General features: G+C 59.0%; 53 protein-coding genes and 1 riboswitch (1 of these 54 running past the window's edge). Of the genes, 29 read left to right on the forward strand and 24 right to left on the reverse strand.

The window, feature by feature from the left end:
• On the forward strand, positions 1-689 hold a 689-nt coding region (locus QDY28_RS16125), incomplete at its 5' end, for an electron transfer flavoprotein subunit alpha/FixB family protein (RefSeq protein ID WP_331382686.1).
• Positions 690-768: 79 nt separating this feature from the next.
• Here the strand turns inward: QDY28_RS16125 and QDY28_RS16130 are convergent.
• Positions 769-1,257, reverse strand: coding sequence for an Lrp/AsnC family transcriptional regulator (locus tag QDY28_RS16130; RefSeq protein ID WP_331382687.1), 489 nt, complete (start codon positions 1,255-1,257; stop codon positions 769-771).
• A 40-nt stretch (positions 1,258-1,297) separates the two neighbouring features.
• Between QDY28_RS16130 and QDY28_RS16135 the strand changes: the two genes are divergently transcribed.
• Complete coding sequence (locus tag QDY28_RS16135; RefSeq protein WP_331382688.1) at positions 1,298-1,618, forward strand: hypothetical protein; 321 nt, start codon at positions 1,298-1,300, stop codon at positions 1,616-1,618.
• A 47-nt stretch (positions 1,619-1,665) separates the two neighbouring features.
• Positions 1,666-5,370 carry a trifunctional transcriptional regulator/proline dehydrogenase/L-glutamate gamma-semialdehyde dehydrogenase gene (gene putA / locus QDY28_RS16140; RefSeq protein WP_331382689.1) on the forward strand — a complete coding sequence of 1,235 codons (3,705 nt, stop codon included), beginning with the start codon at positions 1,666-1,668 and terminating at the stop codon, positions 5,368-5,370.
• A gap of 89 nt (positions 5,371-5,459) precedes the next feature.
• Here the strand turns inward: putA and QDY28_RS16145 are convergent, their stop codons facing one another.
• The 7 genes from QDY28_RS16145 to QDY28_RS16175 all read right to left on the reverse strand — a co-directional run bounded on the left by QDY28_RS16145 (position 5,460) and on the right by QDY28_RS16175 (position 12,121).
• Entirely contained in the window at positions 5,460-6,044 is a 585-nt protein-coding gene (locus tag QDY28_RS16145) for a TadE/TadG family type IV pilus assembly protein (RefSeq protein WP_331382690.1), read from the reverse strand.
• Between the two features lies 1 nt (position 6,045).
• Positions 6,046-6,576: a TadE/TadG family type IV pilus assembly protein gene (locus QDY28_RS16150; protein WP_331382691.1), complete on the reverse strand. Its 531-nt coding sequence runs from the start codon at positions 6,574-6,576 to the stop codon at positions 6,046-6,048.
• Entirely contained in the window at positions 6,573-7,934 is a 1,362-nt protein-coding gene (locus QDY28_RS16155; protein WP_331382692.1) for a TadE/TadG family type IV pilus assembly protein, read from the reverse strand. The genes QDY28_RS16150 and QDY28_RS16155 overlap by 4 nt, the downstream gene beginning before the upstream one ends.
• 227 nt (positions 7,935-8,161) lie before the next feature.
• Entirely contained in the window at positions 8,162-9,637 is a 1,476-nt protein-coding gene (gene mctP / locus QDY28_RS16160; protein WP_331382693.1) for a monocarboxylate uptake permease MctP, read from the reverse strand.
• Positions 9,627-9,824 carry a DUF3311 domain-containing protein gene (locus QDY28_RS16165; protein ID WP_331382694.1) on the reverse strand — a complete coding sequence of 66 codons (198 nt, stop codon included), beginning with the start codon at positions 9,822-9,824 and terminating at the stop codon, positions 9,627-9,629. The genes mctP and QDY28_RS16165 overlap by 11 nt, the downstream gene beginning before the upstream one ends.
• A 270-nt stretch (positions 9,825-10,094) precedes the next feature.
• Complete coding sequence (locus tag QDY28_RS16170; RefSeq protein ID WP_331382695.1) at positions 10,095-10,739, reverse strand: response regulator transcription factor; 645 nt, start codon at positions 10,737-10,739, stop codon at positions 10,095-10,097.
• On the reverse strand, positions 10,736-12,121 hold the full coding sequence (locus QDY28_RS16175) for a cache domain-containing protein (RefSeq protein ID WP_331382696.1): 1,386 nt from the start codon (positions 12,119-12,121) through the stop codon (positions 10,736-10,738). Before QDY28_RS16175 ends, QDY28_RS16170 begins: the two co-directional genes overlap by 4 nt.
• A gap of 555 nt (positions 12,122-12,676) precedes the next feature.
• Here QDY28_RS16175 and QDY28_RS16180 point away from each other — a divergent pair.
• The gene (locus QDY28_RS16180) at positions 12,677-12,907 is read left to right on the forward strand and encodes a DUF1127 domain-containing protein (protein WP_331382697.1); all 231 of its coding nucleotides are present in this window, start codon (positions 12,677-12,679) and stop codon (positions 12,905-12,907) included.
• A 143-nt stretch (positions 12,908-13,050) separates the two neighbouring features.
• On the opposite strand, the gene ribB is transcribed toward QDY28_RS16180, so the two are convergent.
• The 7 genes from ribB to QDY28_RS16215 form a co-directional block, all read right to left on the reverse strand.
• The gene (gene ribB / locus QDY28_RS16185; RefSeq protein WP_331382698.1) at positions 13,051-13,692 is read right to left on the reverse strand and encodes a 3,4-dihydroxy-2-butanone-4-phosphate synthase; all 642 of its coding nucleotides are present in this window, start codon (positions 13,690-13,692) and stop codon (positions 13,051-13,053) included.
• Positions 13,693-13,811: 119 nt separating this feature from the next.
• Positions 13,812-13,957, reverse strand: a riboswitch (FMN riboswitch).
• 106 nt (positions 13,958-14,063) lie between these two features.
• Positions 14,064-14,846: a glucose 1-dehydrogenase gene (locus QDY28_RS16190; protein ID WP_331382699.1), complete on the reverse strand. Its 783-nt coding sequence runs from the start codon at positions 14,844-14,846 to the stop codon at positions 14,064-14,066.
• Between the two features lie 103 nt (positions 14,847-14,949).
• The gene (gene tpiA, locus QDY28_RS16195; protein ID WP_442967537.1) at positions 14,950-15,696 is read right to left on the reverse strand and encodes a triose-phosphate isomerase; all 747 of its coding nucleotides are present in this window, start codon (positions 15,694-15,696) and stop codon (positions 14,950-14,952) included.
• Positions 15,696-16,484, reverse strand: coding sequence for an SDR family oxidoreductase (locus QDY28_RS16200; protein WP_331382701.1), 789 nt, complete (start codon positions 16,482-16,484; stop codon positions 15,696-15,698). The genes tpiA and QDY28_RS16200 overlap by 1 nt, the downstream gene beginning before the upstream one ends.
• 24 nt (positions 16,485-16,508) lie before the next feature.
• Positions 16,509-17,987, reverse strand: coding sequence for a sugar ABC transporter ATP-binding protein (locus QDY28_RS16205; protein WP_331382702.1), 1,479 nt, complete (start codon positions 17,985-17,987; stop codon positions 16,509-16,511).
• 22 nt (positions 17,988-18,009) lie between these two features.
• The gene (locus tag QDY28_RS16210; protein ID WP_331382703.1) at positions 18,010-18,939 is read right to left on the reverse strand and encodes a sugar ABC transporter substrate-binding protein; all 930 of its coding nucleotides are present in this window, start codon (positions 18,937-18,939) and stop codon (positions 18,010-18,012) included.
• A 115-nt stretch (positions 18,940-19,054) separates the two neighbouring features.
• Complete coding sequence (locus tag QDY28_RS16215; protein ID WP_331382704.1) at positions 19,055-20,035, reverse strand: ABC transporter permease; 981 nt, start codon at positions 20,033-20,035, stop codon at positions 19,055-19,057.
• A 224-nt stretch (positions 20,036-20,259) separates the two neighbouring features.
• Here QDY28_RS16215 and QDY28_RS16220 point away from each other — a divergent pair, with 224 nt between their 5' ends.
• From QDY28_RS16220 to QDY28_RS16235, 4 genes are all read left to right on the forward strand, one after another.
• Complete coding sequence (locus QDY28_RS16220) at positions 20,260-21,069, forward strand: transketolase (RefSeq protein WP_331382705.1); 810 nt, start codon at positions 20,260-20,262, stop codon at positions 21,067-21,069.
• Complete coding sequence (locus QDY28_RS16225; RefSeq protein WP_331382706.1) at positions 21,069-22,025, forward strand: transketolase family protein; 957 nt, start codon at positions 21,069-21,071, stop codon at positions 22,023-22,025. The genes QDY28_RS16220 and QDY28_RS16225 overlap by 1 nt, the downstream gene beginning before the upstream one ends.
• 72 nt (positions 22,026-22,097) lie before the next feature.
• On the forward strand, positions 22,098-23,567 hold the full coding sequence (locus tag QDY28_RS16230; protein WP_331382707.1) for an FGGY family carbohydrate kinase: 1,470 nt from the start codon (positions 22,098-22,100) through the stop codon (positions 23,565-23,567).
• A 21-nt stretch (positions 23,568-23,588) separates the two neighbouring features.
• The gene (locus tag QDY28_RS16235; RefSeq protein ID WP_331382708.1) at positions 23,589-24,548 is read left to right on the forward strand and encodes a sugar-binding transcriptional regulator; all 960 of its coding nucleotides are present in this window, start codon (positions 23,589-23,591) and stop codon (positions 24,546-24,548) included.
• A gap of 29 nt (positions 24,549-24,577) precedes the next feature.
• Here QDY28_RS16235 and QDY28_RS16240 read toward each other — a convergent pair whose 3' ends face one another.
• A complete protein-coding gene (locus QDY28_RS16240; RefSeq protein WP_331382709.1) occupies positions 24,578-26,704 on the reverse strand; it encodes a bifunctional diguanylate cyclase/phosphodiesterase in 2,127 nt (708 codons plus the stop codon).
• A 347-nt stretch (positions 26,705-27,051) separates the two neighbouring features.
• Here QDY28_RS16240 and QDY28_RS16245 point away from each other — a divergent pair, with 347 nt between their 5' ends.
• From QDY28_RS16245 to QDY28_RS16300, 12 genes are all read left to right on the forward strand, one after another.
• Complete coding sequence (locus tag QDY28_RS16245; protein WP_331382710.1) at positions 27,052-27,747, forward strand: GntR family transcriptional regulator; 696 nt, start codon at positions 27,052-27,054, stop codon at positions 27,745-27,747.
• Between the two features lie 433 nt (positions 27,748-28,180).
• Entirely contained in the window at positions 28,181-28,783 is a 603-nt protein-coding gene (locus QDY28_RS16250; RefSeq protein WP_331382711.1) for an amino acid synthesis family protein, read from the forward strand.
• A gap of 17 nt (positions 28,784-28,800) precedes the next feature.
• Entirely contained in the window at positions 28,801-29,637 is an 837-nt protein-coding gene (locus tag QDY28_RS16255; protein ID WP_331382712.1) for an alpha/beta fold hydrolase, read from the forward strand.
• A 1-nt stretch (position 29,638) separates the two neighbouring features.
• A complete protein-coding gene (locus QDY28_RS16260) occupies positions 29,639-30,574 on the forward strand; it encodes a flavin reductase family protein (RefSeq protein WP_331382713.1) in 936 nt (311 codons plus the stop codon).
• Positions 30,571-31,611, forward strand: a complete 1,041-nt coding sequence (locus tag QDY28_RS16265; RefSeq protein ID WP_331382714.1) for an LLM class flavin-dependent oxidoreductase — start codon at positions 30,571-30,573, stop codon at positions 31,609-31,611. The genes QDY28_RS16260 and QDY28_RS16265 overlap by 4 nt, the downstream gene beginning before the upstream one ends.
• A 5-nt stretch (positions 31,612-31,616) precedes the next feature.
• Positions 31,617-33,080, forward strand: a complete 1,464-nt coding sequence (locus QDY28_RS16270) for an aldehyde dehydrogenase (protein WP_331382715.1) — start codon at positions 31,617-31,619, stop codon at positions 33,078-33,080.
• Positions 33,081-33,085: 5 nt separating this feature from the next.
• On the forward strand, positions 33,086-33,418 hold the full coding sequence (locus QDY28_RS16275) for an NIPSNAP family protein (protein ID WP_331382716.1): 333 nt from the start codon (positions 33,086-33,088) through the stop codon (positions 33,416-33,418).
• A 36-nt stretch (positions 33,419-33,454) separates the two neighbouring features.
• Positions 33,455-34,465 (forward strand): polyamine ABC transporter substrate-binding protein, encoded by a 1,011-nt coding sequence (locus QDY28_RS16280; RefSeq protein ID WP_331382717.1) that lies wholly within the window; start codon positions 33,455-33,457, stop codon positions 34,463-34,465.
• A 119-nt stretch (positions 34,466-34,584) separates the two neighbouring features.
• A complete protein-coding gene (locus QDY28_RS16285) occupies positions 34,585-35,457 on the forward strand; it encodes an ABC transporter permease (protein ID WP_331382718.1) in 873 nt (290 codons plus the stop codon).
• A gap of 1 nt (position 35,458) precedes the next feature.
• Positions 35,459-36,259, forward strand: coding sequence for an ABC transporter permease (locus tag QDY28_RS16290; RefSeq protein WP_331382719.1), 801 nt, complete (start codon positions 35,459-35,461; stop codon positions 36,257-36,259).
• On the forward strand, positions 36,256-37,332 hold the full coding sequence (locus QDY28_RS16295; RefSeq protein ID WP_283059895.1) for an ABC transporter ATP-binding protein: 1,077 nt from the start codon (positions 36,256-36,258) through the stop codon (positions 37,330-37,332). The genes QDY28_RS16290 and QDY28_RS16295 overlap by 4 nt, the downstream gene beginning before the upstream one ends.
• A 10-nt stretch (positions 37,333-37,342) precedes the next feature.
• Complete coding sequence (locus QDY28_RS16300) at positions 37,343-38,794, forward strand: NAD-dependent succinate-semialdehyde dehydrogenase (RefSeq protein ID WP_331382720.1); 1,452 nt, start codon at positions 37,343-37,345, stop codon at positions 38,792-38,794.
• A 60-nt stretch (positions 38,795-38,854) separates the two neighbouring features.
• On the opposite strand, the gene QDY28_RS16305 is transcribed toward QDY28_RS16300, so the two are convergent.
• Together QDY28_RS16305 and QDY28_RS16310 are read right to left on the reverse strand one after the other, a co-directional pair.
• Positions 38,855-40,237, reverse strand: coding sequence for an ATP-binding protein (locus tag QDY28_RS16305; protein WP_331382721.1), 1,383 nt, complete (start codon positions 40,235-40,237; stop codon positions 38,855-38,857).
• Complete coding sequence (locus tag QDY28_RS16310) at positions 40,234-40,956, reverse strand: response regulator transcription factor (protein ID WP_331382722.1); 723 nt, start codon at positions 40,954-40,956, stop codon at positions 40,234-40,236. The genes QDY28_RS16305 and QDY28_RS16310 overlap by 4 nt, the downstream gene beginning before the upstream one ends.
• A gap of 378 nt (positions 40,957-41,334) precedes the next feature.
• On the opposite strand from QDY28_RS16310, the gene QDY28_RS16315 reads away from it, so the two are divergent.
• Positions 41,335-41,952, forward strand: a complete 618-nt coding sequence (locus QDY28_RS16315) for an outer membrane protein (protein WP_331382723.1) — start codon at positions 41,335-41,337, stop codon at positions 41,950-41,952.
• 198 nt (positions 41,953-42,150) lie between these two features.
• On the opposite strand, the gene QDY28_RS16320 is transcribed toward QDY28_RS16315, so the two are convergent.
• On the reverse strand, positions 42,151-42,885 hold the full coding sequence (locus QDY28_RS16320; RefSeq protein ID WP_331382724.1) for an EF-hand domain-containing protein: 735 nt from the start codon (positions 42,883-42,885) through the stop codon (positions 42,151-42,153).
• A gap of 568 nt (positions 42,886-43,453) precedes the next feature.
• Here QDY28_RS16320 and QDY28_RS16325 point away from each other — a divergent pair.
• Positions 43,454-44,212: a hypothetical protein gene (locus QDY28_RS16325; RefSeq protein WP_331382725.1), complete on the forward strand. Its 759-nt coding sequence runs from the start codon at positions 43,454-43,456 to the stop codon at positions 44,210-44,212.
• A gap of 55 nt (positions 44,213-44,267) precedes the next feature.
• Here QDY28_RS16325 and fhuB read toward each other — a convergent pair whose 3' ends face one another.
• The 3 genes from fhuB to QDY28_RS16340 are packed head-to-tail and all read right to left on the reverse strand — an operon-like array spanning position 44,268 to position 47,942.
• A complete protein-coding gene (gene fhuB / locus QDY28_RS16330) occupies positions 44,268-46,238 on the reverse strand; it encodes a Fe(3+)-hydroxamate ABC transporter permease FhuB (protein WP_331382726.1) in 1,971 nt (656 codons plus the stop codon).
• Complete coding sequence (locus QDY28_RS16335) at positions 46,235-47,083, reverse strand: iron-siderophore ABC transporter substrate-binding protein (RefSeq protein WP_331382799.1); 849 nt, start codon at positions 47,081-47,083, stop codon at positions 46,235-46,237. The genes fhuB and QDY28_RS16335 overlap by 4 nt, the downstream gene beginning before the upstream one ends.
• 46 nt (positions 47,084-47,129) lie before the next feature.
• The gene (locus QDY28_RS16340) at positions 47,130-47,942 is read right to left on the reverse strand and encodes an ABC transporter ATP-binding protein (protein WP_442967538.1); all 813 of its coding nucleotides are present in this window, start codon (positions 47,940-47,942) and stop codon (positions 47,130-47,132) included.
• Positions 47,943-48,270: 328 nt separating this feature from the next.
• On the opposite strand from QDY28_RS16340, the gene QDY28_RS16345 reads away from it, so the two are divergent.
• The 5 genes from QDY28_RS16345 to QDY28_RS16365 all read left to right on the forward strand — a co-directional run bounded on the left by QDY28_RS16345 (position 48,271) and on the right by QDY28_RS16365 (position 55,514).
• On the forward strand, positions 48,271-50,391 hold the full coding sequence (locus tag QDY28_RS16345) for a TonB-dependent siderophore receptor (protein ID WP_442967540.1): 2,121 nt from the start codon (positions 48,271-48,273) through the stop codon (positions 50,389-50,391).
• A gap of 16 nt (positions 50,392-50,407) precedes the next feature.
• Complete coding sequence (fhuF, locus tag QDY28_RS16350; protein WP_331382727.1) at positions 50,408-51,196, forward strand: siderophore-iron reductase FhuF; 789 nt, start codon at positions 50,408-50,410, stop codon at positions 51,194-51,196.
• A 308-nt stretch (positions 51,197-51,504) separates the two neighbouring features.
• Positions 51,505-51,894, forward strand: coding sequence for a response regulator (locus tag QDY28_RS16355; RefSeq protein ID WP_331382728.1), 390 nt, complete (start codon positions 51,505-51,507; stop codon positions 51,892-51,894).
• A 180-nt stretch (positions 51,895-52,074) separates the two neighbouring features.
• Entirely contained in the window at positions 52,075-55,104 is a 3,030-nt protein-coding gene (locus QDY28_RS16360; RefSeq protein ID WP_331382729.1) for a PAS domain S-box protein, read from the forward strand.
• An 8-nt stretch (positions 55,105-55,112) separates the two neighbouring features.
• A complete protein-coding gene (locus QDY28_RS16365; RefSeq protein WP_331382730.1) occupies positions 55,113-55,514 on the forward strand; it encodes a response regulator in 402 nt (133 codons plus the stop codon).
• Positions 55,515-55,584: 70 nt separating this feature from the next.
• Here QDY28_RS16365 and QDY28_RS16370 read toward each other — a convergent pair whose 3' ends face one another.
• On the reverse strand, positions 55,585-56,388 hold the full coding sequence (locus QDY28_RS16370; RefSeq protein WP_331382731.1) for an arginine deiminase family protein: 804 nt from the start codon (positions 56,386-56,388) through the stop codon (positions 55,585-55,587).
• A 316-nt stretch (positions 56,389-56,704) separates the two neighbouring features.
• Here QDY28_RS16370 and QDY28_RS16375 point away from each other — a divergent pair, with 316 nt between their 5' ends.
• Positions 56,705-56,956, forward strand: a complete 252-nt coding sequence (locus tag QDY28_RS16375) for a DUF982 domain-containing protein (RefSeq protein ID WP_331382732.1) — start codon at positions 56,705-56,707, stop codon at positions 56,954-56,956.
• A 189-nt stretch (positions 56,957-57,145) separates the two neighbouring features.
• Here the strand turns inward: QDY28_RS16375 and QDY28_RS16380 are convergent, their stop codons facing one another.
• The gene (locus QDY28_RS16380; protein WP_184804671.1) at positions 57,146-57,355 is read right to left on the reverse strand and encodes a dodecin; all 210 of its coding nucleotides are present in this window, start codon (positions 57,353-57,355) and stop codon (positions 57,146-57,148) included.
• Between the two features lie 308 nt (positions 57,356-57,663).
• Between QDY28_RS16380 and QDY28_RS16385 the strand changes: the two genes are divergently transcribed.
• Positions 57,664-57,671, forward strand: the start of a protein-coding gene (locus QDY28_RS16385) for a response regulator (protein WP_331382733.1). 724 nt of this gene lie beyond the right edge of the window; the window shows 8 of its 732 coding nt (coding positions 1-8); its start codon is at positions 57,664-57,666; its stop codon lies beyond the right edge, outside the window.

Raw genomic sequence — 57,671 nt, forward strand, 5'->3', positions numbered from 1 at the left:
CGGCAGGCTACGACACCATCCTTTCCGCCGCCACCTCGGTCGGCAAGAATGTCATGCCGCGTGTGGCAGCCCTCCTCGATGTCGCCCAGGTCTCGGAAATCATCGAGGTCGTGTCATCCGATACCTTCAAGCGGCCGATCTATGCCGGCAATGCCATCCAGACGGTGCAGGCAAGCGACGCCAGACGGGTCATCACCGTGCGCACCGCTTCTTTCGCCTCTGCTGCTGAAGGCGGCGCTGCCACTGTCGAAGCCATCCCTGCGGTCGCCAATCCCGGTCTTTCGACCTTCGTCGCCGATGCGCTATCAACCTCCGATCGTCCGGAATTGACCTCGGCGAAGATCATCATCTCGGGTGGCCGGGCTCTGGGCTCGGCGGAAAAGTTCAGGCAAGTCATCCTGCCGGTTGCCGACAAGCTCGGTGCTGCCGTCGGTGCAAGCCGTGCCGCCGTCGATGCCGGTTATGCGCCGAACGACTGGCAGGTCGGCCAGACCGGCAAGGTGGTTGCCCCGCAGCTCTATATCGCCTGCGGCATTTCCGGGGCGATCCAGCATCTCGCCGGCATGAAGGACAGCAAAGTCATCGTCGCCATCAACAAGGACGAGGAGGCGCCGATCTTCCAGATCGCCGACTACGGCCTCGTCGCTGACCTCTTCGAGGCACTGCCGGAACTCGAAAAGGCGTTGTGATCGCAGATGACCCAGGCGGGCATGCTGCCATCACCGGCGTGAGATTCCTAGGCGGCGAATGGATGCCTGGAACGGTCAATCAGGTTCGAAGCAAATTTGTCCAGCCTTCCTTGACCGTTTCCATCGCGACGTTGGTGGATGTGCTGGCAACATGCGGTAAAGTGGAAATCCGCTCTCCCAAAACCCGGCGATACCGCCCGATATCGCGCGTCCTGATCTTGAGCAGGTAGTCGAACCTGCCGGCGATCATGTGGCACTCTTCGACTTCCCTGATTTTCTTGACGGCGTCGTTGAAGCTCTTGAGAGCATCTTCCCGCGTGTTCGAGAGCTTCACCTCCACGAACGCGATGTGGTCGAGCTGCATCTTCGCCGGGTTGAGGATCGCCTTGAATCCCTCAATGTATCCGTCATTGATGAGCCTCTTGAAGCGGAGCTGACACGGCGTCTTGGAGAGGCCGACGCGGGCCGCCAGGTCGGTGATCGACAGCCTGCCATCCTGGGCCAGCGCTTCGAGGATCTTCTTGTCGAATTGGTCCAAATCACTAAAGAGATCGGCTTCCTTAGGCATAATGTGGGATCCTGCGATCAATATTAAGTGCATATAGCCTATGAAAGGTTGTTTTCAAGTGAGAACGACGCCGCTCCGTCGTGATAGATATTTCAGCAGGATTGAAGGAAGTGCCTTGGTGGCCGCCTGCAAAGCAATGGCATCTAAGGTTGGCATCGAACAACACGATGATTTGAGGTTTCCGATGACACGTGAGACAATTCGCCAGCGTCAGGATATCGACCTGTCGGCAAACTATCGGCCTATCGCTCTCTCCGCTGTAAAAGCCGCAGTCAGCGTGATGCCGACGAAGAACCAGGATGAGCCGAGGAAGGATTGTCTAAAGCATCTTCTTCTCCCGGAAAATCTGCCGGAACCATAAGCGCTGAACGCCTTCGATCCAGATCACCACCGCCAATAGGTTTGAAAATGCTCAAAGTCGTCGCCGACGTCGCCAATTCCGACCCCCATTCCCCCCAGCCATTCGCGCAATTCGCACCGCCGATCCGAGAGCAGTCCGACCTGCGCAGGGCCATCACGGCCGCCTATCGTCGCCCCGAGACCGAGTGCTTGCCTCCGCTTGTCGAGGCGGCAAGGATTCCCGCCGACATAAAAGCATCGGTCCGAGCGACCGCCCGCAAGCTGATCGAGGCGCTTCGGGTCAAGCATAAGGGCACGGGCGTCGAGGGTCTCGTGCATGAGTATTCGCTCTCAAGCCAGGAAGGCGTCGCTCTCATGTGTCTTGCCGAGGCGCTCTTGCGCATTCCGGACACGGCGACACGCGATGCCTTGATCCGGGACAAGATCGCGGAAGGTGACTGGAAGTCCCATATCGGCGGCGGCCGTTCGCTTTTCGTCAACGCGGCGACTTGGGGTCTGGTCGTCACCGGCAAGCTGACGGGGACCGTCAATGACCGCAGCCTCGCCGCCGCCTTGACGCGGCTAATCGCCCGCTGCGGCGAGCCCGTCATCCGCCGCGGCGTCGACATGGCGATGCGCATGATGGGCGAGCAGTTCGTCACCGGCGAAACGATCGAAGAGGCGCTGAAGCGCGCCCATCCCCTTGAGACACGGGGCTTCCGCTATTCCTATGACATGCTCGGCGAGGCAGCGACCACGGCTGCCGACGCCCGCCGCTACTATCGCGACTATGAGAACGCTATTCACGCGATCGGCAAGGCGTCTGACGGCCGTGGCGTCTACGAAGGTCCCGGCATTTCCATCAAGCTTTCGGCCCTTCATCCGCGCTATGCCCGCACACAGTCGGACCGCGTCATGAAAGAGCTGCTTCCCCGGGTTCGCGAGCTGGCGCTGCTGGCGCGCAAATACGATATCGGCCTGAACATCGATGCGGAGGAGGCGGATCGTCTCGAACTGTCGCTCGACCTGCTCAAAGAGCTTAGCTTCGACCACGAGTTGAAGGACTGGAATGGTCTGGGCTTTGTCGTCCAGGCCTACGGCAAGCGCTGCCCCTTCGTGCTCGATTACATCATCGATCTCGCCCGCCGGTCCGGCCGCCGCATGATGGTGCGCCTCGTGAAGGGTGCCTATTGGGATGCCGAAATCAAGCGCGCGCAGCTTGACGGACTTCCCGACTTCCCAGTCTATACCCGCAAGATTCACACCGACGTCGCCTATGTCGCCTGTGCCCGCAAGCTGCTCGCGGCGACGGACGTCGTCTTTCCGCAGTTCGCCACCCATAACGCCCAGACGCTCGCCACGATCTACCATCTGGCCGGCCCGGCTTTTGAGATCGGCAAGTACGAGTTCCAGTGCCTGCATGGCATGGGCGAACCTCTTTATGACGAGGTTGTCGGCAAGCAGAAGCTGGATCGCCCATGCCGCATCTATGCCCCCGTCGGCACGCACGAGACGCTGCTTGCCTATCTGGTCCGCCGCCTGCTCGAAAACGGCGCCAATTCGTCCTTCGTCAATCGAATTTCGGATGCGAACGTCTCGGTCGACGAACTCGTGGCTGATCCGGTCGATCTGGTTGAAGCAAACGCGCCGGTTGGCAGGCCCCATGATCTGATAGCGCTGCCTCGCAATCTCTATGGAGGCGAAAGGCAAAATTCGTCCGGCATCGATCTTTCGAACGAAGACGAACTTGAAGCGCTGGCGGCCAATCTTGTCGCCACGACGCAAAAGTCATGGCACGCCTTGCCTCTCCTTGCCGACGGATCCGTCGAGGGCGCGACGAGACCGGTCCTCAATCCTGCCGACCACGGCGATGCCGTCGGCCAAGTCACCGAAGTCGGCATCGATGATGCCGCGAAGATCGCCCAGCTTGCGGCCGAGGGCGCACAGGAATGGGCTGCCGTTTCTCCGGCCGACCGCGCGGCATGCCTCGAACGCGCCGCCGACATCATGCAATCGCGGATCGAGACGCTGATGGGCGTCATCATGCGCGAGGCGGGCAAGTCGGCGGCAAACGCGATCGGTGAAGTGCGCGAAGCGGTCGACTTCCTTCGCTATTACGCAGCGCAGGCGCGCCGAACGCTCGGCCCTTCGCACGTACCGCTTGGCCCGATCGTCTGCATCAGTCCGTGGAACTTCCCGCTCGCGATTTTCACGGGGCAGGTCGCCGCGGCGCTGGTCGCCGGCAACTCGGTCATGGCAAAGCCGGCTGGTGTCACGCCGATCATCGCTTTCGAGAGCGTCAAGATCCTGCACGAAGCCGGGGTGCCGAGGGGCGCACTTCAGTTCGTACCGGGTAGCGGCCGTCTTGGTGCTGCGGTGATCGACGCACCGGAGACCGCCGGCGTCATGTTCACGGGCTCGACCGGTGTCGCAAGACTTATCCAGGCGCAGCTTGCGCAGCGATTGTCGAAGTTTGGAAAGCCGATCCCGCTGATCGCGGAAACAGGCGGCCAGAACGGCATGATCGTCGACTCGTCTGCTTTGGCCGAGCAGGTCGTCGGTGATGTCATCACATCGGCGTTCGACAGCGCCGGTCAGCGCTGCTCCGCGCTGCGCGTTTTGTGTTTGCAGGAAGAGGTCGCCGATCGAACCCTGAACATGCTGAAGGGTGCACTCCAGGAACTGACCATCGGTCGTACGGATCGGCTCAGCATAGACGTCGGGCCAGTCATCACCGATGATGCCAAGGCGGAAATCGATGCCCATATCGAGAAGATGCGCGGCCTCGGCTGCAAAGTGGACCAGTTGCCGCTGCCCGAAACTACGGCGCTAGGCACCTTCGTGCCACCGACCATCATAGAGTTGAAAAAGCTTTCCGATCTGACGAAGGAAATCTTCGGTCCCGTGCTGCACGTCATCCGTTACCGCCGCCAGGATCTGGACCGGCTGATCGACGACATCAACGGCTCGGGCTATGGCCTGACGTTCGGTCTGCATACGCGCCTCGACGAGACGATCGCCCGCGTCACGGGGCGGATCAAGGCAGGCAATCTCTACGTCAACCGCAACATCATCGGCGCGGTCGTCGGCGTCCAGCCTTTCGGTGGACGCGGACTCTCGGGAACCGGCCCGAAAGCGGGCGGGCCGCTTTACATCGGTCGACTGGTCCAAAAAGCGCCGGTTCCCCCGCAGCACAGCTCGTTCCATATTGACCCGTCACTCTCGGATTTCGCCCTATGGCTTTCCGGAAAGGGCCGTAGCGAGGATGCCGAGGCAGCGCGCGAACTCGGCAGCCTTTCCGCAGTGGGTCTCGAAAAGGAGCTTGCCGGCCCTGTCGGCGAACGGAACGTCTACGCGCTTCATCCCCGCGGGCGGGTGCTTCTCGCTCCCGCAACGGAGCGAGGCCTCTATCGCCAGATTGCGGCAGCACTCGCGACCGGCAACCATCTGGTCGTCGACGAAAGTTCCGGGCTTCGTTCAGCGCTTACGGGCCTTCCAGCCAGCGTCGCCGCACGTCTGGCATGGACGAAGGACTGGAATGCCGATGGCCCATTCGCCGCCGCGCTGGTGGAAGGAGACGCAAAACGGGTCCTTGAGATCAACCAGCGGATCGCCGCGCTTGACGGGCCGCTCATCCTTGTCCAGTCGGCGACGACGGCGGAGCTTGAGAGTGATATCGAGGCCTATTGCTTGAACTGGCTTGTCGAGGAGGTTTCAACCTCGATCAACACGGCGGCTGCAGGTGGCAATGCCAGCTTGATGACAATCGGATAAGTTCCTCACGTTTGGCGGTGGCACCGGAATGCCGGAGCCGCCGCTCTTTATCCAACTCTGTCGCCGCTATCGTCGGACGACCTTCCGGCCTACTTGTAGGTGATCGTGTCGCCGACTCTTGGACGATTGAAGAAATGGCGATCGAAGGTATAGCCATTCGTGCCGGTAATGGACGCAAAGAACGCCGAGACGGGGGTCGTCAATGTATATTGCACCCGCGTTAGTATGACCTGCACGCCGGTTTCCTGTATCTCCGACGGTATTGTGATCGTGCTTGCGGTGCCGGAGCTAAGAGCAGATGTATTGAGCGCGGCGGACCAGTTCACTGTCGCGCTGCCTGCGCTGCTGATATCGTTCACCGAGACCGTGATCGTAAGTCCTGTGGTGTCATAAGGCTGCAGGATGAAGCTGGCGCCGGACAGAAGCTTTGCGACATCGGTCTTTGTCCAGGTGCCCTGCTGTGAAATCATGTCGCCCGTCGTGGAGGCGATCTCATCCATTTTCCGGCTGACCGTCAGCGCATGGCCGAGATCGACTGCGCCAAACAGCAGAACCACCAGGATCGGCAATACGAGAGCGAATTCCACGCCCGAGGCAGCCGACCGATCGTGAATTAAGCAGCGAATGCAGAGTTTGGCCGTCCGGGAAAAGGACAGGCTCCGTTTCGGGATCATTTTAGAAAGGCTCGTTGCGGAACAGAACGGAAGATCCGAGAAGATAGCGGCCATCGGAAAGCTCGGCGCTCGACAAGGTGAAAAAATTGACGACGGCGGTCCAGGGCAGAAATGCCTGGACCAGGATGTAGTCGCTGCCCTTGCCTATATCGTAGGTCTCGGTGACAGCGAGCTTGCCGCTACTGTCGATGGGGTCAGTGCTGGCGACGGATGATATGTCGGAAAGCACGTCGACCTTTACCAACAGATTGTCGGAGCATTCGAATGCCAAAAGCATATCGGTACAAATTTGGGCTTTGAAATCGGCCAGTGTGATCTTGGAGGACGCGGCTTCGCCGGTACGGATCATTCGCGAGATCTTCTGCACCGAAGCGTCCAATGCAGAGTCGACGAAAAACATCAGTGACACTTCGATGATCGTGAATATGAACATGAACAGCGGCAGGGCCAGGATCGCAAATTCGATCGCAGCGACGCCGCGACGATCGGCGAGGAGGCGGCGCAGAAGTGCAAACGGTTTCGCCTGCCTCATTGGGTCAGCCGAACGGATGTGAGATATTGGGTGAAAAGCGCTGACAAGCCTGTCGTGATGTCTGCTGACGATGATGCGGAAATAAACAAGCTTTTCGAAGATGCGCAGTCGGCAAGCGCATAGGGGATGTAGTCTCGTCGCGTGATGCTGGTCGATACGCCGCTATCCATGGTGCCGCCCCAGGTGCTCTTCCACTTGGCGCTCGCCATGGTCGAGCCGACAGTTGCGTTATAACCCCAGTCCGTGGTGATCGGCAGATATTCGGTATAAAGAACCGCCATGGTGGCGGACTGGTTCTTGATGTATGCACACCAGTCCGGATTGAGCGGGGCTACCTTGTTCCAGTAGGCGCCAGATACGGCTGTCTTACCGCTCCATGTCACCCCATTGATTACCCATTCGCGCTGTGACTGGACGCCGTCCGTCAGCAGGAGAACCAGTTTGAGCGGTTTGGACGAGGAGGTGCCATCGCCACCGGTGCCGACCATCTTCTTCAGCGCGGTCAAGGAGACGTCAAAATAGGTGTAGGTCGTCGACGTCGCGCTTGTGAGGCCGTAGCTGTTATCAGACAGTCGTTTGCGCGCACTTGCGGTATCCACCGTCGGAGCCAGAACTTCCGTGGTTGTATCACCCAAGCTGTATAGTCCGACTTTGATGCGTGTATGATTGCTGTCGGACTTATCGATCATATCGAGCACTTCACTGACGGCATCTACGGCAACGTCGGCGCGCAGCTTTATATCCTTTGCGGTGCTGTACTCGTAGTTGTTGGCGTAAGATTTACCGCTGACTGTGTGCGCATCGCCAGTATGGCAGGCAAATTGGCATCCGATGCCGGAATACATGGTCTGCTGGCCTGCCGTCGTTGCCGCCAGGAGCATCGACGGGGATTTGTCGATCACGATATAAACGTTGAGATAGGACGTTGCGGGTCCTTCGACGGCACTTTCCACGCTGACGGGAACCGTCGTGACGTTCGCGAGCTGCATCAAAGTCGTGGGAACCGTGCCGCTCGCCGTTGCCGTTATGCGATGGTTGGTCGTATCGATTTCAATGTCGCCGAGCGAATAGCTGCTTTCCACCTGCGCATGGAACCAGTCGGAAACCTTTTCCTTGAGAGCGTCGGAGTCATCGGTGTCGATCTGTTTGACGGCGGCGATTAGGGCCGCGTCGAGATCGCTCTGCATGCTCTGCCTGACATTATAGGCGCGGATATAGTCAAAGCTCGCGCCAACTGCGAGGATCATAGGCACCATCGTGAGGGCAACAACAATAGCGACGTTGCCGCCTGTGTCTCTTCGCAGACCACGAAGGGTTTCGAGGAGCCGACCAAGCGAATATGAAAAACCCGAGCTCAAAAACCACCGTCACTTACTTCATAAAAATAGTGATGACGATGACGTACCGAAGAAGGTTAATCTTTCGCGCATTCGGACATGGTCCGGAGCAAAGCGCGCTGTCGCCCTGCTATTCCCTGCGCAAATTGTACATGCGTGCGGATTGTGGATATTAGTATGACAATTTCGTGCGTCCCGATGCGAGACGGCGGAGGACCGCAACGTCGCGGTCCTCCGCTGGTCTTGTTTCAAGCCCGCGCCGCAGTCCTTGCCGGCACGACAGCATTGACCACGACTGCGACCGCGATGTTTGCCGCAAGCGCAAGCAGTCCGGTGTAGACGGTGAAGGGCTCTCCGCCGAGGCTGATCAAGTGCAACGGCTTCCAGCCGGCATCCCAGACGAGGAAGGTGCCGCCGATGAAGCCGACGAACCAGCCGGCAAGCAAGCCCGGTGCGCGGAACCAATTGGTATAGAGACCGAACACCAAGGCAGGAAGCGTCTGCAGGATCCAGATACCGCCGAGCAATTGCAGGTCGAGGGCAAACTGCGTCGGCAGGAAGAGAATGACCAGCAGGGCACCCACCTTGACCACGAGCGAGGTGATCTTGGCGACCTTCGCTTCGCCCGCGCTGCTTACCTTTGGATCGACATAGGCCTTCCAAAAATTGCGGGTGAAGAGATTGGCGGCACCGATGCTCATCACGGCGGCTGGAACCAGGGCGCCGATCGCGATTGCCGCGAAAGCGAAGCCGGCAAACCAACCGGAGAACAGCGTCTTGAACAAGGCCGGTACGACATCGTTGGGGCTATCGAGTTTCAGGCCGGCGGCATGGCCCATGTAGCCGAGCAGGGCAAGAAGGCCGAGCAGCAGCGTATAGGCGGGCAGCAGGACGGCATTCTTGCGGATCGTCTTGCCGCTGTTCGACGCGAAAATGCCCGTCAGTGTATGCGGATACATGAAAGCTGCGAGAGCCGAGCCCAAGGCGAGCGTGGCGTAGGCGACATATTGATTGGGGCCCAGGAGAAGACTTCCCCATCCCTTGGCCTGGAATGCGGCGTCGGCTGCGGCGAACACATTGGCATAGCCGCCGAGTTTTGAGGGAATGAGCGCCACGGCAGCGATCACCACGACATAGATCATGATGTCCTTGACGAAGGCAATCAGAGCCGGGGCGCGCAGACCTGCCGAATAGGTGTAGAGCGCGAGCACGATAAAGGCGATCGCCAGTGGCAGTTCGCCATGCAGGCCAAGCGCCTTCAGGACCGCCGTCATGCCGACGAGCTGCAAGGCGATATAGGGCATGGTCGCAATGACGCCGGTTGCCGCTACGGCGAGTTCCAATGGGCGTGAACCATACTGGCCGTGCACGACGTCACCGGCGGTCACGTAACCGAAATCCCTTGCGCGCTTCCAGAGAACGGGCATCACCATGAACACGAAGGGATAGACGACGATCGTATAGGGCAGAGCGAAGAAGCCATAGGCGCCGACCGTATAGACGAGCGCGGGGACGGCGATCACCGTGTAGGCCGTGTAGAAGTCGCCGCCGACCAGGAACCAAGTGATCCAGGTGCCGAAGCTGCGGCCACCCAGGCCCCATTCGTCGATATGGGCAAGCGTGGCTGGTTTGCGCCAGCGGGACGCAACGAAGCCCAAAATCGTTACGAGCGCGAAGAAGAAGAGGAAGACGGCAAGCGCCGTGCTGTCGATGTCAGTCGTCATGGCGCACGCTCCGATAGGCGATAAAGGTCAGGAAAGCGGTGATCGGCACCCAGGCGAGCTGATACCAATAGAAGAAGGGAAAACCGAACAAAGCCGGCTCGCGGGTATTGTAAAAGGATGGCCAGAGCAGGCCGATATAGGGAATGACGAGCAGCCAGAGCGCTGCCTTGCTTCGTGGTTTTTCCATGTCGGATACCTTCCGGCGCCACATGTGGCGGCAAGTTGCGGTTATCAGCGTGGAAGGCGGGCGTGTCAGTCGCTAGTCGGGGCAAGCCCGGCTCGTGCCGTCGCAACGGGTTTCCCGGCTGGACGGAAGCAGACGTAGTGCATTTGAAATCCTCCCAGCGGTTCGCTCTCCAGCAAGCCGCAGTGAAGTCCTATGGTGACGGTTTTCGTCAGACAAGATGGTTGGAGGAGTGAAATGGCGAAGCCTACCCAGAAGTGGGTAGGGCGCAATTCATCGCGTTTTGAGACTGATGCCATGATCGAGCGCATAGCGGATGAGCCCTGCGGTCGTGCCAATGTTGAGCTTCTTCTTGACGTTCTTGCGGTGCGTCTCGGCGGTGGCGGGCGTTATGCCGAGGGCCTCGGCCATCTCCTTATTGCTCCTTCCGGAAACAATGAGGCCGAGGACGTCACGCTCGCGCGGCGTCAGGGGATCCGCATCATCTTCGCTCTTGCGCTCCATCAGCACGTCGACGACACCGGACGAGAAATATGTTCCGCCCTGAGCGACCGTTTCGATGGCCAAAACGATCTCGTCGGTCGAGACATCCTTGAGGATGTAACCGGCGGCGCCGCGCATCACGGAGGAGGAGATGTATTCCCGGCTATCATGCATGGAGAGCATGACGACCCGGGTCTCGGGCAATTCGCTTCGAAAGAGTTCAATGGCGTCGATCCCGTTCAGCTTCGGCATGTTGATGTCCATCAGCACAACCTCGGGCCGCGTGTCGCGGCCGATGTCCAGGCCCGCCTGTGCGAGACCTGCCGTTCCTACGACCTCTATATAATCGTAGGTTTCGAGGACGGCTTTCAGTCCATCGATCACCAGCGGGTGGTTGTCGATCAGCAGCACCTTGATTTTGGGACGCTCCGTCATGCGGCTTCGACCTGATCGCGGGGCTGCAGATTGGCCGATTTCGGCATCATCGCAGTCAGCGTCGTGCCAGCGGCGGTACTGTCGATCAGAAGCAGGCCGCGGAAATGCGCCATCCGCTCCTGCATGTTGCGAAGACCCAGACCGTGGCCGCCCGCGCCGGCCGCTTTGGCATCGCTGAAGCCCGTGCCGTTGTCGGAGACGGTCATGCGCGCCCGCCCGCCATCGCTCCAGAGCCTTATCGCAAGTCGGCTTGCACCGGAATGCCTCTCGACATTGTTGAACGCTTCCTGAGCAACGCGGTAGAGCGCCGTACTGGCCTCGGGCTTCAGCCGATCGACGAAACCGGACGCTTCGATTTCCGTTACAATTCCGCTCCGCTCCTGAAAATTATGGCACAAGGCCTCGAGTGCAGCGGTCAGACCCATGTCGTCGAGCACGCGTGGACGAAGATCGTGGGACAGGCGCCGGATCTCCTTGATCGCGCCATTCAGCGCCTCTACGCCGCGCTCGATCGTCAGCGCCGCATCGTTGACGTCGGTCCTGACCTTGCGGCCGGCAAGATCCATGGCATAGCGGACACCAACGAGGTTTTGCGAAACACCGTCATGCAGCTCGCGGGCAAGCCGGGCGCGTTCCTCCTCCTGCGTGTCGATAACCCGTTGGGTCAGCTCCTTGAGCCTGCCATCGGCCATGCGTCGCTCATGAAAAGTCAGCAGCATGCAGGTGGTGAAGACGACGATGACGGCAGGAACGGCAATCATCGCCACGATCACAAAGGTGCTTTTGATGCTGACGCGCATGCTGGCATTTGCCGCCGCTGTCTGGGCATAGACGTCGTCGAGATAGACGCCGGTTCCGACGACCCAGCGCCACTTGTCGAGGCCGACGACAAAGGACAGTTTGTCGGCCACCTGGCCGCTGGATGGCTTTTGCCACTCGTACTGGTGCAGTCCACCGCCCGCCTTTGCCGTCGCAATCAGCTCGGCGATCACCTTGTCCCCGTTCGGATCGGTCAGATCGAGCCAATTCCGGCCAGGCCGGAAGCTCTGGCGCGGATGAACGATGTTGTTTCCATCATAATCATAGACAAAGAAATATCCGTCCTTGCCGTAGTCGAGCGAAGCGAGGATGGCCGCGACCTTTTCCTTGGCGGCCTGATCGTCCGCCGCCGCATCTCCATAGGTCGCCTGGATCGCCGAGACGGCAAGATGGGTCAGGTTGAGGATTTCCGTTTCCTTGGACTTCAGCATGTTCTGCTCGAAGGTCGCGATATTAACTTGCGTGAGGTTCGCCGACTGCCAGGTGATGAAACTCGTGATCGCCAGGATCGCGATCACGAGCGGAATGATCGCCAGCGCAATGATCTGGTGCCTAAGCGACAAGAGATGGTCCTCCAGGTTTCCCGGCCGATTTCGTCCGTGTCTTCCCTTCACGGACTGCCCAAACATCTTGCACTAAAGCGGCAAGGATAATGCGTGGTCAAGTATAGCGGCCACTGAGCGGGTGACCTGTCGCTGAATGGAGCGGGCTGATGATAGCGAGTCAAAGCGCGAGGGTGTGGCAATAGTGTTGCATTTTCGCAACGATTCCGCCTGATATCTGCAATGTGAAATTGTATGCTTGCCGATTGGTCGATCTCGTGTAACATAGCCGCATCCGCAATCAAATCAGAGGAGGCGTGAAATGAAATCTATTCTCATGTTTAGTCGCTTCTCTGGCGGAATGGCCGTGGTGGTGTCGATGCAATGCGCGTCGAGCCCGAGCCGTCATTGGCATCCAGGCTACTAAGCCCTCGGATTCGCCGCCCGTTTAGCATTTTTCTCGTTACCTTGACGTGACCGGTTACCGGAGCGATCTTTCGCATTTCCGCGTCGGTATTCGCACGTCTTTTCACCTTCGAAAGGACTCGGCTGCATCGTTGCGCCGGGAAAGAAACTATGCGCGAAGCACAATCTTTAGTTGCCGACACTCTTGCGGCGACGGTCGATGAACTTTGCCTCAAATTTGGCGCCCGGAAGACCGCGTTTGCGTTGTTCCTCGCCATGTTGAGGCATCAGCAAACGGTAAATCAAACCTCTCTACTGTCCAACCGCATGCGCCAGGATATCGGCCTGCCGGATGGTGAGGAAACGTCCGGATTTCCTGTTTGGAATTTCCGGGCATGGTAAGGAACCGAAGTGAACAGGAGGATGCGAGAGGTGTCAAAAGCGCCTCTCGCTCCATTCCCGGCCGGCTCGGCGCGGGTCTGGAACGCTATGTGGACGTGGCGCGCCCGCCATTGGGCGCGCCCTTGCCAGCATTTCTCTAACGACTAGGCGGCCGACATTTCCCGCGTCGTCAGATCGCGCTGATGGGCCAAGTAGGCGATCAGATCTTCGATCGTCACCAGCAGCAGGCCGTGGCGTTCGGCGAACTTTTCAAGATCCGGAAGGCGGGCCATCGTACCGTCGTCATTGGCAACTTCGCAAATCACCCCGGACCCGGAATAGCCGGCGAGCCTTGCGAGATCGACGGCTGCCTCGGTATGGCCGGGACGTCCGAGCACGCCTGCCGGGTTGGCACGCAGCGGAAAAATATGGCCAGGTCGGGCAAAGTCGTCAGGCCGGGTGCCTTGTGTAACAAGGGCCCGAACGGTCGCCGCGCGATCGGCTGCGGAAATCCCCGTCGTGGTTTCCGGAATGTAGTCCACGGACACCGTAAAGGCGGTCTTCAGAACCTCGGTATTGCGCGGAACCATCAGAGGAATGTCGAGCTCATCCAGCCTTTCACCCTGCATCGCCACGCAGATCAGTCCGCGCGCGTGATTCATCATGAAGGCAATTGCGGCAGGCGTGATGGCATCGGACGCAATCACAAGATCGCCCTCGTTTTCTCGGTCCTGATCATCAACGACAACAACGATCTCACCACGCGAAATCGCCGCGATTGCATCTTCGATTTTGGAAATTGCCATGCACTTTGCCTTTCAAGGGTTAGCCGCTTTTGCAGCATCCAAGACTTCTTTCGAAGTCACAGTTTATCCCTTGGGCGAACAAGCCTGCGGACGCGCCACAACACCGGTGGCGCTCGCACGATTGCTCTCTTCCATCCGGACTTTAACCGTCGGCCCCGGCCTCTCACCGGGTCTGCTGACCCTCCGCGATTTGCGGAGGCGCTCGCGGGCTCCGAGTTTCCTCGATACCGCCGGTGGGGAGTTTCACCCCGCCCTGAGAACACCGGTAAGATAGGCGATCGATATGGCCTCCCGCAAGAGGGCAGTTTCCCTCTCTCTGTCCTTTATGCGACGCAACCGCTGAACAGATTGTTTCTCTTAACCGACCGCAGTCAGGACATGATGAGACCGCCATCGACATTGATCGTCTGCCCAGTGATATAGGCAGCATCATCGCTCGCGAGAAAGGTGACAAGGCCGGCGACGTCTTCGCCCGAACCGGCGCGCTTCATCGGAATGCCTTCCACCCATTCCTTCATCAACTCACCCGGACCGTAATTGCCGAGGAGCTTACCCCAGGCCTTATCGTTGTAGGCCCACATGTCGGTCTCGATGATCCCCGGGCAGAAGGCGTTGACGGTTATGTTTTCGGTGGCGACTTCCTTTGCGAGGCTCTGGGTGATCCCGACCACACCCATCTTCGAGGCGGCATAGTGCGGCGTATAGATGAAGCCGTCTCGCGCCTGTCCCGATGCGGTGTTGATAATGCGTCCGCCACGACCGTGCTTGCGCATGCGTAAAATCGCTTCCTGGGCGCACAGGAAAACGCCCTTGGAGTTGACGGCCATGACCTTATCCCACTCGCCTTCGGTCATGTCTTCGATCCGCGCGATCGTGATGACGCCGGCATTCTGGATCGAGACGTCGACCGAACCGAAGGCGTCTTCCGCCGCGTCGTAGAGGGCCTTCACGCTCGCCTTGTCCGTGACGTCCCCGACAAAGGAAATTGCTTTGCCGCCATCCTTCCTGATCTGCTCGGCGACGGAGTGCACCGACTCCTCATTGGCGGAAACGACGAGATTTGCGCCCTCTTTCGCAAAGCGTCTTGCGATGGCGGCGCCAATACCGCGGCTGCCTCCGGTGATGACAACGGTCTTGTTTTCGAAGCGGTTCATTTGGTTTCTCCCGGTCAATCGCCGTACGTCCTCGCGAACGGCGCTTATCAAAATGAATGCAGGGCCGTTTTGCCGGCGGCCCCAGCAGCGATCGGTCTCGCCTTCAAGGCACAGCGCGAAGTATTGCTCTAAAATCCGATGCCTTGAGGGAAGCTCCCCCGACAAGCGCGCCGTCCACACCCGCAATGGCGAAGAGCGAAGCGGCGTTCGATGGCTTCACGGAGCCGCCGTAAAGGAGCCGTATCTCATTGCCTTCCGCGCCGAAACGCTTGATCAAGGCACTACGCAGGGCAGCGTGGACGTCAGCGATCTCAGCCTCCGTCGGAACACGGCCGGTGCCGATTGCCCATACCGGTTCGTAGGCGATAACGGTGTTGGCAGCGGAAGCGCTATCCGGAACGGACGCCGAAAGCTGGCTTTCGACCACCGCAAGCGTCATTTCGCTTGTCCTCTCCTCATCCGTTTCGCCAACACAGATGATAGCCGTCAGCCCGGCGCAATAGGCCGCCGCCGTCTTTGCAGCGACGAGAGCACTCGTCTCACCATGATCCGCCCGGCGCTCCGAATGGCCGAGGATCACAAAGGCTGCGCCGAGATCGGCCAACATGTCCGCCGAAATGTCGCCTGTATGAGCGCCCGACGGCGAGGCGTGGCAATCCTGCCCGCCGATCCGTAATTTTGAGCCTCTCGTTATCGACGCGGCGCGGTCGATAAGGGTGGCGGGTGGGCATATGATCGCTTCGGCTCTAGAGTCATCGGCCGCCGCCGCGATGGCGGTGATCTCGTTGAGGTCCGAGAGCAGCCCGTTCATTTTCCAGTTTCCGGCGATCAGCTTGCGAGGCATCGTCATCACCAGCAGCAGAAGCCGCCGTCGACCAAAAGGTCGACACCCGTGACAAAGCTTGCCGCGTTCGAAAGCAGAAATACGGCAGGACCAGCCATCTCATCGACCGTTGCCATGCGCTGCATCGGGGTCTGCTCTTCAAACAGCTTTGTCTGGTGGACCATCTCCGGCCGGGTGTTCATCGGCGTCGCGGTATAGCCAGGCGAAATCGTGTTGACGCGAATTCCTCGGCCGACCCATTCCATCGCCAGCGACTTCGACATGTGGATGACGCCGGCCTTGGAAGCGTTGTAATGGCACTGGTTCAGGCCGCGATTGACGATGACGCCAGACATGGACGCAATGTTCACGATCGATCCCTTGCCGCTCTTGAGCATCGAGCGCGCTTCGGCTTGGCAGGAGAGGAAGACACCCTTGAGGTTGATATCCATCAGCGTCTGATACTGCTCTTCTTCCATCTCCTCGGCCGGATTGGCGTTCGCGATGCCTGCGGCATTGAGTGCGAGGGAGAGGGGACCCAGTTCGACATCAGCCCTTTCTACGGCCTCGGCAAGCGCTGCCTTGTCGGTCACATCAGCAGCAATCTGAATGGAGCGGCGCCCCGCCTTGCGGACGAATTCGGCGGTCTGCGACAGGCCATCGTCATTGCGGCGGTCGAGCAACGCGACATCCGCGCCGCATTGAGCCAGACCGATGGCGATACGTTGGCCGATGCCGCTGCCGGCGCCCGTTACGAAGGCAACCTCTCCGGAGAGATCGAAAAGCTTGGGAGCATTCAGAGTGATGTCAGGCATCGCTCTTCCTTTCTTGATGTCATTTTAGATTGTAGCCAATTCCATAACGGAGACGTCGTTCGCCTGATCACGCTCCAGGATTCCGGCCTGTTTTCCCTGCGCAAGGACCAGGATGCGGTTCGATACGCCGAGAACCTCTTCCAGATCGGAGCTGACCACGATGACGGCCACGCCCCTGTTCGCGAGGCCGACAATGATGTCGTAAATGCCGGCACGGGCGCCGACATCGATGCCTCGGGTCGGTTCATCGAGCACCACCACTTTGGGATCGCGCATCAGCCATTTTGCAATGACGATCTTTTGCTGGTTGCCGCCCGAAAGGTCGGAGGCAAGTTGATCGCCACGGCCCTTGATGCCGAACGTGGAAATGGCCCTCTTTGCGAAATCTCGCTTCATGGCGGACGTAATCCACCGGCCTCCGAACCGATCGAGGTTTGGGTAAACGAGGTTTTCAGCAATCCGATGATTGACGACCAGTCCCTGCAGTTTGCGGTCTTCCGGCACCATAACGATGCCTCTCGCGACGGCGTCGGCCGGGCTGCGTAGTTTCAGCGGCTCGCCATTGAGATGCACCGCGCCGGACTTTATCGGATCTGCTCCGGAGATGGCGCGCACCAGTTCGGTTCGCCCGGCGCCGACAAGACCGGCGATACCCAGAATTTCTCCAGCCCTGACCTCAAAACTGATGTCGCGGAAGGAATCGTCCGCAGAGGTCAAACCTTTGACCTGCAGCACCGGATGATCCTGCGGCACCGGCAATGTCGGGAACATCCTGTCGAGCGACCGGCCGACCATGCTTTCAACGATCGTGCGCACGGGGGTCGAGCTGTCGGCAAATTCCTGCACGCGCTCGCCGTCGCGAAGAACGACGATGCGATCGGTGATCTGTTTGATCTCTTCCATCCGGTGCGAGATATAGATGATCCCGACGCCTTCGGAACGCAGTTTTCGGACCTGCTCGAAGAGCGCTTCGGTTTCCGCGCCGCCAAGTGCGGCCGTCGGTTCGTCGAGGATCAGCAGCTTCGCGTCCAGTGCCAGGGCCTTGGCAATTTCAATAAGCTGCTGGTTGGCGGTCGACAGTCCCGCCACCTTGCGCGTTGCGGGAATATGCAGGTTCAGGCGCGAGAGCTGCTCCTGTGCGCGCTGGACCATTTGCGCCCGGTCGACGACGCCATTCTTCATCGGCCAGCGGCCGATGAAGACGTTTTCGGCGATCGTCAGCTCGGGAAGCAATTGTAGCTCCTGATGGATCAGGACTACGCCCTTGTCGATCGCCTCTCGTGGATTGGCAGGGGCATAAGGCTGCCCCTGCCATGTCATGGAGCCTTCCGAAGGCGTGCGCGATCCGGCGATGATGCCCGACAGGGTCGATTTGCCCGCACCGTTTTCGCCGAGCAAGGCGACGACCTCGCCTGGGAAGACATCGAGACTGACGTTCTTGAGGACTTCCAGAGGGCCGTAGCGCTTGGAAATACCCTTCAGTGTGAGCACCGGATCAGTCATCGCACCGCTCCTTTGATTGTGCTTACGGATGGTTGGCGATAAAGCCGGCCACATTGTCCTTGGTAGTCAAGGTCGCATCCATAAGCTGGACCGGCGGCACTTTTTCGCCGGCGACAATCTTTACAGCATTGGCAACGGCATCACGGCCCATTTTCTGGGTTTGCTGCGTCGCGGTCACGTCGAAGACGCCGTTCTTTAATGCTTCGAGCGCTGCGGTGTCACCATCGAAGCCGCCGAGCGCAATCTTCTGCGAGGGATTTGCGACCTTGATGGCCTGTGCAGCGCCGAGAGCGAGTGCGTCAGCCTGCGCGAAGACGATCGAAACGTCCGGATTGGCTTGAAGCATGTTCTGCATGATCTGGAAGCCTTCATCCTGGCTCCAGATGTTCGACCACTGCTCGGCAACGATCTTCACGCCCGGGTTTGCCTTGACGGCGTCCATGCAGCCCTTAGTGCGATCGACTTCCGGCGTCGTGCCCTTCTGGCCATGGATGATCACCATGTTGCCCTTACCGCCGGCCTTCTCGATGATGTACTTGCAGACGGCGTTTGCCGATGCAACCGAATCCGTAGCGAGGAAGGTATCGCCGGGCGCGCCGTCGGCATTGCGGTCGACGTTGATGACTGGCACATTCGACTGGTGAGCGAGCTTTACCGGAATGGTCGCGGCGGCGGCGCCGGCGGGAATGTAGATGAGCGCGTCGATGTTCTGCGTGAGAAGATCCTGGACCTGATTGACCTGGGTCGGACCGTCGCCCTTCGCGTCCACGGTGATGACTTCGATACCGCGGGTTTTGGCTTCCGCTTCGACGGCTTGCTTGATCTGGTTGAAGAAGTTTGCCTGAAGGTTGGCGACGGCAAGGCCGAGTTTCTTGACTTCCTTGGCCTGAACCGACCCCAGCGAAAGTGCGAGTATGGCCGCCGTGGTGACGAGAGTGCGGGAAAGTTTCATGAGTTCCTCCTTTGGTTTCAATCCGCCCTTGGAAACGTCCTCCGCCCTCGGGCTTTCATAATCCCCGCCCGTGCGACGGAAGGGGAAATTCTGGCTGCGGCCTTGGCGGCCTGTCTTATGCCTTCCGCCGGCGCAACGTCTCAGCGCCGACCGCAAGAACGATGACGACACCGATGATCACTTGCTGCAGGAATGGGGAGACGTTGAGCAGGTTGAGGCCGTTGCGCAAAACGCCGATGATGAGCACGCCGATCAGCGTTCCGCCGATGCCGCCGGCGCCGCCCGACAGAGACGTTCCTCCGATGACCACGGCGGCAATGGTGTCGAGCTCATAACCAAAGCCGCTTGAGGGCTGGACGGCATCCAGGCGAGCAGCAAGCACGATTCCGGCAACGCCCGCCAAGATGGCGCATACGACATAGACGCCGATCGTGACCACCGGCACATTGATGCCGGCGAGGCGGGCGACCTCCGGGTTGCCGCCGATCGCATAGAGCATGCGCCCTTCGGAACGATATTTGAGAAAGAGCCAGGAGACGATGACGATCGCCAGCATCAGGAAAACCGTCGCGGTCAAGACGCCGAAGTGACGGTCGATCGCCAGCATCGTGAACCAGTCCGGAAAGCCGACGATCTGCTGGCCGTCGGTAATCATATTGGCAATGCCGCGGGCGACCGACATCATCGCAAGAGTGGCAATGAAGGCGGGCACACGAAAACTCGTCACCATCAAGCCGACAATCAGGCCGGCGAGCGCTGACGCCAGGAGCGCCAGCGGGATAGCGACGGCCATCGGCAAGCCGGCCACATTCGCAACCCAGCCCATGACCATCATTGAGAGCGCCAGAACGGAGCCGACTGAGAGATCGATGCCGCCGATCAGGATGACGAAAGTCATGCCCACGGACATGACGCCGAGCACGGTGATCTGATCGAGGATGTTGAGTGCGTTGCGCACCGAAAGAAACCGGTCCGTCGCAACGCTCAGGAAAACGCAGAGTATCAGCAAGCCGATCAGTGGGCCCGTGGCCCCGCTGAGCCATGCAAGTGAGGTTCGCGGCTGCTGGGTTTGTTCGTTGACGCCCAATGCTGACATGGCTCCTCCATCCTTATGCTTGCCGCAGGTGATTTTCCTTCAAGCATGCATAATTATGCATTCATGTTGGAAAATTCATTATCAACTCATATTTAAGCTGTCAAGCGCGGAAATTGGCGTATAGACTTCCATCCGTGCGGTAACCAGGTAATAAATGGACTTGACTGAGTGGCCATTTGTGCAAAAATATTGGCGATTGAATATTTATGCAAAGAGGGAGCATCATGCAAGTGAAGGAACTTGAGCGCGTCGCGCGCCAGATACGCCTGCGCGACCTGCAAGCGGTCTATGACGCGGGTGCGGGACATATTGGCGGTGAGATGTCGGCGATCGACATCCTGACGGCTCTCTATTTTCGCGTTCTGAAGGTCTATCCCCCTGAACCGAGGCGGCCCGATCGTGACCGGTTCATTCTGTCGAAGGGCCACACTGCCTGTGCGCTTTACGTTACCCTGGCAAAACGCGGGTTTATTCCGGAGGAGGAGATCTCGACATTTCTGCAGCCGCATTCACGGCTCAACGGCCATCCCAACTGCAACAAGGTGCCGGGTGTCGAAACCAACACCGGTCCCTTGGGGCACGGACTGCCTGTTGCCGTCGGGGTTGCGAAGGCTGGCAAGCTGACCGGCGCTGGGTACCACACCTACGTCATGACGGGCGACGGCGAGATGCAAGAGGGATCCAACTGGGAGGCCATAATGGCCGCATCGCAGTTCAATCTGGACAATCTGACCCTGATCATCGACCACAATCGTTTCCAGCAGGGCGCGGCGCTCGCCGATACCAACAATGTCGCCCCGTTACGGCCGAAACTCGAAGCATTCGGCTGGGAGGTCAGCGAAATCAACGGCAACGAAATGGCGCAAATCGTTCCCGCGCTGGAGCATCGCAGCACGCGTCCGCATTGCATCGTCGCCCACACGAACAAGGGGCATGGCATCTCCTTCATGCAGGACCGGGTGGAGTGGCATCACAAGGTGCCCAACAGGGAACAATACGAACAAGCTGTCGCAGAACTGGCGGAGGCACTCTAATGGACGCGCCTAACTCAAACACCAATCTTTACGACTGCCGTGATGCTTTCGCTGCGACCCTGGAGACGCTGGCGGCCAGCGAGCAGACGATCATTGCCGTCTGCAACGATTCCGTTGGCTCGTCCAAGCTCGGCGGTTTCAAATCCAAATATCCGGAACGGCTGGTCAATGTCGGCATTGCCGAACAAAATTTGGTCGGCGTCGGAGCGGGGCTGGCAAACGGCGGACAGATCCCGTTCGTCTGCGGGGCCGCATGCTTCCTGACGGGCCGTGCTCTGGAGCAGATCAAGGCCGACATTTCCTACTCGAATGCGAACGTCAAACTGATCGGCATTTCCTCTGGCATGGCATATGGCGAACTCGGCCCGACGCACCATTCCATCGAGGATTTCGCCTGGACGCGTGTCCTGCCGAATCTTCCGGTCATCGCACCGTGCGATCGCATTGAAACGGCCGCTGCCGTGAAATGGGCGGCAAGCTATGCCGGCCCTTGCTTCCTGCGGCTGTCGCGCGTCGGTGTTCCAGACCTGCTGCCAGAAGATCACACGTTCGAGCTCGGCAAAGCCAATGTGCTGCGCGAGGGAGGGGATGTGACCCTGATTGCCAACGGCACGCTCACGCATCGCATCGTCAAGGCGGCGGAAATACTCGCAAGCCAAGGGATCGACGCCCGTGTTCTCAACATGGCAACCGTGCGGCCGATCGATGAGGAGGCTATTATTGCCGCCGCAAGAGAAACCGGCGCTATCGTGACAGCCGAGGAGCATTCGATCTATGGCGGCCTCGGCTCCGCCGTCGCCGAAGTGGTCGTCGATAACGCGCCTGTTCCGATGAAACGTCTGGGCGTCCCCGGTATTTTTGCTCCGACGGGCTCGGCGGAATTCCTTCTGGATGAATTCGGAATGGCGCCAGACGCCATTGCCCAGGCGGCATTGGCACTTCTCAAGCGGAAGTGAGCTGACGACGACAGCGCGCTTGCCCGGGGCATTGTGCTGAATGCCCCGGTTCATTCTTGGAGGAAAGATTTCATGCAAGCCATCCTGGCAATCGATCAGGGCACCACGAATTCTAAAGCCATTTTGGTATCGGAAAAGGGCGAGCTGATTTCTCGTGGCGCCGCGCCCGTCGGAATCAGCTATCCGCAACCAGGCTGGGTCGAACAGGATCCAAATCGCATCTGGCGATCGGTATGCGAGGCGGTTCGTGCCTGCATTGAAGCTGCGCCCGCAAAGCTTACGATCGAAGCGGTTGCGATTTCCAACCAGCGGGAATCGGTAACGATATGGGACGGCGATACGGGCGAGGCGCTCGGCCCCGTCGTGAGCTGGCAGTGCCGTCGCACGGCCGCCGATTGCGAAAGATTGATCGGGCTTGGGCATTCGCATTGGGTCGAGGAGACCACCGGCCTGCGGATCGATCCGATGTTTCCCGGCCCGAAGATGAAATGGCTGCTGGATCGCGCGCCCGCCGGGCGCACTGTGCGGATCGGCACCGTCGATAGCTGGCTTGTTCACTGCCTGACAGGCGGCAGGAAGCATGTCTGCGATGCATCGAATGCAGCGCGCAGCCAACTCTTCGATCTAAAAGCCCAGCGTTGGAGCGAGGAGCTTTGTGCCTTGTTCGGCGTGGACAAAGAGTTGCTTCCAGAAGTTCTCGATAGCGCGGGGCAATTCGGAACGACTGCGGGTCTTCCGGCGGTGCCGGATGGAACACCTATTTGCGCCGCCATCGGCGACAGCCATGCCGCTCTCTTCGGGCATGGGGCCCATAAGGCGGGGGACGGCAAGGTGACATTCGGCACGGGTTCGTCGGTCATGACGACATTGCCTCGTTTTATCGCACCACAACATGGGATAACGACGACTGTTGCCTGGCGCATTGCCGGAATTTCGACCTTCGCTTTCGAGGGCAACATTCTCGTCTCAGCGGCAAGCCTGCCATGGATGGCGGACATCCTCGGCCTTTCCGATGTGAGTGCACTTGTCGATCTGGCGGCAATGGCCGAACCGGGCGGCCCAGGCTTCGTTCCCGCCTTTGTCGGTCTCGGCGCCCCCCATTGGAATTCGGATGCCCGCGCGCTGTTTTCCCAAATCAACTTCAGCACCACGCGGGCGCAATTGGCGAGGGCCGTTACCGATTCGATCGCGCTTCAGGTGCATGATGTTTTCCGCGCGATGCAGAAGCAGAACGGGGGGAACATCGGCTCCCTTTATGTGGACGGAGGACCCAGTCAGAACAGGTTCCTCATGCAGTGTGTTGCTGATCTTTTGGGGCATGCCGTCATCCAATGCGCAGCACCGGAGGCCTCCGCGCTGGGTGCAGCCTATCTTGCTGGTCTGTCGTTGGGCATGTGGGCGGATCTTGACGCTATCGGCCGGCTGCCGCGGCAGAGCACCATCATCAAGCCTCAGGCAAATGACAACGCGGAAAAGTTTAAAACGTGGAATGATGCGATTGCACGCTCGACGTTCGAACCGCCGCCCGTTATTGGTGAATAAAAATTCACCAATGGAACAAGCATGGGACGGATCAATGAGCTTCGCCTGATTTCTCGTGTAGCGCAGATGTATCACATCGAGCGCAAGCGGCAGGCTGATATTGCCCAGCACCTGAGATTGTCGCAGGCGACCGTCTCTCGAATGCTGAAGCGGGCGGAAGCCGAAGACATCGTGCGGACCACCGTGATCCCGCCTGTCGGGACCTACACCGAACTCGAAGCCGCACTCCGCGAACGTTTCAATCTTCCGGAAGCGATCGTCGTGGAATGTTCCGAAGACCGTGAAGGCGCCATCATGGCGCGGATTGGCGAAGCAGCCGCTCACCTTCTCGAAGTCACCCTTTCCGAGGGCGAAATTATCGGGGTTTCAAGCTGGAGCCAGACGATTTTCAAGATGGTGGAGAATATCCATCCGCAAAAAAGCGCTCGGGCAAAATATATCGTCCAGACGCTCGGTGGAATGGGCGACCCCTCCGTTCAGACCCATGCGACTCAGCTAACGACAAGGCTGGCCCGCTTGACCGGCGCCGAACCTAAACTCCTGCCTGTCCAAGGGGTGACAAGTTCGCGCGAAGCCAAGCTGCTCATGATGGCTGATCCGTTCGTGCGGGAAACCATCGAGCTTTTCGGCGCGATCAGCGTCGCAATCGTCGGCATTGGCGCGGTCGAACCGTCCGAGCTTCTGGCCCGCTCCGGCAATATCTTCTCGTCGCGCGAATTGGCGGACCTCGCCGATGCAGGAGCGGTTGGCGATATATCCCTGCGTTTCTTCGACGGCAAAGGCAAACCGGTCAAAACGCCGCTTGACGAGAGGGTGATCGGTATCTCGCTCGATGAGCTTGCCAAAGTCGATCGAGTGATTGCGCTTGCGGGCGGCGAAAAGAAGACCGCGGCAATCGGGGGCGCACTGCGTATCGGGGTGATTGACACTTTGGTCACCGACAAATTTACCGCCCAGCGGCTGATTGACCAGCCGGCATAGCCCCGCTCAATCAGCTAGATGGCTGCAACTCAGGCGGCTGAACCGGCTTGACGGAGCTTCTCGCCGATCTCGCCGGACGACATCGGCTTGCCGACCAGATAGCCTTGCAACTGGTCGCAACCGGAGGCTCGCAATATCTCAGCCTGACGAGAGTTCTCGATCCCCTCGGCAGTTACCGGAATTTCAAGGGCCGTTGCCAAGGCGACCGTGGCACGCAGAATATCGATCCCGTTGGCATTTTCTTCGAGGCCCAATACCAGGGATCGGTCGATCTTCATGCGATCGAACCCGAACTGCCGCAACGCACCGATACTGGCATAGCCGCAGCCAAAATCATCGAGCGCGAATTTGATGCCGATGCGCCGAAGCAGGTCTATCGAGCGGCGTGCCTGATCAGGATTGGTCATCAGGACGCCCTCGGTTATTTCCAGCGTCAGGCGCCCAGGATCGAAACCGGATTCTTCAAGAACTGCCATGACTTGCGCGGCAAAGTCCGGATTGCAGAGCTGGACGGGCGAGACATTGACCGAAAGCGCCAGGGTCGGCCAGTTCTTCGCATGGTGAATCGACGTCCGCAGCATATGCACGCCCAATGCGTCGATAAGACCTGACTTTTCGGCAAGCGGAATAAAGACTTCCGGGCTGATACTGCCGATTGCGCTCCGCCAGCGCGCGAGTGCCTCAAGACCAATGATGGCACCCGTCGAGGCCGATACGAGAGGCTGGAAAACCGGTTCGATCGCGCCGTTGTTGATGGCATTTCTGAGCTCGCCTTCCAGTTCGGCGATGCGTTGGCGCTCGCGATCCAGCTCGAGATCATAGGTGACGGCCTGTCCCTTGCCATTTTCTTTGGCGCGGTAAAGAGCCATATCGGCTCTGCGAAGAAGCTCCAGTGGCGCGATATTGCCGATGCGACATGCTACGCCGATGCTGGTCCCCACTTCGATCGTTCGCCCGCCAATTTTAAAGGGATTGAGAAAAAGCTTGAGAATAGAGTCTTCTATGTCTCGATGCGGAGAGGATCCGAACTGCACCAATGCGAACTCGTCGCCGCCCAGTCTTGCCAAGGCATGGATTTCCGGATGACAGTTCTGCAGAGCTTTTGCGACGATTCGGATCAGTTCGTCTCCGACAGCATGTCCCCACGCATCGTTGACGGCTTTAAAGCCATCGAGATCGATCATGTAGAGCGATGCCGGGGAACTGGCGCTGTCCAGTTGATCCAGCACGCCAAGAATGCCGTGTCTGTTGAGCAGGCCGCTCAAACTGTCATGGTTTGCTTCAAATCTCGCCGCTTCGGCTAAACGATGGAGACGCCTGGCCTCCGACGCGCCCGCAAGCAAGACGGCTGCCAGGAAGAGAACGAGGATGGCAGCCGCCGCCGCCACATAGGGGTAGACCTTATCGAAAATGGCTTCCCCCGGAGCTTTGCTTGGCCAAACCAGATAGCCAATCACCGCACCATCCATGTCCTTAATCGGGGAATTCAGCTTATCCGGTTCGGGTGCTTCCTGGAGGCGCAGGCCGTCGAGTTCATGTTCATCCGACAGCGCATCGACGACTTCCGGGGTCAATTCCTTGAAAAAGGTCAAGACACTGAGCTTCGGAAGCTCGCTCGTTGTGTTGAAGGGCTGGATTGCCTGTGATGCCACAAGCAGGATTCCCGCCTCCGTCTTGAAGAAATTGAGCAAAGGCGCCGACTGCGGATTGGCGGCCGCTTCAATTTGGCGATCGAAAAACTTTCCAAAATAGTCGCGCGGCTGAAACAGGTTGCCCTTGAGATAGGCGGATACCGCACCACCATCGGGCCCGATTACGACGGCCCCATCATAGAGTGTATAATCGGCACTGGTCTTGCCCCAATTTTCATAGGCCCAATCAGCAGCGGCAGGTGTGCCGACGGCCTTATAGGCATCATCCCAGACGGCATTGTCCTTAGTTGTGGCCTCGAGCTTGGCCATGAACGAGGCGATCGCAGCATGTGCGGCGCGGTCTGCCCGCGCATCGTCGATTTCGTTTGCTGATCGGGTCATTGTCGTAACCACATGCGCCACGAGGCCGGTCAACACCAACGCGACGGCGAGGAAGCACACCGTTATCGCGATTACGGAAGAGGTTTGAGCACGAAAATGGCGGGGCGTGGAATTGGCAGACATAAGGATACGCAAACTGAAATTGACGGATCATGCCTTTGGGGGACGGCAGGAGACATCATGTCCGCTATGCGCTGCGTCGTTGTTTTAATGCCTGAGGTGATAAACCATTATTAACGTGCCAGCCCGGCTTTGCTTTCGCGGCGAATCATGCGCGAATCGGCTACGTGCGGCGCAATTTGCTCGGTCCACCTGGCTTGATCGAAATGCGGCCGCTGGCAGTCTGACGGATCGACATTGGTTGAATTGCCAATGGCTGATAGTGTGTGGTACGCCATAATACGATTCTATGAAATCGACATCGAACGGAAGTCGAGCTTGCGAAACACGTCCAATGCTGAGGTGCAAGAATGAGCGGTGCCCTAAAGGACGCGGCGATCAGAGTTGAGCGTCCCGCAAAGACGCTGCGGGAGCTCGCGCTCGACAAGGTTCGCGAAGCCATCGTGAACGGGTATTTTCGCCCGGGCGATAGACTCGTCGAACGCGACATGTGTGCTCAGCTCGGCGTGAGCCGGACGATCGTGCGCGAAGTTCTGCGGCATCTGGAATCGGAAGGGCTGGTTGCCAATCTGCCAAACAAGGGCCCGATCGTCGCCCAGCTCGATCTCGACGAGGCCAAGCAGATCTACGAGATCCGCGGTGTGCTCGAGGGTATGGCGGCGCGATTGTGCGCTCAGCGCAGAAGTCCGGAGATCGTCGCGGCGCTGGAAACCTCGCTGCAGGGAATCCGCGACAGCTACCGCGACAAGGACATGCCGGGCGTGCTCGCGCACACATCTTCCTTCTATCAAACACTGTTCACAATGGTCGACAGACATGTCGCCTGGGGCGTCGTCAACCTTCTCACGGTCCGAATAAACCATTTGCGCTCGATGACGATCAAGACGAAGAACCGCGACATCGAAGGTCCTCGCCAAATGGCAAAGATCGTGGATGCGATCCGCAATGGCGACGGCGAGGGCGCGTACAAGGCTGCCATGGACCATGTTGCTGCCGCGAGCGCCATTGCGGAAGCGGTTCTGTCCGCAAAGGAATCCGCCGAATAGAGCGGTGAATGCTCCCGGCACATAACCGGAGCGACTGAAAACCTTTCGATCTGCTTCGGCGCGCGAGTTTTCCTCGCGGGCGCATTAGCGACTCCGGAAAAGACGGCGAGCGATATTGCAAGCTTGACACTTAACTTTGCTCAATGTGATGGTATGCCATATTAAATAATAAGGTGGAGCATCGTATGAAGTGCATTGCTGTGCGTCGCAACATCTACCAGCATCAAGGATATTCGAGCAAAAAATGCTAGCGCCGGTCTGACGCCCGCGTTTGGAACGAATACGTCGGGCACCCGTCGGGACGCCGGCAATGCTTTTGTTTTTACGTCATTATTTCAGATCTTTCCTCGAATTTTCGTAGCAGGAAGGAATCGGCTTGACACTTTCATATTATGGCATACCATAATATATAACGTCAAAACTGAGGTGTTCGATGACCATTCAAATTCGCAAGACGGGGCTGCAGATCGAGACGACGCTGATTGAGGGCGGCAAGGCGGCACAGGTTCCGCTGAAGCTGTTTACCGCCTACGCCGTCGTGAAGAATCCCTGGGCGGGACGCGGTTTCGTCGAAGACCTGAAGCCCGAAATTCACGCGGCCGCTCCGATCCTTGGCGAGTTGCTGACCAAGATGATCATCGAGGCCGTCGGCTCTGGTGACGCGGTCGAAGCATACGGGAAATCCGCAGTGGTTGGTCTGGATGGCGAGATCGAGCATGCCTCGGCGCTGATTCACACGCTCCGCTTCGGCAATCATTATCGCCAAGCGGTCGGCGCAAAGTCCTACCTCGCCTTCTGCAACACGCGCGGTCCCGCCAATGCACCGATCATGATCCCGCTGATGGACAAAAACGATGAAGGGCGCCGCTCGCATTACCTGACGATCCAGACCGCAATCCCGGATGCACCGGCAGCCGACGAAATTGTCATCGCGCTTGGCGCGTCCGTCGGTGGACGTCCGCATCATCGTATTGGTGACCGCTACCAGGATCTCAAGGACCTGGGCCAAGACGTCGCCAATCCCGCCGGCGTTTGAAAAGGCCGGGCGCTGACATGCTGACAGTTGGATCAACGACGCCGGGCGCTTCTGCAAAGACCGATTGGGTCTTTGCAAGGAACAAGACTGCAGGTGGAACGGCCTATCATGAAGCCGGCAAGGGTGAGCCGCTCGTCCTGATTCATGGTGTCGGCATGCGGCTTGAAGCCTGGGCGCCGCAGATCCTGGCCCTGTCTGCAAGCCATCGTGTGATCGCTGTCGACATGCCGGGCCATGGCGAAACGGCCCGTCTGGCGGTCGGGAGCCGCCTCGAGCAATTCGTCGCGTGGTTCGGCCAATTTCTGGACGAAATGGCGATTGAGACCGCAAATGTTGCCGGCCACTCGATGGGTGCGCTCGTGTCCGGGGGGGCGGCCGCGACGTTCGGCCCCCGCATCAAGCGGGTGGCATACCTCAATGGCGTCTACCGGCGTGACTCTGAGGCAAAAGCGGCGGTGCTGGCGCGTGCCGCGGCCATTCCGCTGACGGGTGTGGATAAGGAAGGCCCGTTGCTTCGATGGTTTGGCGACGATCCCGACAGCGTTGTCGCACGCGACCTGACGCGGGATTGGCTGAACCTCGTCGACCCTGAGGGATATGCTGTCGCTTATTCGGCATTTGCCGAAGGAGACGCGACCTATGCGGATCGCTGGAAGGACGTGGCAGGCCCGGCGCTGTTTCTGACGGGATCGGACGATCCCAATTCGACGCCGCTGATGGCGACCCAAATGGCGGCGCTCGCGCCCCATGGCTGGGCGCGGATCGTCGAAGGCCACCGTCACATGGTTAATCTGACCGCCCCTGACATCGTAAATGCGCTGCTCGCCGAGTGGCTTTCAGTGGGGAGTATGTAAAATGACCTTACAGATTGCGGACCCAAGAGCGCTACGTGATGCCTTCGGCGCATTTGCGACCGGGGTGACGGTCGTGACGGCTCAAGATGCGGACGGAAGGCCGATCGGCTTTACGGCAAATTCGTTCACATCGGTGTCGCTCGATCCGCCGCTTTTGCTTGTCTGCCTGGCCAAGACCTCTCGCAACTACGCGACGATGACGGGCGCGAAGCATTTTGCCGTCAATGTTCTCTCGGAAGGTCAGAAGGATGTATCCAACACCTTTGCGCGGCCGGTCGAGGACCGGTTCGCCGCGGTCGACTGGCAAGCTGGCGCCGCCGGATGCCCGATCCTCGGAAATGTCTCGGCGTGGTTCGAATGCGCTACTGAAAAGCTGGTGGAAGCGGGTGACCACGTCATCTTGATGGGGCGGATCGAAGCCTTCGAAAACAGCGGACTGAACGGATTGGGCTATGCCCGCGGCGGTTATTTCACGCCGATTCTCGCCAGCAAGGCCGTTTCGGCCGCAGCGGAAGGCAATATCGAACTCGGAGCCGTTCTGGAACGTCACGGCGAGGTTCTTTTGATCGGCGGTGATGTCTTGTCACTGCCGACCTGTGACGGCAAGGACGGAAGCCCTGCTGACATACTTCGGGATTATCTGGAGGAACTCACCGGTCTTTCGGTGACCATAGGCTTCCTCTACTCGGTCTACGAGGGCAAGAGTGATGGAAAGCAACACATCGTCTACCGTGCCTTCGCCTCGGAAGGCGAGCCGCGTAGCGGCAGGTTCCTGAAACCGGACTCACTTGCCAAGAGCCATTTCAAGACAAGTTCGACGGCCGATATCGTTGCGCGCTTCGCGGTGGAAAGCCAGCTCGGCAATTTTGGCGTTTATTTCGGTGACGAAACCGTCGGCACGGTCCGCTCGGTTCCAGCAAAGGCGGCACAGCCATGAAATTCTCTCTTTTCGTTCATATGGAGCGCCTCGACGCCAGCCAGAGCCACAAGAGCCTCTATGAGGAATTCGTCGCTCTCTGTGAGATCGCCGACAAGGGTGGCATGCATGCCATATGGACGGGCGAGCATCACGGCATGGATTTCACCATTGCTCCCAATCCTTTCGTGACCATCGCCGATCTGGCGCGTCGCACATCGCGGGCAAGGCTGGGGACCGGGACGGTGATCGCGCCGTTCTGGCATCCGATCAAGCTCGCCGGCGAGGCGGCTATGACCGATATCATCTGTGACGGAAGGCTCGATATCGGTATTGCGCGCGGCGCTTATTCCTTCGAATACGAACGCCTGCTGCCAGGCCTCGACGCCTGGGGCGCCGGCCAGCGGATGCGCGAGCTCATCCCAGCGGTCAAAGGCATCTGGAAAGGCGACTACGCCCACGACGGCGAGTTCTTCAAATTCCCGTCGACCACTTCGGCGCCGAAGCCTTTGCAGCAGCCGAACCCGCCGATCTGGGTGGCCGCGCGGGATCCGAATTCGCATGAGTTCGCCGTCGCCAACGGCTGCAATGTTCAGGTGACGCCGCTCTGGCAGGGCGATGACGAAGTTGCGGCACTGATGGGCCGCTTCAACGATGCCTGTGCCAAGAATCCGGATATCGACCGACCTAAGATCATGCTGCTGCGCCATACCTATGTCGGCTCGTCCGAGGCGGACATCGCGCAGGCGGCCCATGAACTCAGCGTCTACTACAATTACTTCTTTGCCTGGTTCAAGAACGAGAAGCCCGTCAAGCAGGGGCTGATCGAGCGGATCGCCGAAGAGGAGATCGGCGCCAACGCCATGCTCTCCGATGCGGTCATGCGCAGCAACAACGTGGTCGGCGATGCCGAGACCGTCATTGCCCGGCTCAAGACCTATGAAGCCATGGGCTACGACGAATATTCCTTCTGGATCGATACGGGCATGTCCTTTGAGCGGAAGAAAGCGTCGCTCGAGCGCTTCATCGCCGAGGTCATGCCGGCATTTGCGGAGTAAACCCCATGCAGCGCTTCCAGTGTTACATCGACGGCGAATTTCTGGACGGCGAAGCCCGATATCGGAGCATCGATCCCGCCACCGGCAAGGACTGGGCGGATATGCCGGAAGCCCGCGAGGGGGATGTCGATAGCGCCGTCAATGCGGCCGAAAAGGCACTCTACGACGGCCCCTGGGCGAAAATGACCGCCACGCAACGCGGCAAGCTCCTCTACAAGCTTGCCGATCTGGTTGCCGCCAACGCCCCGAAGCTCGCCGAACTGGAGACGCGTGACACCGGCAAGATCATCCGCGAAACGTCGGCGCAGATCGCCTATGTCGCCGACTACTACCGTTATTATGCCGGCATCGCCGATAAGATCGAAGGATCCTATCTGCCGATCGACAAGCAGGACATGGACGTCTGGCTGCGGCGTGAGCCGATCGGCGTCGTAGCCATGGTCGTGCCCTGGAACAGCCAGTTGTTTCTCTCTGCCGTCAAGATAGGTCCCGCGCTGGCGGCCGGCTGCACGATGGTCGTCAAGGCTTCCGAGGATGGGCCGGCGCCACTTCTGGAATTCGCCCGCCTCATTCATGAAGCAGGCTTTCCCGCAGGTGTCGTCAACATCATCACTGGTTTCGGTGCATCATGCGGCGCAGCCCTTAGCCGGCATCCGAAGGTCGCACATGTCGCCTTTACCGGCGGGCCCGAAACGGCACGCCATATCGTGCGAAATTCGGCCGAAAACCTTGCCTCGACGTCGCTAGAGCTCGGCGGCAAGTCGCCGTTTATCGTCTTTGCCGATGCCGATCTGGAAAGCGCCGCAAATGCCCAGGTCGCGGGAATATTCGCTGCCACCGGACAAAGCTGCGTCGCCGGTTCGCGGCTGATCGTGGAGCGAAGCATAAAGGACAGGTTCCTCAGCCTGTTGAAGGATAAGGCCGAAGCGATCCGCATCGGCTCGCCCTTGGACATGGCCACCGAAGTCGGTCCGCTTGCGACGAGGCGCCAGCAGGATCACGTTGCAGCGCTCATCCATAAATCCGTTCAAAGCGGCGCCCGCATTATCACGGGTGGACAAATGCCGGACGGCAAGGGCTTTTACTTCCCGCCGACGATTCTCGACTGCGACGGTGTTGCATCGCCCTCGCTTGCCGAGGAGTTCTTCGGTCCGGTGCTGTCGGTCGTCGCGTTCGACACAGAAGCTGAAGCGCTGAGGCTTGCCAACGATACCCGCTACGGCCTTGCGTCCGGTGTCTTTACCCAGAATCTCACGCGCGCCCATCGCCTGATGAAAGGCATCCGTGCCGGTATTGTCTGGGTCAATACCTATCGCGCCGTATCACCGATCGCGCCCTTCGGCGGCTTTGGTCTTTCCGGCCATGGACGGGAAGGCGGCTTGGCCGCGGCTCTCGACTATACCCGCACGAAGACGATCTGGCTCAGGACGTCGGACGATCCGATCCCCGATCCTTTCGTCATGAGGTGACGGCGATGTTCTATGAAATCCGGACCTATCGGCTGAAGAACGGTGCGATCCCGCAATATCTGAACGTCGTCGGCGACGAAGGGATCGCCATTCAGAAAGCTCATCTCGGCAATCTGGTCGGCTACTTCTATTCGGAGATCGGGACCATCAATGAGATCGTTCATATCTGGGCCTATGAGAGCCTCGATGATCGCGAGGCAAGGCGCCAGAGACTGGCTGCCGATCCGCAATGGCAGGCTTTCCTGCCGAAGATACGCGACCTGATCGAAGTGGCCGAGAACAAGATTATGAAGCCGGCAAGCTTCTCCCCTCAAGGAAAGAGCGCGCCAGCCGCATAAGGCATGCCTGAAGACAACAGACAAGGATAAGGGAACATGAAAAGAAGAATTGCACTCGCGGCCGCCGCCGCAATAATCGCGATGTCCGGGGCTGCAAAAGCCGACACGCTCGTCTTCACGAGCTGGGGAGGGACGACGCAGGATGCACAGAAGGCCGCCTGGGCCAATCCGTTCACGGACAAGACCGGCATCGTCGTCGCACAGGACGGACCCACCGACTACGGCAAGCTGAAAGCCATGGTCGAAGCGGGTCAGGTCAGTTGGGATGTCGTTGACGTCGAAGGCGACTATGCCGCACAGGCGGGCAAGGACGGGCTGCTGGAAAAACTGGATTTCTCCGTCATCGACAAGTCCAAGCTCGATCCCCGTTTCGTCACGGATTATTCGGTCGGCAGCTTCTACTATTCCTTCGTGATCGGCTGCAATGCGGATGCCGTGAAAGCCTGCCCCAAGACCTGGGCCGATCTTTTCGATACGGCGAAATTTCCCGGCAAGCGCACCTTCTACAAGTGGTCGGCCCCAGGCGTGATAGAGGCGGCATTGCTGGCCGATGGCGTTCCCGCCGACAAGCTTTATCCGCTCGATCTCGATCGGGCATTCAAGAAGCTGGATACGATCAAATCCGATATCATCTGGTGGTCCAGCGGCGCGCAGTCGCAACAGCTTCTCGCGGCTGCCGAAGCTCCCTTCGGCAGCCTGTGGAATGGCCGCATGACGGCGCTTGCCGCCAGTGGCATCAAGACGGAAACCTCCTGGGACAAGAACATCACGGCTGCCGATTCATTGGTCATCCCCAAGGGAGCGCCGAACCTTGAATCTGCGATGAAGTTCATCGCCATTGCAACGTCGGCCCAGCCCCAGGCCGATCTGGCGAAAGCGACCGGCTACGCGCCCATCAATCTCGACTCGGCCAAGTTGATGGATCCTGCAACGGCCAAGACCTTGCCGGATCAGCAGACCGCCAGCCAGGTCAATGCCAGCATGGCTTATTGGGCTGAAAATCGCGATGCCATCGGCAAGCGGTGGTATGCTTGGCAGGCCAAATAGCCTGAAGAAACTGTGAGGCAGCACCGCGAGCATCGATCTGCTCGCGGTGTGTGGGATAGGTTCTAAATCGTCCCGGGAGCTGGTGCCGTTGTCTGATCCTACGGCGGGAAAGGATTGCCATGTCGACCTATATTGACGTCGCCAATGAAACGGTGACCACGTCCAAGGCCGCCAGGCCTGCGGGCTTCGGCGAAGTCATACCGGCGCTGATCTTCGTCGGGATATTCTTCATTGTCCCGGTCGTCGCCCTCCTGTTGCGAAGCGTGCTGGAACCGGTTGCGGGCTTCGGCAACTATGCCGAATTGCTGGGCTCGGCGACTTATCTCAAGATATTCGCCAATACCTTCATTGTTTCCGGTCTCGTCACCGCGATTTCGCTGCTGATCGGCTTTCCCGTCGCCTGGACGCTGGCCATCATGCCGACAAGGCTTGCTTCGGTGATTTTCGCGGTCCTGCTGCTGTCGATGTGGACCAATCTGCTGGCCCGGACCTATGCCTGGATGGTACTGCTTCAGCGTACCGGCCTGATCAACAAGATGTTGATGGGAATGGGGCTGATCGACCAGCCTCTGCCGCTCGTCAACAATCTCACCGGGGTGACGATCGGCATGACCTATATCATGCTGCCGTTCATCATCCTGCCGCTCTACGGCGTCATCAAGAAGATCGACCCGGCGATCCTGCAGGCGGCCGCACTTTGCGGAGCGAACCGCTGGCAATGTCTTACCCGCGTCCTTCTGCCCTTGGCCGCAAGAGGCATGGTCGCGGGCGCGCTAATGGTCTTCGTCATGTCGCTCGGATACTACGTCACCCCATCGCTGCTCGGCGGCACGGCGAACATGATGCTGGCCGAACTCATCGCCCAGTTCGTGCAGTCCCTCGTCAATTGGGGAATGGGCGGTGCCGCGGCCCTCGTTCTCCTCGTCGTCACGCTTTCGCTCTATGCCGTCCAGCTACGGCTGTTCGGCGTGCAGAACACGGGAGGGCGCTGAGATGCTGCTCAATTTCGATCGCCTCGGCTGGTGGAAATATGTGCTTGTGGCGGTGACCATCGTGACGGCTGCCTTCCTGCTGCTGCCCATCCTCTTCATCGCCGCGCTTTCCTTCGGATCTTCGCAGTGGCTGATCTTTCCGCCTCCGGGCTGGACGCTACAATGGTACAGCCAGCTTTTCGCCGATCCGCAATGGCTGGCATCGGCCTGGACGAGCTTCAGGATCGCCTCGATCGTCACGGTTCTTTCCGTGCTGCTGGGGCTGGTCACCTCCTTCGGCCTGGTGCGCGGAACCTTCATGTTCCGCGACGCGCTGAAAGCGCTTTTCCTGACGCCGATGATCCTGCCCGTTGTCGTCCTTGCCGTTGCTCTTTATGCCTTCTTTCTGAGGATGGGTCTCGGCGGAACCCTGATCGGCTTTGTCATTTCGCATCTCGTTTTGGCTTTGCCCTTCTCCATCCTTTCCATTTCCAATGCGCTGGAAGGCTTCGACAAATCCATCGAGGATGCTGCGGTGCTCTGCGGCGCATCGCCTCTTGAGGCGAAGATCCGGGTGACACTGCCAGCCATCAGCCATGGACTGTTTTCGGCCGCGGTCTTCTCGTTCCTGACCTCCTGGGATGAAGTCGTGGTGGCGATCTTCATGGCAAGCCCCACGCTGCAGACGCTGCCGGTGAAGGTATGGTCCACCCTCAGGCAAGATCTGACGCCGGTCATCGCTGCGGCATCGTCCCTTCTCATCCTCTTGACGATCACTTTGATGGCGCTTGTCGCTATCGCACGCAAGGTACTGAAATCATGAACGAGTCTTTCCTACAGATCAGAGGCATCCGCAAGGAATACGGTCCTGTCGTCGCGGTGCAAGATGTCAATCTCGAGGTTCAGCGTGGCGAGTTCCTGACCTTTCTCGGACCGTCCGGTTCGGGCAAAAGCACGACGCTCTACATATTGGCTGGCTTCGAAAACCCGACGAAGGGCGACATACTCCTTAATGGACAGACGCTGCTGTCGACGCCGTCGCATAAGCGCAATATCGGCATGGTCTTCCAGCGCTACACCCTGTTTCCGCATTTGACGGTCGGCGAAAACATCGCTTTTCCCCTCAAGGTACGGCGCAAATCCAAGGCGGAAGTCGACAGCAAGGTGAAGGAAATGCTGCGGCTCGTCCGGCTTGAAGGATTCGAGGATCGCAAGCCTGCGCAGATGTCGGGGGGTCAGCAGCAGCGCGTCGCGCTCGCCAGGGCTCTCGCCTATGATCCGCCGGTGCTTTTGATGGACGAGCCGCTTTCTGCGCTCGACAAGAAGCTTCGTGAGGAAATTCAGCACGAGATACGCCGGATCCACCAGCAGACCGAAGTGACGATCCTTTACGTCACGCACGATCAGGAGGAAGCATTGCGTCTTTCCGACCGCATTGCAGTCTTCTCCAAGGGCGTCATCGATCAGATCGGAACCGGGCCGGAACTTTATGCCAATCCCCGCACGCGCTTTGTTGCCGAATTCATCGGCGACAGCGATTTTATCTCCTGCGATCTGCTGTCATCGACGGATGGACACGCGACGATCTCGCTTGGCGGCGATGCGGTCTTCAGAATCCCCGTGCATGGCAATGCCATTTCCGGCAAGAGGGGAGCCTTGATGCTGAGGCCCGAACGCATTCGGTTGTCGCGAAACCGAGTGCAAAAAGGCAGCCTCGCGGCAACTGTCAGCGATATCACTTTCCTCGGCAACAACGTTCACGTTGCCACCGAGACCGCCGGCGGCGAGGCATTGGCCGTGCGTCTTCCCTTCGGGCATGAGGCCATCACCGGGCTCAGCCGCGGCGAACAGGTGCATTTGGATTTCGATCCGGATGCCGCTCACGTATTTTGCTGAAAGTCGTCAGATGAAGCTCAATGATCTCTCACTATTTCGCCAGGCCTGCCCGGTCGCGGGCAATTGGATCGAAGCGAAGGATCATCAGGCGACGATTATCCGCAATCCGGCCACAGGCGAGACGCTCGGCGCAGTTCCGGATCTGGGTGCGGCAGAAACCGAGAAGGCAATCCGGGCCGCCGCGGTCGCCCAGAAGCTCTGGGCAAAGAAGACCGCGGGGGAGCGCGCTACCATACTGAAGGTGTGGCATCGCCTGATGATCGAAAATATCGATGATCTGGCGATGATCCTGACGCTGGAGCAGGGAAAGCCCTTGGCCGAGGCCAAGGGTGAGATTGCCTATGGCGCGAGCTTCATCGAATGGTTCGCCGAGGAGGCGAGACGCATCAACGGCGAAACCATACCCGGCCATCAGCAGGACAAGCGGATCCTTGTCCTGCGCCAGCCGGCGGGCGTCGTCGCTGCGATCACGCCCTGGAACTTTCCAAATGCCATGGTGACCCGCAAGGTCGGCCCGGCGCTTGCCGCCGGCTGCGCAGTCGTTCTGAAGCCCGCGCCGCAGACTCCTTTTTCCGCAATTGCGCTTGCCGTCCTTGGTGAGCGCGCGGGTCTGCCGCCGGGTCTCCTCAACATCGTTACCGGTGATGCCGCAGCGATTGGCGGGGCGCTGACTGCAAGCCCGGCCATAAAGGTTTTGACCTTCACCGGCTCCACACGTACGGGCGAGCTGCTCTATCGGCAATGCGCGCCGACGATCAAGAAGCTCGGTCTCGAGCTTGGCGGCAATGCTCCGTTTATCGTGTTCGATGATGCGGATCTCGACGCTGCGGTCGAGGGCGCGCTTATCGCCAAGTTTCGCAACAATGGACAAACCTGCGTTTGCGCCAACCGTCTTTATGTCCAGGATGGTGTCTACGAAGCTTTTGCGGCAAAGCTCGCCGTCGCGGTTAAACAATTGACGGTCGGCAACGGGCTGGATGAAGGTGTCGTCCTTGGCCCGCTGATCGATGAGAACGCCGTTCTCAAGGTCGAGGCGCATATCCGCGATGCGGTGGGCAAGGGCGGTGAGGTCGTCTCAGGCGGTAACCGCCATCCTCTTGGCGGCAACTTTTTCGAGCCGACCGTGCTTCGAAATGTCGATGACAGCATGCAGCTTGCCCGCGAGGAGACCTTTGGGCCAGTCGCGCCGCTCTTCCGCTTCCGCGACGAGAGCGACGTCATCGAACAGGCAAATGACACGGAGTTCGGGCTTGCCTCGTATTTCTATGCCCGCGATTTGTCGCGCGTATTCCGGGTGGCGGAAGCACTGGAATACGGCATGGTTGGCGTCAACACCGGCCTGATTTCCACCGCCGAGGCCCCCTTCGGAGGCGTGAAAATGTCCGGCTTGGGCCGCGAAGGCTCGCGCCACGGCATCGACGAATATACCGAGCTGAAATATGTTTGTTTGGGACTGTCGTAGGTATGTCTGCTGCCGGGAGCGGAAGCCGGCTCGGTAAGGATGATCTTTCGCGTTGCTCCATCAGGCGATCGAAACTGTTCGGCCGGATATAGTCGAAAGGCGACCCGAGCCGCTGTCGCGCGCAGGAGGAAGGACGATTTCCACCGTGAGACCGTTTGGCGTTCGATCCAGCAGGGTTAATTTGCCGCCATGACCTTTTCTGATGATGCCTTCCGCCGTCGGAAGGCCGAGACCAAAACCGCCTCCCACTCCGGTCGTGCGGGCCTCATCCGCTTTGAAAAAAGGTTCTAACACCCGCATCTTGAGCTCATCCGTCAAGCCCGGACCATTGTCGCTTATCCTGACAAACACCCCTTCGTCGCCGGCGTCCTGCAGTTCGATATCGATCTGGGTGGCGTAACGGGAAGCGTTTTCGACAAGATTGGATATCGCTCTCGTAATCGATTCGGGTTTGCACATGTACTTTAGCCGCCGAGGCCCGGAAAACCTGACATCAATGCCGGTTTCCGAAAAATCCGTCGCAATGGTTTGCAGCAGGCTCGACAGATCCACTTTCCGAGACGGAACGTCGTGGACGGCGTTCGTGAGAAACGCCAGGCTCTCGTTGATCATGCCATCCAGAACTGTCAGATCATCGAGCATCTTGCGCTGAAGCTCAGGCTGCTCGCAGCGCTCTGCGCGCATTCGCAATCGCGTCAGAGGGGTCCTGAGGTCATGGCTGATCGAACTCAGCATTCGCGTACGACTTTCCGCCATCTGCAATATGCGGCTGCGCATGGTGTTGAGCGATGCGGCAAGGCTTCGGATTTCGGAGCTGCCTTCCGCCACGAACGGCTTTTCCAGACTATCATCGGTGCTTGCACGTTCCGCCGCCGCCGCAAAGCCGGCCATCGGCCTGATGATCAGCCAACTGCTGACATAGGCGAGCACGATCAGCGGAATAACGATTTTCAGAATTCCGCTTGCGACCGCAGGGAAGAACCATAAGGACCGAGGGAAGGTGGGCATATGAAAAACAAGCGCCCGGTCCCGATCGACCTTCACGATGAGGGGAACGGATGTTGCTTCCTTATCGAAGAGATGGCGCAGGCTTCCGAAGAAATCGTCTTCCAGAGCGCGGCGCGTTCTCTGGAGAATGTCGGCCGATGTCGCCTCGGCCTCGTCGGGCGGAGAGATCTGGCTTGCCGGCAGTTTTTCCACCGAGATGTGCAATTTCGCGGCGAGGTTCAAGGCTGCCGCCTCCTCTTCGGGAGATCGAGCCTCTCGGAACTGGTCGGCGAGGCGCTCGATCCGTCCGGCCAGCAAACCGATTGCCATGCCTTTGTCGTGACGGCCGTAAATAAACGGCTCGGTCGTCGCAGCGACCACCGAAACGAGAACGATCAGCAAGAGCGCCAGGACGAGGATCTGCGTGCGGATGGAGGCCGTGCGAAGACTTTTCACGGCAGTTTCTCCACCGCGGCTGCGAAGAGGTAGCCACCGAGCCGAACTGTCTTGATGAACGCCGGATCCTTGAGGTTCGGTTCGATCTTCTGCCGTATCCGGCTGATATGGACGTCGATGCTGCGTTCGACCGGTCCGGCCGATCCGGCATGCGTCATGGACAGAAGCTGGTCGCGAGTGAGCACCTTGTTTGGATTGGTGCAGAACGCCCAGAGAAGGTCAAACTCGGCGGTTGTCATCGACACCTCATCCCCTTCGGCGTCGAAGAGCTGCCGGCTGTTGGGATCGATGCGCCATCCCGCAAAAGTCAGTGGTCCGGATACCTCTTCCTCCCGGCGGGAAAACGATGCCCTGCGCAGAAGGCTTTTGATGCGGGCGAGTAGTTCGCGAGAATTGAATGGCTTGGTGACATAATCGTCGGCACCCAGTTCAAGCCCAAGAATACGATCAATATCTTCCCGCCGCGCCGTCAGCATCAAAATGGGAATCGACCGCGTCGCCCGAAGACGCATGCAAATGCTAAATCCGTCCTCACCCGGCAGCATGCCGTCAAGAACGATCAGGTCGAACTTATGAAGACGGAGCAGTCGGTCCATCTCGGCGCCACTTGCGGCAGATAAGGCATGGAATCCGTTGTCCGTCACCAACTCGACCAGCATGGCTGCGATATCGGCGTCATCTTCGACGATCAGAATATTGCATTGCTCATAAAGCGCCATTTCAAATGCCCTTCCGTGGTTCGAGTGAGCCCCTCGAGCCTCCGTCATATCAGCGACGACTATGTTTGCATGCGGGTAGATCACGCCAGCAACTCCGATGACTGGAAGTCATGAAGATAGCAAAGAAATTCGTGGCACTGTGTTTGGAAATGTTGAGATATGTTGCGGAGCTGATGGATTCTCGGCGCCTATCGAGAAGAGGCGTGCAGGAAAATCGCGACTGGTTCCGCCATCGAACAGCCTTCCGATATGTCCTCGCAACATAACTTAACATCAAAAGACACTCCGCAATGTGGGCTCGGCGCATGGTGCATCGTCACGAGCGGGTCGAGCGTTTTGCCTCGCCCTCTCCCTTGCAAAACAAGATGGGGCATCCCTATGGATTTCAGAATATTTGCTTTCGGCGCCTTCGTTCTCTCCCTGGCCGCGCCGGCCGTGGCTGCCGACATGACCTTCCAGCAGTCTGCACCGCAGCCGGAGCAACAGGACTTTTCGAGCTTTGACTGGTCCGGCTTCTATTTGGGCGCCCAGGGAGGATACACTTGGAATAAAGCCACCTATTTGGGCTTGGACCAGACTCTCAACAGCGGATCGGCTGGAGCTCATGCCGGCTATAATTTTCAGCATGGAAGTATAGTTTACGGCATCGAGAACGATTTCAACTACAACTTCGAAAAGAGCAGCGAAGCCAATCTCGAATGGGACGCCTCGGGCCGCGCCCGCGTGGGCTATGCGCTGGATCGGAACTTGATCTTCGCGACGGCGGGTCTTGCGGCGGCAGGCGGCAAGGTCGACGTTCCCGGAGCCGGCAAAAAAGACGACATCCTGATCGGCTGGACCGCAGGTGGCGGCATCGAGCACGCGCTCACCGACAATATTCTGGTCCGCGGCGAATATCGCTATTCCGATTTCGGGAACAAGGACTTTGGCACTGGGGTCGGAAAAGTCTCGGCCGACCAGCAAAAGATTACCATTGGTGCAAGCTATAAGTTCTGAGGAACTGCTCGAAACATTTCTGATCGCTGCTTCGCCCAAACTACTATGGGCGAAGACGATAGACGCCGAGCTGCGGTTGTAGGCACCGGAGCGTTCACGAAGAACGGGCGGCAAACTTGAGCGTTGAGGTGACAACCTTTCGGCTCAAGTTGCCGCACTAGAAACTAGTGAACGTAGACTGCCGCCGTCATTTTCAAATCAGACGGTAAGCAGGTCGCTCGTCGTATCATCCTGGTAATTCGAGCTGAACAGCGAGCTGAAATCCGGAGCCGGGGGCGGTCCAGCCTTCATCGCAGTCTCGAACTGGCTCTCGGTCAGGGAACCCGAACTCGTCGTATCGAGACTGTCGAACATGTCTGTCGCCTGGTCCTCGCTCACGTCGGACGGACGCGCGGCCACGAATTCCGCTTCGCTGACGCTGCCGTCACCATCCGTATCCATTGCGGTGAACATGCTGGAAATCTGGCTGTCGTCTGGCGCTTCTCCAGAGGGCGGTGCCGGCGGCTGTCCACCGGACTGCATCGCGCTTGCCAACTGGTCCTCGGTCAGCGATCCGGTGTTGCTGCTATCGAAGCTTTCAAACAGCGAAGTAGCCTGATCCTCGCTCACGTCGGACGGACGTGCGGCGACGAATTCCGCTTCGGTGATGTTGCCGTCACCATCCGTATCCATCGCAGCGATCATGTCGCTCTGGCTGCCGTGTTGACCGTTAGGACCGCCATACTGTTGAGCAGCCGATGTGCTGCTGGAGCTGTCATCCGAATCCGAGCTGGAATCGTCGCCCGAAGCGTTTGCCTGCAGATTGAGCATGATGTTCATGAGCTGCGAAGCGAGCTGCTCCGCCGTCGATATCAAGGACTGATCATCCGCCGAAGAAGACGAAGAGGAGGATGAGCTTTTGCTGGACGAACTGCCGCCGAGAATGGACGACACGGATTCCTCGGATGAGGACGATGTCGAACCGGATCTTTGATATTGATAATAATTATTTGATAAAACAGATGAAATGCTCGTCAAGGAGGCCTCCAGATGCGAGCGTTGGCACGGACTCTGGTTTTACGCTTACATGGCTCTACGCTTGCCATGCCGCATTCGATGAACGCGGCAGTGCCTCTTTCGAGATCAATGCAGACGGATAAAGTTGCCGAATACTGGAGGCAAAGCTTGTTCTGGGTCCTCGCCTGCGCCGATGCGCCACCGAAGACAGATGAACAGATAGGCCATGACAGTTGCCGCCATCATGGCGTCATCGGCAGTCCGCATTCTCGATCTGGTACTCCCCAACGGCCTGAACCTGCACAGGCAAACTTGCGCGAACCTTGTAAAGTGCCGCTACTTTGCCCCCGTTGCCGGAATCTCGCGCCCGAGAGAGGCAAGGGCCATATCAAGTTACCAAGCCGAGTTCGCCAGAAACAAAATTCAATAATTCGGCACACACAGAAACAACGAATCTCCCTAGATTCTGCCAGGGCGCCTGTAGCGGAAAAGGGATATCTGGCGAATGATGGAAAACCGGCTTGTCTTCATAGCCACTCCCTGTTTCGGCGGCATGGTTGCCACGGATTACATGCAATCCATCATTTCCCTGATGCAGGTGGGTGGACAGTTCGGTGTGCAATTGACCCTGGCGCTGCTCGGCAACGATGCGCTGATCACTCGCAGCCGCAACACGCTCGTCTCGCATTTTCTCAATGATACGGCCGCGACCCATATGCTGTTCATCGATGCGGACATCAGCTTCGAACCGGAGCAGGTGATGCGGCTGCTGAATGCCGACAAGGACGTGGCCGCCGCCATGTATCCGATCAAGGATTACGATTGGGGCAATGCCGCAAAGGCACCCTCACGGAACTCTGAAACTTTGGCGGAAGCGGCATTGCACTATGTCGGCACGCCGCTGACCGGTCCGAGCGCTGAACGGGATGGCGATTTCGTCACTGCGATTTATGCGGGCACCGGCATGCTTCTCATCAAGCGCGCCGTCATCGACAAGATGATCGCCGCCTATCCTGACCTGCGCTACGACGCGATTCACGCCTATCCCGGCACCAAACGCACGCCGGCCACGCAATATGCGCTCTTCGAGTGTCTTATTGAGGAAGAAACCGGCATCTATCTCAGCGAAGACTTTGCCTTCTGTCATCGCTGGCGGGCTCTTGGCGGAGAGATTTGGCTCGATACCGGCAGCAAGCTCAGTCACACCGGCGCCCATCGTTTCGCCGGCAATCCCCGGCCGCGCTATGAGGCGCTCGAGGCCTGAAAAAGGCGCCGGACGATCTGCCCGCTGACGGCATTGTCTGCTGGCGATGAGTCGGTCAGCCTTTTCTTCGCAGCATCATCATGAGGAAAGGCGCGCCGACGATCGCCGAGACGAGGCCGGCGGGTATCTGATATGGCCAGACGATGGTGCGGCCAATGAAGTCGGCAAGCACCATCAGAGTGCCGCCGATGGCGGCTGCTCCCGCCATTTGCGGAAGCGCGCGGACGAGCCCGGCTTCCCTTGCCAGATGCGGTCCCATCAGGCCGATGAACGTCAGCGGGCCAACGCTCAATGTTGCGGCCGCGCTCATCAGGCCGGCAAGGCCGAAGAGCGCGAAACGGGACTTGCGCACGGGAATGCCGATGGCTGCGGCCTGCGATGGGCCGAGCGGCAAGATGTCCAGCCAGCGCCGGGCGAGGAAAGCAGCCGCGGTCAGAATCACGGCTGCAATGGTAACGGTTGCGGCGGTACGGCCGTCGACGCCATAGGTCGAACCGCTCATCCAGCGCATCAGGAGCACAGCGCGCGGATCGCCGGTGGCGCTGAGGACGCCGACGATGGCATCGACCATGGCGCTCAAGGAGATGCCGGCAAGCAGGACACGCTCCGGCGCCAGCCCCGTACGCATGGAAGTCAGTAGAATCATGGCGAGCACAAGCAGCGCGCCAATGGCCGCGAAGGCCACTTGCCCGAAAAGCCCGGGAACGATGACGAAGACGGCGACTGCCACGCCGAAGGTAGCACCCGCACTGATGCCGAGCAATTCTGGGCTCGCCATCTCATTGCCGGTAATCCTCTGCAGGATGACCCCTGCAACGGCGAGCATCGCGCCGGAGGACAATGCGGCAAAAACCTTGGGCAGCCGCATCGAAACGATTTCGCCGAAGAGCGCCGCGTCGGGGAAGCGCCAGCTTCCATCGATGCCGCGTCCGAGGAACGCACCGATGGCGAGCGCGACAAGCAAAGCGACGAGCGAGACGGCAAGCACGCCCGTTCCCGCCGACGGCCACGAGCGAATTCTCTCTTTCATCTGCAACGCTCGGTGCCGGACCTTTAGCCTGGGAAGCAACAGCAGAAGCAAGGGCGAGCCGAAGATTGCCGTCACCGCGCCTGTGGGCAGGAACTCTCCCAATTTGCCGGCAACCAACTGAATGGCAGTATCCGCAACCAGCAACAGCCCCGCGCCGATCAAGGGCGACCACAACAGCAATTGCTGCGGCCGTCGTGCTCCCGAAAGGCGGGCAATTGTCGGCGCAACCAGACCGATGAAGCCGATAACCCCGACCGCGCTAGTCACAACAGCGGCAAGCGCGACCGCGCCGCCAACGACGATGAAACGCAGCCGGACAAGGCGGACCCCGAGCGCCGATGCGGTGCCCTCGCCGAGATCGAGAAGAGAAAGCGGCCGCATGACGAGCGCGCAGAGGATCGCGATGACCGCCGTCTTCCAGAGCAGCGACAGCGGAATGACCCAGCTCTGCTGCGCAAGCGATCCCGCGCCCCAGATGAACAGGCTGACGAGGTAGCGCTCGTTCAGAAGGGTGAGGATCGCCGACAGAGCGCCGCACCACAGGCTAATGACAAGGCCCGACAATACCAGCGAAAAGGGTGAGAAGCCGCGCCGTGCCCCGAGGCTCATGACGATGCAGGCGACCATTGCGCTTCCTGCGAGTGCGACCATATCCCGGCCCAATCCGAGCAAGCCCGGGAAGAGCAAGGTCGTGACAACAAGCGACAGATTGGCACCAGCGGAAATCCCGAGAGTGGTCGGATCGGCAAGTGGATTGCGCAGCACCTGCTGCAGGAGCGCGCCGGCTAGCGAAAGCGCCGCGCCCGCAAGCAGTGCGGTCGCAAGGCGAGGGAGCGTCGAATAGAAAAGGACCATCCTCGGCACGTCATAACCCGCCGGGCTTTTGGCTTCCAACAAAGGAGCGGCGAGAAACCACGACAGCAGGCCGCCGGCGCCGAGAAGCACTAGCGCCACGATTGCGGGTCCGAAGGCGAACCTTCTAAAAATCCTGTTCATTCCTTGGGATCCAAAAGGTCGGTCAGAAGGCGGCCGAAGCGCATTGCCTCGTTGACCATGCCGAACATCAGGGCAGGGGGAAGAATTGAAAGATGTCCAGGCCGGGCGAACGGCAGGCTTTGCCAAAGCGGGCTCTGCATAATTTTGGGCAGGACATCGGATGGTACCGGCTCGAAGGCAACCAGACGCGCATCGGGATCGGCTATGCGGGAAAGGTCCTCTATCGCGATCGTCTGGAAGCCCCAGTAGTTCGATTGCTCGGTCCAGGCGTTTCGCACGCCGATGCGCTCGAGAACGTTATGATAGAGGCCCGGGCTCGCATAGATTCTGGCGTGCCGCGCGTCCATGAAGTTGACGAGCGCTACAGGAGGAGGGGATTTCGCCGCAAGACGGGTGCGGCATTCGGTGAAGAAAGCATCCGCGCGCTGGAGAAAAATTTCGGCCTCCCCCTCGCGGTCGATTGCAGCCGCGAGCTTTCTGGTCGCCGCAATGGCCGCCGGCAATATGGGGCCGATACCGGGTGCGTATATCTCGAGGCGGACAACCTTCGCGACCTGCTTTAGCTTCGGCAGGAGCTCGTCGAGATAGGGTGTCGTCAGAATGATATCCGGCTTGAGCGCAACAAGGAGTTCGAAATTGACCTCCCATGAGCTGCCAAGGTTGACGACGGACTGGGGCATTGCCGGCTCGACCACCCATTTATCCCAGTCGGCTAGATCGGAGACGGCCAATGGAACGATGCCTAGCGACAGAAGCGTCGATGCGAGACCGTAGTCGAGGCTGACGATTCGCGGTGCGGATTGCCCAAAAGCCGGCGCATTGCCCGCCACCCCCGCGGCGGCCATCGTGCGCAAGAAGGCCCGGCGTGACAGCGCGGAAAAAGGGATGGGATTAGCAGGCATAGGCGAGCGGGTAGCCGGTCTTCGGGGCGGCGATGACATCCATGTCGATGCCGTAGATCTCCTGCAATCGCTCACGCATCAGGATCTCATCCGGCCTTCCACTGGCGACGACGCGACCACGCTTCAGCGCGCAGATGCGATCACAGAAGCGGGCAGCCATGTTGATATCGTGAAGGACGATGATCACGCTCAGGCCTTTTTCATGGGAAAGCCTGCGCACCAGAGACAGGACCTCGATCTGATGCGCAATATCGAGGGCTGCGGTCGGCTCATCCAGCAGCAGGCATTCGGTATCCTGCGCGACTAACATGGCGAGCCACGCTCGCTGCCTTTCGCCGCCGGAAAGCGTCGCCACGATGCGGTCCGCGAGCGGTTCCAGATGCGTCAGGGCAAGCGCTTGCTCCACCTTTTCTCCATCTCTCCTGGAAAAGCGCCCGAGCGGGCCATGCCAGGGATAGCGCCCGCAGCGCACCAGCTCCCGAACCGTCATGTCGGTGCTGGCGCTCACATCCTGCGGCAGGTAGGCAACCGAGCGCGCAAAGGCGCGTTCCTGAAATGAGCTGACATCCCGGCCGGCATAGCTGGCCGAACCGGCGGTTGGCAGCATCTGTCGGCCGAGGATTTTCAAGAGGCTGGATTTTCCCGAACCGTTATGCCCGACCAAGGCGACGAACTCGCCTTTTGGAAACGACAGATCGACATCGCTCAATATGTCGGTTCCGTCGATCGAAAGCCGAATGCGATTCGCCGAGAACGCCTCAGTCGAGGCAGTTGCGGCTGCTATGTCTTTGCGATTTTCCACGTGTCGTCCCTCGCGGCAAGGTGCCTGTCGGTACTAAAGATGACTTCCGTTATCAAGTATTATTTTCGGCATCCCGCAATCCTAGCTTAGCTCGCTACTGACGTATCGGTGAAATCGAGAAAGTGGCTGATGACAGCGCTGCGGTGCCTCTTTGATCCGCATATCGGACATCGGATTTTTTAAGTTGACTCTTTTGGTTATGTTTATATTTTGCGCCCAACGCAGGCGGATCGCCGGGGACCGCTGCTCCGCTGCGTGACCAGAAAATGACAGACAGGAGTGGCTTTGCATGGTGATCATCCGGCAGGCAGGATTTCGCGCGTCCTTAATGTGCGTGGATGGGTCTCGTGTGACGAGGCATCTGATTGCCGGCAGCGCTTTGACGGCCGTTTCCCTGGCCTTGGCGCCGGCGGCTTGGGCGCAGGATTCGGCAACCGAACTTCCGAAGATCGTAGTGGTCGGCAAATCCGACCGTGCAATCGGCCCTGATGCCACGATCGTCGCCAAGGAAACAACGACCGGTACCAAGACGGATACCCCCGTCATCGACATTCCGGCTGCCGTTTCGGTCGTAACGGAGAAAGAACTCGAAGAGCGTCATGTCGACAATCTGCAGCAGGCCGTCGCCTACACCGCGGGTGTCTTCTCCGACGAGTTCGGCAATGACGATCGTTACGACTATTTCCGTATTCGCGGCTTCGACCAGACGGCGCTCGGCACTTATCGCGACGGTCTCGCGGCCCGCGTTCCGGCCTGGTATACGGCAAGCCGCCTTGAGCCCTACGGGCTGCAGCGGGTGGAAGTGCTGAAGGGATCGACGTCGACCCTCTTCGGTCTCAATGCTCCAGGTGGCCTCATCAACGCGATCACGAAGCGGCCGCCGGAGGAAAAGCAAGGCGAGATCTACACATCCTTCGGCGATGGGACCAAGGAGGTCGGTACCGACTTCGGCGGACCGCTCGATGCCGACGGTGTCTGGAGCTATCGGCTGACGGCGCTCGCCAAGGATGGAGACCTCGGCTGGGACTATTCCAAGGACGATCGTCTTTATATTGCGCCGGCGCTGACAATCAAGCCGGATGAGGGAACCTCGCTCACCATTCTCACCGACTACTACAAGCGGAACGGGACCGGCGCGCGCGGGTTTCCAGCAGGAGCCAACCTGAATATCAACACCTTCCTCGGCGAGCCGGATTTCAATCGCTTCAACACCCGTCAAAGCGATATCGGCTATCAGTTCGAACACGAGATCGATGACGGCCTGACCTTCCGCTCCAACGCCCGCTACACGCATCTCAGCCTCGACTATGCCGAGGTCTACGGAGCCTCCTTCGATCCCACCGCCGACCGCCAGGCCTTCTCGGTGGATGGCCTGTCGAACCGCTATGCGATCGACAATCAGCTACAATATGATACGGGATGGAAGGCCTTCGACAGCAAGACGCTTGTCGGCATCGACTATGCCAACGACAACACTCGCGAAAACATCCAATACGGCACGGCCGGGCCGATCGACATCTACAACCCTGTCTATTGCGGTCTCTCCTGCATCAATCTCAACCCCTTCGTAAACTGGCGCGTCAAGCAGCAGTCCGTCGGGCTCTATGCGCAGGAGCAGCTAACCTTCGACGATCGTTGGATCGCGACGCTCGGCGGCCGCTGGGATCGTGTTCATACGACCGCAGACTACGTCGATCTGGGCACCAGGGACGACAATACCGAATCCGCATTCACCAAGCGCGCCGGACTGACCTATAAGATCAATTCCAATCTTGCCGCCTACGTGAATTATTCGGAAAGCTTCCAGCCTCTCGTGACGCCGTCCGCCAACGGCTATGCATTGAGCGGTTCGCTCAAGCCGCAAAAGGGCGAACAGTACGAAGTCGGCCTGAAGTACCAGCCCGACAATTTCGATGGCTTGTTCAGCGCCGCCCTGTTCGATCTGACGCAGACAAACGTGCCGACCTACGTGACGCCGCTCATTCAGGAGCAGATCGGCAAAGTGGGCGTACGCGGTATCGAATTGGAGGGCAAGGCGGCACTTAACGATCGTATCAACCTGACGCTGGCTTATTCCTACTGGGATGCCGAGATCCGCGAGGACGGAACGGGCGGCAATGTCGGCAACAGGCCGCAGCGCGTCCCGAGGCATCTGGCCTCCGCGTGGCTCGACTATACGATCCCGGGAGAGGGGCAGCGCGGCGACCTGACCATCGGCGGCGGGGTGCGCTATATCGGGCAGACCTATGGCGACGATGCCAACACGGTCTCGGTCGGCGGATATACCGTGTTCGATGCTGCTGTCAGCTACAACGTGACCAAGAACGTCAAGCTTGCGGTCAATGCCACAAATCTTTTCGACCGCAAGTATGTCGCCAGCAGCTATTACGGGACTGAATATTACGGCGATCGGCGCAAGGTCGTCGGAACGCTGAAGTATACCTGGTGAGATATTGGGTGAGCGATTGACCCAAGCCTTGCCAAAGCAGCCGACACCGTCCGCACCAGTGGGTGCGGACGGCGACCGCGATCTGGGCGCGCCGTTGGTTCGCCACGGCGGGGAGAAATACGCCTTCTGCCGTGGAAAATTCCTGCTGGATGTGCCGGTCGGCTGCGATGTCATTCCATGCTCCGCGCTCTGCGAAGCAGATTGCTTCAACAGCATCATCGATCGCTATGGGGCGGCGTTTTTGCCGGCCGACCGTCGCGCCATCGTATCCCTCTGGACGCTTTACTACTTCAGTATCTTGACCATCAACACCGCCCTCGCATGGCTCGAGCTCAGACGTTGTCTGCCGGTCTCGCTCGACGAGGTCTCAGTATGTATCGATCGGGAAACGGCAACGCCGGTGTCGTTTCTGCTGCCTGATCTCGGACAGGTGCGGGAGCTCGATATCCATACGGCGATGCGACCTCTCCTGCGGGAGCATATAGAACCTTTGGCCACCGCGATTTCCCATCATGCACATCTGAGCGCCAAGCTGCTTTGGGGAAATGCGGCCGGCTATCTCGATTGGATCATCGATGAAACGGGCCGTCAAAGCGCTCCCGCATTGGCCGAGGAAGGGGCGCCGCTGTTTTCCGATCCTACATTTCCCGACGGCGAGAAGAACCCTTTGTGTGGCACCCTTCGTAGCATGCAGGACGAGAGCGGCCTGCAATTCAAGCGTCGCAAAGTCTGTTGTTTGCGTTACTGCCTTTCGGGTGTCGGCGGATGCGGTCTTAGCTGCCCGCTGCCGCAGGGGCGGCAATAACCCAAAAGCAAAGTTACTCGCCTTTGCCCGATTGAAGTCGTCGCCGGACGTTGCGCAAATGCGGGTCTCCCCGGCGCGATCCAAAGGTGGCATTATGTCTGAAGTGCGTCTGGTCGACCGGCAATTCCGCATCCATGCCGTTTGAGCTAGAGATTCATCTTAGTTGGCGGCAGTTCGTGACGACACCGTTCGTGCGTAAATCGACGCGACGGTAACGTCCTGACGGATGAATACTTCCAGATGAATGCTTCCATAAATGGAAAAACGGCTGACAGCGCCTAGATAATTATGGAGGAGGAGAATGCACGATGAACGTATTGATTGTCGAAGACGAGGGACTCGTCGCCTTACAACTTAAGAAAATAGCCGCCGATGCAGGTTTTTCGGTGCTCGGCCCAGCGTCCGGAGTCGAGCAGGCATTGGCCTACGCAAGGCGCGCCGACATTGCCTTGGTCGATGTCGGCCTTTCGGAGGGAAAAAGTGGCCCCCAACTCGCCCGGCGGCTTATCGACCGCTTTCATACAACCGTTATTTTCGTAACCGGGATACCCGAGGCGATCCGGCATGGATTCGGTGGCGCCTTCGCCATTATTCCAAAACCGTTCACCGATAAGCAGATTGCCGACGCCCTCCGTCGTGCTCGTGACATGCGGATGGGACGGGAAAACAAGATCACGCCTCACGGGGCGGGAGGCTGAAGAGAGGACGATCATTTCGATCAAATGCTTCGACGATCAAAAGATGGTCGGAGCGCGCTCACTTAATGTGCTCGGTGGCAGCGTCTAAGAACTTGTTTTCACGATGCCCAGCCGTCTCAAATGGAACCTTTCAACGGCACCTGCATTATCGTCGTTATTCTGCCTATTGGGGGGCTGGCGATGAGCATAGAACCAAATTCAACGCCTATCTCGGCAGATTTCCTATCCTTTGTTGGCAATATAACAGCGCTGCAGGTAAGCCAAGACTTCATCGAAAGGCTGCCCGTCGCAATTTACGCGTGTGATGCCGATGGCCGTATTCTTTGGTTCAATTCGCTTGCTGCAACTTCATGGGGTCGCTCGCCTCTCATTGGCGATGATAGCGAAAGATATTGCGGTTCATACCGTCTCTACATTGGCGGCCGGCAAACGCGCCGGGATGAAACGCCGATGGCAGCCGTGTTGCGCACCGGCATTCCGGTGCAGGGAGCCGAGATAAGGGTAGAGCGACCTGACGGCTCTTCGGTTTGGGCCATGGTTCACATCGAACCGGTGGAAGATGAGACGGGCAAGTTGATCGGGGCCATCAACTGCTTTCATGAAACCACAGCCCTTCACAACGCAAAGGAAGATCTCTCCAAATTTTTCGAGAACGGCGCTGTCGGTCTGCACGTCTTGGCGGATAATGGAACCATATTGCGCGCCAATCAGGCCGAACTTGCGATGCTTGGCTATGCCGAGAGCGAGTATGTCGGTTGCAACATCAAGGACTATCATCTTGACCAGTCAGTTGCCGGCGACATTGTCGATTGCCTATGCAATCACCGGCCGATCAGGCAATATCCGGCGAGATTGCACGCAAAGGACGGTACGGTTCGCCATGTACTGATAACCTCGAACGGCCGCGTACGCGATCGCGGAACAATCGGCACACGCTGCTTTATGATCGATGTTACCGATCGGGCCGCGGCCGAAGCTCTGCTCCACGAACAGGAGCACAGGCTTGCGACCACCTACGAGCATGCCGGCAGCGGCATTGCAGAGATCGATGCCGACGGACGATTGTTGCGCGTCAACTTGCGCCTTTGTGAACTGATGGATTTAACCGCCGACCAACTCATCGGCCGCTCGATCTTCGATGAAGCGTTTTCCCAGGATGTCGAACACGATCGCGAACAGTTCCGGCGCCAGGTTGCAGGCACCATCGATCGGTATTCCATCGAGAAGCGGGTCTCGCGACAGGATGGCAGTTTCTTCTGGACATCGGTCACCTCATCGAGCGTGCGCGATGCAGACGGACGCTTTCTTTATGCCGTGCGTGTCCAGCATGACATCAGCGAGCGCAAGCAGGTACAGGAAGAGCTCGCCGCACGCATCCAGGAACAGGCTGCACTTTATCGGTTGACCGATAGATTGCAGCATGCGCGATCTTTGGGCGATGTCTATGAACTGGCACTGGACGCCATCCAGGAGGCGCTGCGCTGCCAACGTTCGTCCATCCTTTTGTATGATAGCGCCTCGATTTTGAAATTTGTGGCTTGGCGGGGATTGTCCGATGGCTATCGTGCCGCCGTCGAGGGCCATTCGCCTTGGAAAGCGAATGAGGAAAATCCGCAGCCCATCTATATCGCGGACGTCAGCGAAGCCCCTCTGCCCGACTCTTTGAAGAAAACCATACTCGCCGAAGGCATAAGAGCCATAGCCTTTGTTCCCCTGCTGGATAGCGGGAAGCTCCTCGGCAAGTTCATGGCATATTTCGATCAGCCGCATGTCTTCACGGATGGAGAGGTCGATGTGGCGTTGGCGCTCGCGCGTCAGCTTGGTTTTGGCATCGAACGCATGCGGGCGCAGAAGGCGGCCCAGCATTTGGTCTCCATTGTCGAGTCTTCGCACGATGCGATCGTGAGCAAAAATCTCGACGGCATCATCACCACGTGGAATCGCAGCGCTGAACGACTTTTCGGTTATACGGCCGATGAGGTGGTCGGCAACTCGATTACCATCATAATTCCGCCGGACCGGATGGATGAAGAGACGGAAATTCTAAGGTGTATCCGCACCGGCGAGATGATCGACCACCTCGAAACCGTGCGACGGCGCAAGGACGGCAGCCTTGTCGATATTTCGCTCACCATATCCCCGGTCCGTGACGCTAAAGGGCGGATCGTCGGAGCCTCCAAGATCGCCCGCGACATTACCGAGCGCAAGGAAGCCGAGACCAAAATTCGAGCCAGCGAGCAGCAGCTTCAAGATCTCCTCGCAGCCATTCCGACGGCAATCTATACGACGGATCCAGAGGGCAAGATTACATATTTCAATCAGGCGGCGGTGGAGTTCGCCGGCCGCGTCCCGAAGCTCGGCAGCGACAGGTGGTGCATCAGCCCGAAGCTCTATTGGCCGGATGGAACACCCCTGCCGCATGACAAGTGCCCCATGGCGGTCGCCCTTCAGGAGAAGCGGGCGGTGCGCGGTGTCGAAGCCGTGGCGGAACGGCCGGATGGCACGCGTGTCCCATTTATTCCGCACCCGACACCGATCTATGACGGGGACGGCAACATCGTTGGCGGCATCAACATGTTGGTAGACATCAGCGAGCGCAAGCAAGCCGAAACACAGCAGCGAATGCTGCTCAACGAACTCAACCATCGGGTCAAGAACAACATGCAGATGTTGCAGTCTTTGCTTTCCAGCGCCGCAAGACGCAGCCAGAGCGAAGAGGCGCGCCAAATTCTCGAGGATGCAACCGGCCGGATCAGCGCGATGGCCGCTGCGCAGCGTGTATTGTACGATACGATCGACGCCACACGATTCAGCCTGCCGCAATTTCTCGACGCTGTCTGCGTTGCCGTGCAGCAGACCCTTCCATCATATGCAAAAATCACCCGCAAGGCCGATGCCGGCGAGCTTCCCAACGACGCCGCAATGCCGCTTGCCCTGATTATCAACGAGCTGGTCACCAATGCCTTCAAGCACGGAGGGAGCGGAGATGCCGAGCTCAACATTCGGGTCTCGTTGCTCCAGGAAGGGGACGCCGACATTCTTTTAGTCGAGGATGATGGGCCGGGTTTCGAACTGAATTCGGTGCGCCACAGATCATCGGGTCTTCGGCTGGTCGAAGGCCTCGCCCGCCAACTCGGCGCCACCTTTGCCGTAAGTTCAGGTTCGCCGACGCGCTGCAGTGTCGCGTTTTCGCGAATGGCGGAGAGGTAGGCCTAGTCTTGAGCAATAATACCATTCTGATTGTCGAAGATGATTTTTTTATCGCCATGGACGTCGAGGCTACCCTCGTTGCTGCGGGATATTCGTTGGCGGGCATTGCCGCCTCGGCCGAGGAGGCGATCCGCCTTGCCGTTTCGCGTCAGCCGGCTCTGGCGATCATGGACATAAGGCTTGCGGGCAAACGCGACGGCGTGGATGCGGCGCTGGAGCTCTTCAAAGACCATGGCATTCGCTGCATTTTCGCGACGGCTCACGCCGACCACGAAATCGTCCAGCGCGCAGGCCCAGCCTGCCCGCTTGCGTGGCTTCAAAAGCCCTATTCGATGACATCCCTGGTTAACGCGGTTCAGAAGGCTTTGAGCGAGGTCGCGTCAAAGTCCGGTGGCCAGGAGGCCAGTTAGGTCCGGCTGGCACGAGCGCCACGCGCAGGAGATCGCTGCAATCATAGAGCGCTCGAAACTCCCATCGAGACTATTCGCCCTCACGATACCAGCGCAGCGACAGGCAGGAGAGCCCGGCATCGATCCTGCCGATTTCGGCGGTTTTCATTGCCACGATCCGGTAACCCAGCCTATCGAGCATATCGAGCGTACGCGGGTGCTCGGCAGGGACCATGAGGATATCATTGACGCGCAGCGCATTCGCAGCCGCCTCTTCGCCTTCCGGAATGATGATCTGCTTGAAATCCTTGAAGACGCCGGATCGTGCGAGGCGGGCGGTCGAGAGCACCGTCTCCTCGTCGAGCAGCGAGCAGTCGGTCTTGAAATGAAGCACGCCTTCCGGCGTGGCAACCAGCTTCGCCTTGCGGCCGAGTTTGTCGATGCAGAGGGCAAGAGCTTCGGCGCCCGCCTTGTCCGTTCGAGCCGAAAGGCCGATCATGACCTCCTTCGGCGTCGTCAGAACATCGCCGCCGTCCACATATCCTTGACCCGGGAGATCGAGGACGGTGTCGAACATGTCACGCAAGGCGGGTGCGATTGCCGCGGGCTCGCCCACACGGCTTGCGGCACCCGGACGAAGCAGGATCGCCCCTTCGGTGAAGACGAGTGCGGGGTCTTCGACGAAGATGGAGTCCGGGAAGGCCTCGAGCGCCGGCAGGATAGTGACGCGGACGCCGGCTTCGCGCAGGGCGGCGATATAATCATTATGCTCCGCCTTCACGCCCTCATAGGTCGGGCTGGCGTGCTCCCCGGCACGCAGGCCGTCAACGACCGAGCGCGATGGCTCGCGAACGATGGCGGAGTTGAAATGATAGACCGATCTGGGTGAGGACATTTCCAAAAATACCTTTTCTTGCCGTTCAGCGCGCTTCTATCGTGCTTGTCAACGGCGGTCGATAGTTCTTGTCTACGGCCGGCAGCTATGGGAGCCACCTCCTATTTCGAGCACGCAGCGTCATGCCCGACGCAGGCAGCTATTCTCGGGTGACGTTACGGCCACATTGTTTACCTGGGCCACTGGCGGTGCGGCTCCGATGCCTTAGCTGCGGCAATAAGCAAGGCAACAAGTGGATGTTGGGTCAGCTTCCGCGTTAACGGGAACGACTCGTCAAATGATTCGTTGAGTCGGGTTATTCGCGAGGTATCGTGTCATGAAAACCGACAAATCCCGAACTTTTCGCCCCGTCAAGATCACCGTCGCTGGCCGCACAAGGGAGCTGAAGACCGTCCTCGATGTCGCCAAGCTCCACACGGGCAACGACTGGCCGCTCCAAAATGGCCCCGCACAGTCAAAGGTTCGCCTTGCCATGGTCGAGGCACTGAATGACGAGAAATCCCCAGAGGAGGTCCGCCAGGCGCTTCTACGAGCTGCGAGAGAGGCGTACTTGAAGTATGACGCGTGAACCTCAAGGTCACCAGTGCCGGTGAGTTTTTGGTTCGTCCTCGACTTAACATTGGTCAACTCGTGCTGCCCAGGATCAAGACATCCCGTTGCTCGCGGTGCTTAAAATCCACAAACGCGCACGCATCCCGCGGGCGCGTGCTGGCCCCCGGGACTAATGCGTACGCATGAAGAGCGAACTGTTTAGGCGTCAATCGTCAATGCGAAATCCGACCTTCATCACCACCTGATAGTGTGCGACCGCGCCATCCCGGATGTGCCCTCTGATTTGATCCACCTCGAACCAGTCGAGATTTCTCATGGTCTTCGAGGCTCGCGAAATCGCAGTTTCGATCGCGTCGTTCACCGAGGTCTTGGAACTGCCGATAAGTTCCACTTTCTTATAGACATGATCGTTCACGTTATCCTCCCAGCGTCGTATAGACTATGTTTGGCTCGAACTCCGGACCGTGTTCGCGTGGCCGGCTCACGAGACGTCTGCTGTTGCAGGCGTCTCGACTCACGATCCGGCAACAGTGGCCCTTTGTCAAACGGTCGAAGCCGCGCTCAAGGCAGTTGAGAACCAGACCTGTTTTTTGCTCAACATTTCCACCGTCGGGATTTTTGTAAACCAATGTTTCCCGCGCGAGATTTCGCTGGTTTTGCCCGTGAAAAACCTTCTTTTGGAGAGGAGTTCGTATAAAAGCCTTAAGAAATGGAACGATTGCTATGAGTGT

Source organism: Rhizobium sp. BR 362, from assembly GCF_036528765.1.
In the GTDB taxonomy this organism is placed as follows: Bacteria; Pseudomonadota; Alphaproteobacteria; order Rhizobiales; family Rhizobiaceae; genus Rhizobium.

Coding starts and splice junctions, on each gene's coding strand:
- QDY28_RS16130 (WP_331382687.1), bottom strand. CDS start 1,257: ATGCCTAAGGAAGCCGATCTCTTTAGTGATTTGGACCAATTCGACAAG.
- QDY28_RS16135 (WP_331382688.1), top strand. CDS start 1,298: ATGAAAGGTTGTTTTCAAGTGAGAACGACGCCGCTCCGTCGTGATAGA.
- putA (WP_331382689.1), top strand. CDS start 1,666: ATGCTCAAAGTCGTCGCCGACGTCGCCAATTCCGACCCCCATTCCCCC.
- QDY28_RS16145 (WP_331382690.1), bottom strand. CDS start 6,044: ATGATCCCGAAACGGAGCCTGTCCTTTTCCCGGACGGCCAAACTCTGC.
- QDY28_RS16150 (WP_331382691.1), bottom strand. CDS start 6,576: ATGAGGCAGGCGAAACCGTTTGCACTTCTGCGCCGCCTCCTCGCCGAT.
- mctP (WP_331382693.1), bottom strand. CDS start 9,637: ATGACGACTGACATCGACAGCACGGCGCTTGCCGTCTTCCTCTTCTTC.
- QDY28_RS16165 (WP_331382694.1), bottom strand. CDS start 9,824: ATGGAAAAACCACGAAGCAAGGCAGCGCTCTGGCTGCTCGTCATTCCC.
- QDY28_RS16170 (WP_331382695.1), bottom strand. CDS start 10,739: ATGACGGAGCGTCCCAAAATCAAGGTGCTGCTGATCGACAACCACCCG.
- QDY28_RS16180 (WP_331382697.1), top strand. CDS start 12,677: ATGCGCGAAGCACAATCTTTAGTTGCCGACACTCTTGCGGCGACGGTC.
- ribB (WP_331382698.1), bottom strand. CDS start 13,692: ATGGCAATTTCCAAAATCGAAGATGCAATCGCGGCGATTTCGCGTGGT.
- QDY28_RS16190 (WP_331382699.1), bottom strand. CDS start 14,846: ATGAACCGCTTCGAAAACAAGACCGTTGTCATCACCGGAGGCAGCCGC.
- tpiA (WP_442967537.1), bottom strand. CDS start 15,696: ATGACGATGCCTCGCAAGCTGATCGCCGGAAACTGGAAAATGAACGGG.
- QDY28_RS16200 (WP_331382701.1), bottom strand. CDS start 16,484: ATGCCTGACATCACTCTGAATGCTCCCAAGCTTTTCGATCTCTCCGGA.
- QDY28_RS16205 (WP_331382702.1), bottom strand. CDS start 17,987: ATGACTGATCCGGTGCTCACACTGAAGGGTATTTCCAAGCGCTACGGC.
- QDY28_RS16210 (WP_331382703.1), bottom strand. CDS start 18,939: ATGAAACTTTCCCGCACTCTCGTCACCACGGCGGCCATACTCGCACTT.
- QDY28_RS16215 (WP_331382704.1), bottom strand. CDS start 20,035: ATGTCAGCATTGGGCGTCAACGAACAAACCCAGCAGCCGCGAACCTCA.
- QDY28_RS16220 (WP_331382705.1), top strand. CDS start 20,260: ATGCAAGTGAAGGAACTTGAGCGCGTCGCGCGCCAGATACGCCTGCGC.
- QDY28_RS16225 (WP_331382706.1), top strand. CDS start 21,069: ATGGACGCGCCTAACTCAAACACCAATCTTTACGACTGCCGTGATGCT.
- QDY28_RS16230 (WP_331382707.1), top strand. CDS start 22,098: ATGCAAGCCATCCTGGCAATCGATCAGGGCACCACGAATTCTAAAGCC.
- QDY28_RS16235 (WP_331382708.1), top strand. CDS start 23,589: ATGGGACGGATCAATGAGCTTCGCCTGATTTCTCGTGTAGCGCAGATG.
- QDY28_RS16240 (WP_331382709.1), bottom strand. CDS start 26,704: ATGTCTGCCAATTCCACGCCCCGCCATTTTCGTGCTCAAACCTCTTCC.
- QDY28_RS16245 (WP_331382710.1), top strand. CDS start 27,052: ATGAGCGGTGCCCTAAAGGACGCGGCGATCAGAGTTGAGCGTCCCGCA.
- QDY28_RS16250 (WP_331382711.1), top strand. CDS start 28,181: ATGACCATTCAAATTCGCAAGACGGGGCTGCAGATCGAGACGACGCTG.
- QDY28_RS16255 (WP_331382712.1), top strand. CDS start 28,801: ATGCTGACAGTTGGATCAACGACGCCGGGCGCTTCTGCAAAGACCGAT.
- QDY28_RS16260 (WP_331382713.1), top strand. CDS start 29,639: ATGACCTTACAGATTGCGGACCCAAGAGCGCTACGTGATGCCTTCGGC.
- QDY28_RS16265 (WP_331382714.1), top strand. CDS start 30,571: ATGAAATTCTCTCTTTTCGTTCATATGGAGCGCCTCGACGCCAGCCAG.
- QDY28_RS16270 (WP_331382715.1), top strand. CDS start 31,617: ATGCAGCGCTTCCAGTGTTACATCGACGGCGAATTTCTGGACGGCGAA.
- QDY28_RS16275 (WP_331382716.1), top strand. CDS start 33,086: ATGTTCTATGAAATCCGGACCTATCGGCTGAAGAACGGTGCGATCCCG.
- QDY28_RS16280 (WP_331382717.1), top strand. CDS start 33,455: ATGAAAAGAAGAATTGCACTCGCGGCCGCCGCCGCAATAATCGCGATG.
- QDY28_RS16285 (WP_331382718.1), top strand. CDS start 34,585: ATGTCGACCTATATTGACGTCGCCAATGAAACGGTGACCACGTCCAAG.
- QDY28_RS16290 (WP_331382719.1), top strand. CDS start 35,459: ATGCTGCTCAATTTCGATCGCCTCGGCTGGTGGAAATATGTGCTTGTG.
- QDY28_RS16295 (WP_283059895.1), top strand. CDS start 36,256: ATGAACGAGTCTTTCCTACAGATCAGAGGCATCCGCAAGGAATACGGT.
- QDY28_RS16300 (WP_331382720.1), top strand. CDS start 37,343: ATGAAGCTCAATGATCTCTCACTATTTCGCCAGGCCTGCCCGGTCGCG.
- QDY28_RS16310 (WP_331382722.1), bottom strand. CDS start 40,956: ATGGCGCTTTATGAGCAATGCAATATTCTGATCGTCGAAGATGACGCC.
- QDY28_RS16315 (WP_331382723.1), top strand. CDS start 41,335: ATGGATTTCAGAATATTTGCTTTCGGCGCCTTCGTTCTCTCCCTGGCC.
- QDY28_RS16325 (WP_331382725.1), top strand. CDS start 43,454: ATGATGGAAAACCGGCTTGTCTTCATAGCCACTCCCTGTTTCGGCGGC.
- fhuB (WP_331382726.1), bottom strand. CDS start 46,238: ATGAACAGGATTTTTAGAAGGTTCGCCTTCGGACCCGCAATCGTGGCG.
- QDY28_RS16335 (WP_331382799.1), bottom strand. CDS start 47,083: ATGGCCGCCGCGGGGGTGGCGGGCAATGCGCCGGCTTTTGGGCAATCC.
- QDY28_RS16345 (WP_442967540.1), top strand. CDS start 48,271: ATGTGCGTGGATGGGTCTCGTGTGACGAGGCATCTGATTGCCGGCAGC.
- QDY28_RS16355 (WP_331382728.1), top strand. CDS start 51,505: ATGAACGTATTGATTGTCGAAGACGAGGGACTCGTCGCCTTACAACTT.
- QDY28_RS16360 (WP_331382729.1), top strand. CDS start 52,075: ATGAGCATAGAACCAAATTCAACGCCTATCTCGGCAGATTTCCTATCC.
- QDY28_RS16370 (WP_331382731.1), bottom strand. CDS start 56,388: ATGTCCTCACCCAGATCGGTCTATCATTTCAACTCCGCCATCGTTCGC.
- QDY28_RS16375 (WP_331382732.1), top strand. CDS start 56,705: ATGAAAACCGACAAATCCCGAACTTTTCGCCCCGTCAAGATCACCGTC.